The sequence below is a fragment of the Flectobacillus roseus genome (assembly GCF_030056595.1).
In the GTDB taxonomy this organism is placed as follows: Bacteria; Bacteroidota; Bacteroidia; order Cytophagales; family Spirosomataceae; genus Flectobacillus; species Flectobacillus roseus.
Genome location: NZ_JASHIF010000011.1, coordinates 115,343 through 173,013, shown reverse-complemented (window position 1 = coordinate 173,013; position 57,671 = coordinate 115,343). Strand labels below are relative to the sequence as shown.

At 38.1% G+C, this 57,671-nt stretch carries 44 protein-coding genes (2 of these 44 running past the window's edge); 22 read left to right on the top strand and 22 right to left on the bottom strand.

What is annotated here, in order from left to right:
• Window positions 1-433, top strand: partial view of an FAD-dependent oxidoreductase gene (locus QM524_RS14785; protein WP_283345175.1) — the final stretch only. The gene continues 1,388 nt to the left of window position 1, outside the view; only the last 433 of its 1,821 coding nucleotides appear in the window; its start codon lies beyond the left edge, outside the window; it ends in the stop codon at window positions 431-433.
• An 80-nt stretch (window positions 434-513) separates the two neighbouring features.
• Here the strand turns inward: QM524_RS14785 and QM524_RS14780 are convergent, their stop codons facing one another.
• Entirely contained in the window at window positions 514-1,509 is a 996-nt protein-coding gene (locus QM524_RS14780; RefSeq protein ID WP_283345174.1) for a YhdH/YhfP family quinone oxidoreductase, read from the bottom strand.
• A gap of 391 nt (window positions 1,510-1,900) precedes the next feature.
• Between QM524_RS14780 and QM524_RS14775 the strand changes: the two genes are divergently transcribed.
• The 3 genes from QM524_RS14775 (at window position 1,901) to QM524_RS14765 (ending at window position 3,276) form a co-directional block, all read left to right on the top strand.
• Entirely contained in the window at window positions 1,901-2,236 is a 336-nt protein-coding gene (locus QM524_RS14775; RefSeq protein WP_095166350.1) for a winged helix-turn-helix transcriptional regulator, read from the top strand.
• Between the two features lie 150 nt (window positions 2,237-2,386).
• Window positions 2,387-2,842, top strand: coding sequence for a hypothetical protein (locus QM524_RS14770; protein ID WP_283345173.1), 456 nt, complete (start codon window positions 2,387-2,389; stop codon window positions 2,840-2,842).
• Between the two features lie 41 nt (window positions 2,843-2,883).
• A complete protein-coding gene (locus tag QM524_RS14765) occupies window positions 2,884-3,276 on the top strand; it encodes a VOC family protein (protein ID WP_283345172.1) in 393 nt (130 codons plus the stop codon).
• Between the two features lie 151 nt (window positions 3,277-3,427).
• Here the strand turns inward: QM524_RS14765 and QM524_RS14760 are convergent, their stop codons facing one another.
• The 4 genes from QM524_RS14760 to QM524_RS14745 all read right to left on the bottom strand — a co-directional run bounded on the left by QM524_RS14760 (window position 3,428) and on the right by QM524_RS14745 (window position 7,061).
• Window positions 3,428-4,678 (bottom strand): sulfate adenylyltransferase subunit 1, encoded by a 1,251-nt coding sequence (locus QM524_RS14760; protein WP_283345171.1) that lies wholly within the window; start codon window positions 4,676-4,678, stop codon window positions 3,428-3,430.
• Between the two features lie 42 nt (window positions 4,679-4,720).
• Window positions 4,721-5,098, bottom strand: a complete 378-nt coding sequence (locus QM524_RS14755) for a four helix bundle protein (protein WP_283345170.1) — start codon at window positions 5,096-5,098, stop codon at window positions 4,721-4,723.
• A 63-nt stretch (window positions 5,099-5,161) separates the two neighbouring features.
• Window positions 5,162-6,112, bottom strand: a complete 951-nt coding sequence (cysD, locus tag QM524_RS14750; RefSeq protein ID WP_283329275.1) for a sulfate adenylyltransferase subunit CysD — start codon at window positions 6,110-6,112, stop codon at window positions 5,162-5,164.
• Between the two features lie 238 nt (window positions 6,113-6,350).
• Window positions 6,351-7,061 carry a phosphoadenylyl-sulfate reductase gene (locus QM524_RS14745; RefSeq protein ID WP_095166344.1) on the bottom strand — a complete coding sequence of 237 codons (711 nt, stop codon included), beginning with the start codon at window positions 7,059-7,061 and terminating at the stop codon, window positions 6,351-6,353.
• A 207-nt stretch (window positions 7,062-7,268) separates the two neighbouring features.
• Here QM524_RS14745 and QM524_RS14740 point away from each other — a divergent pair, with 207 nt between their 5' ends.
• The 5 genes from QM524_RS14740 to QM524_RS14720 all read left to right on the top strand — a co-directional run bounded on the left by QM524_RS14740 (window position 7,269) and on the right by QM524_RS14720 (window position 14,163).
• Complete coding sequence (locus QM524_RS14740) at window positions 7,269-7,964, top strand: AlbA family DNA-binding domain-containing protein (protein ID WP_229241900.1); 696 nt, start codon at window positions 7,269-7,271, stop codon at window positions 7,962-7,964.
• 229 nt (window positions 7,965-8,193) lie between these two features.
• Complete coding sequence (locus tag QM524_RS14735) at window positions 8,194-9,582, top strand: monooxygenase (RefSeq protein WP_283345169.1); 1,389 nt, start codon at window positions 8,194-8,196, stop codon at window positions 9,580-9,582.
• A gap of 279 nt (window positions 9,583-9,861) precedes the next feature.
• On the top strand, window positions 9,862-11,805 hold the full coding sequence (locus QM524_RS14730) for a KUP/HAK/KT family potassium transporter (protein ID WP_283345168.1): 1,944 nt from the start codon (window positions 9,862-9,864) through the stop codon (window positions 11,803-11,805).
• Between the two features lie 77 nt (window positions 11,806-11,882).
• Window positions 11,883-12,944: an NAD-dependent epimerase/dehydratase family protein gene (locus tag QM524_RS14725; protein WP_283345167.1), complete on the top strand. Its 1,062-nt coding sequence runs from the start codon at window positions 11,883-11,885 to the stop codon at window positions 12,942-12,944.
• Window positions 12,945-13,479: 535 nt separating this feature from the next.
• Window positions 13,480-14,163, top strand: a complete 684-nt coding sequence (locus tag QM524_RS14720) for a hypothetical protein (protein WP_283345166.1) — start codon at window positions 13,480-13,482, stop codon at window positions 14,161-14,163.
• Between the two features lie 199 nt (window positions 14,164-14,362).
• Here the strand turns inward: QM524_RS14720 and QM524_RS14715 are convergent, their stop codons facing one another.
• The 4 genes from QM524_RS14715 to QM524_RS14700 form a co-directional block, all read right to left on the bottom strand.
• Window positions 14,363-15,355, bottom strand: a complete 993-nt coding sequence (locus tag QM524_RS14715; protein WP_095166337.1) for an aspartate-semialdehyde dehydrogenase — start codon at window positions 15,353-15,355, stop codon at window positions 14,363-14,365.
• A 113-nt stretch (window positions 15,356-15,468) separates the two neighbouring features.
• A complete protein-coding gene (locus QM524_RS14710; RefSeq protein WP_141234857.1) occupies window positions 15,469-15,990 on the bottom strand; it encodes a hypothetical protein in 522 nt (173 codons plus the stop codon).
• A 212-nt stretch (window positions 15,991-16,202) separates the two neighbouring features.
• A complete protein-coding gene (locus QM524_RS14705; RefSeq protein ID WP_283345165.1) occupies window positions 16,203-16,790 on the bottom strand; it encodes a 5-formyltetrahydrofolate cyclo-ligase in 588 nt (195 codons plus the stop codon).
• A gap of 8 nt (window positions 16,791-16,798) precedes the next feature.
• On the bottom strand, window positions 16,799-16,930 hold the full coding sequence (locus QM524_RS14700) for a DUF2256 domain-containing protein (protein WP_449757797.1): 132 nt from the start codon (window positions 16,928-16,930) through the stop codon (window positions 16,799-16,801).
• Window positions 16,931-17,743: 813 nt separating this feature from the next.
• On the opposite strand from QM524_RS14700, the gene ileS reads away from it, so the two are divergent.
• On the top strand, window positions 17,744-21,133 hold the full coding sequence (ileS, locus tag QM524_RS14695; RefSeq protein WP_283345163.1) for an isoleucine--tRNA ligase: 3,390 nt from the start codon (window positions 17,744-17,746) through the stop codon (window positions 21,131-21,133).
• A 457-nt stretch (window positions 21,134-21,590) separates the two neighbouring features.
• Here the strand turns inward: ileS and QM524_RS14690 are convergent, their stop codons facing one another.
• Entirely contained in the window at window positions 21,591-21,962 is a 372-nt protein-coding gene (locus QM524_RS14690) for a hypothetical protein (protein WP_283345162.1), read from the bottom strand.
• Window positions 21,963-22,295: 333 nt separating this feature from the next.
• On the opposite strand from QM524_RS14690, the gene QM524_RS14685 reads away from it, so the two are divergent.
• Complete coding sequence (locus QM524_RS14685) at window positions 22,296-22,763, top strand: hypothetical protein (protein ID WP_283345161.1); 468 nt, start codon at window positions 22,296-22,298, stop codon at window positions 22,761-22,763.
• A gap of 176 nt (window positions 22,764-22,939) precedes the next feature.
• Window positions 22,940-24,352, top strand: a complete 1,413-nt coding sequence (locus tag QM524_RS14680; protein WP_176464492.1) for a TolC family protein — start codon at window positions 22,940-22,942, stop codon at window positions 24,350-24,352.
• Between the two features lie 155 nt (window positions 24,353-24,507).
• Here the strand turns inward: QM524_RS14680 and QM524_RS14675 are convergent, their stop codons facing one another.
• A complete protein-coding gene (locus tag QM524_RS14675; RefSeq protein ID WP_283345160.1) occupies window positions 24,508-27,015 on the bottom strand; it encodes a glycoside hydrolase family 95 protein in 2,508 nt (835 codons plus the stop codon).
• Between the two features lie 621 nt (window positions 27,016-27,636).
• Here QM524_RS14675 and QM524_RS14670 point away from each other — a divergent pair.
• The 5 genes from QM524_RS14670 to QM524_RS14650 all read left to right on the top strand — a co-directional run bounded on the left by QM524_RS14670 (window position 27,637) and on the right by QM524_RS14650 (window position 34,629).
• A complete protein-coding gene (locus QM524_RS14670; protein WP_283345159.1) occupies window positions 27,637-28,794 on the top strand; it encodes an iron-containing alcohol dehydrogenase in 1,158 nt (385 codons plus the stop codon).
• Between the two features lie 587 nt (window positions 28,795-29,381).
• On the top strand, window positions 29,382-31,028 hold the full coding sequence (locus tag QM524_RS14665) for a helix-turn-helix transcriptional regulator (RefSeq protein WP_283345158.1): 1,647 nt from the start codon (window positions 29,382-29,384) through the stop codon (window positions 31,026-31,028).
• Window positions 31,029-31,673: 645 nt separating this feature from the next.
• On the top strand, window positions 31,674-32,360 hold the full coding sequence (locus tag QM524_RS14660; protein WP_283345157.1) for a hypothetical protein: 687 nt from the start codon (window positions 31,674-31,676) through the stop codon (window positions 32,358-32,360).
• Between the two features lie 36 nt (window positions 32,361-32,396).
• Window positions 32,397-34,097, top strand: a complete 1,701-nt coding sequence (locus tag QM524_RS14655) for a hypothetical protein (RefSeq protein WP_283345156.1) — start codon at window positions 32,397-32,399, stop codon at window positions 34,095-34,097.
• Between the two features lie 94 nt (window positions 34,098-34,191).
• Window positions 34,192-34,629, top strand: coding sequence for a hypothetical protein (locus QM524_RS14650; RefSeq protein WP_283345155.1), 438 nt, complete (start codon window positions 34,192-34,194; stop codon window positions 34,627-34,629).
• 5 nt (window positions 34,630-34,634) lie between these two features.
• Here QM524_RS14650 and QM524_RS14645 read toward each other — a convergent pair whose 3' ends face one another.
• The gene (locus QM524_RS14645; RefSeq protein ID WP_283345154.1) at window positions 34,635-36,095 is read right to left on the bottom strand and encodes an amino acid permease; all 1,461 of its coding nucleotides are present in this window, start codon (window positions 36,093-36,095) and stop codon (window positions 34,635-34,637) included.
• A gap of 204 nt (window positions 36,096-36,299) precedes the next feature.
• On the opposite strand from QM524_RS14645, the gene QM524_RS14640 reads away from it, so the two are divergent.
• Complete coding sequence (locus QM524_RS14640) at window positions 36,300-39,536, top strand: glycoside hydrolase family 3 N-terminal domain-containing protein (RefSeq protein WP_283345153.1); 3,237 nt, start codon at window positions 36,300-36,302, stop codon at window positions 39,534-39,536.
• 410 nt (window positions 39,537-39,946) lie between these two features.
• On the opposite strand, the gene QM524_RS14635 is transcribed toward QM524_RS14640, so the two are convergent.
• On the bottom strand, window positions 39,947-40,417 hold the full coding sequence (locus QM524_RS14635) for an SMI1/KNR4 family protein (RefSeq protein ID WP_283345152.1): 471 nt from the start codon (window positions 40,415-40,417) through the stop codon (window positions 39,947-39,949).
• An 88-nt stretch (window positions 40,418-40,505) separates the two neighbouring features.
• Window positions 40,506-41,237, bottom strand: coding sequence for a hypothetical protein (locus QM524_RS14630; protein WP_283345151.1), 732 nt, complete (start codon window positions 41,235-41,237; stop codon window positions 40,506-40,508).
• 201 nt (window positions 41,238-41,438) lie between these two features.
• Between QM524_RS14630 and QM524_RS14625 the strand changes: the two genes are divergently transcribed.
• The 4 genes from QM524_RS14625 to QM524_RS14610 all read left to right on the top strand — a co-directional run bounded on the left by QM524_RS14625 (window position 41,439) and on the right by QM524_RS14610 (window position 48,878).
• Complete coding sequence (locus QM524_RS14625) at window positions 41,439-41,900, top strand: hypothetical protein (RefSeq protein WP_283345150.1); 462 nt, start codon at window positions 41,439-41,441, stop codon at window positions 41,898-41,900.
• A gap of 412 nt (window positions 41,901-42,312) precedes the next feature.
• A complete protein-coding gene (locus QM524_RS14620) occupies window positions 42,313-43,605 on the top strand; it encodes a serine hydroxymethyltransferase (RefSeq protein WP_095166293.1) in 1,293 nt (430 codons plus the stop codon).
• Between the two features lie 266 nt (window positions 43,606-43,871).
• On the top strand, window positions 43,872-44,720 hold the full coding sequence (tatC, locus tag QM524_RS14615) for a twin-arginine translocase subunit TatC (protein WP_283345149.1): 849 nt from the start codon (window positions 43,872-43,874) through the stop codon (window positions 44,718-44,720).
• A gap of 228 nt (window positions 44,721-44,948) precedes the next feature.
• On the top strand, window positions 44,949-48,878 hold the full coding sequence (locus QM524_RS14610) for a S8 family serine peptidase (protein WP_283345148.1): 3,930 nt from the start codon (window positions 44,949-44,951) through the stop codon (window positions 48,876-48,878).
• An 86-nt stretch (window positions 48,879-48,964) separates the two neighbouring features.
• Here the strand turns inward: QM524_RS14610 and QM524_RS14605 are convergent, their stop codons facing one another.
• From QM524_RS14605 to QM524_RS14570, 8 genes are all read right to left on the bottom strand, one after another.
• Complete coding sequence (locus QM524_RS14605) at window positions 48,965-50,719, bottom strand: family 43 glycosylhydrolase (RefSeq protein ID WP_283345147.1); 1,755 nt, start codon at window positions 50,717-50,719, stop codon at window positions 48,965-48,967.
• Between the two features lie 383 nt (window positions 50,720-51,102).
• Complete coding sequence (locus QM524_RS14600; protein ID WP_166553258.1) at window positions 51,103-51,429, bottom strand: RNA recognition motif domain-containing protein; 327 nt, start codon at window positions 51,427-51,429, stop codon at window positions 51,103-51,105.
• A 172-nt stretch (window positions 51,430-51,601) separates the two neighbouring features.
• Window positions 51,602-52,513, bottom strand: a complete 912-nt coding sequence (locus QM524_RS14595; protein ID WP_283345146.1) for an RluA family pseudouridine synthase — start codon at window positions 52,511-52,513, stop codon at window positions 51,602-51,604.
• On the bottom strand, window positions 52,500-52,751 hold the full coding sequence (locus tag QM524_RS14590; RefSeq protein WP_095166280.1) for a VF530 family protein: 252 nt from the start codon (window positions 52,749-52,751) through the stop codon (window positions 52,500-52,502). The genes QM524_RS14595 and QM524_RS14590 overlap by 14 nt, the downstream gene beginning before the upstream one ends.
• Window positions 52,752-52,785: 34 nt before the next feature.
• Window positions 52,786-54,027 (bottom strand): Nramp family divalent metal transporter, encoded by a 1,242-nt coding sequence (locus tag QM524_RS14585; RefSeq protein ID WP_283345145.1) that lies wholly within the window; start codon window positions 54,025-54,027, stop codon window positions 52,786-52,788.
• 160 nt (window positions 54,028-54,187) lie between these two features.
• Window positions 54,188-55,216, bottom strand: coding sequence for a hypothetical protein (locus QM524_RS14580; RefSeq protein ID WP_283345144.1), 1,029 nt, complete (start codon window positions 55,214-55,216; stop codon window positions 54,188-54,190).
• A 165-nt stretch (window positions 55,217-55,381) separates the two neighbouring features.
• The gene (glpK, locus tag QM524_RS14575) at window positions 55,382-56,875 is read right to left on the bottom strand and encodes a glycerol kinase GlpK (RefSeq protein ID WP_283345143.1); all 1,494 of its coding nucleotides are present in this window, start codon (window positions 56,873-56,875) and stop codon (window positions 55,382-55,384) included.
• A 267-nt stretch (window positions 56,876-57,142) separates the two neighbouring features.
• On the bottom strand, window positions 57,143-57,671 hold the 3' portion of the coding sequence (locus tag QM524_RS14570; protein WP_283345142.1) for a tetratricopeptide repeat protein. Its footprint extends 206 nt past the window's final position; only the last 529 of its 735 coding nucleotides appear in the window; the start codon falls outside the window, past its right edge; it ends in the stop codon at window positions 57,143-57,145.

Here is a 57,671-nt window from a genome sequence, read left to right as displayed (position 1 = left end):
CAACCAGAAAGCCTACCTTATGCCTTATATTGATGTAGCTCCAGAGCATCCTTATTTTAGGGCTATTCAAAAAATGGGAGCAACGGGTATCTTGAAAGGAGAAGGCAAAAACAACAAATGGTCGAATGAAACATGGTTCTACCCAGACTCCACTGTATTGTTGAAAGATTTCCTAGAAGGTTTAAAACCTTACTATCCAAAGCTCAAGTTACCCACATTTACAGAGTCGGAGTTGAGTTATCCACTGAGTTATCCACAATTGGCGAGTATATTTATCCACATATCCCCAAAACACCAAGTAAATCTTCCACCGACAGGAACTATCCAAAGAGGAGAATTGGCTTATCTTGTGGATAAAATTTTGAATCCTTTTTATCAAAAAATAGATCACCAAGGTTTTTTATCACAAGAAAAAAACAAAAATAATCCATAGATTCACCTTCTATTTTGTACTAATTTTAGAAGGATAAATCTATGGATTTTGGAAAAGTATTTTATCGGGATTATCCTATTTTAGTCAATAATTTTAACCAAACTTTTCCCAAAAGATTTCCCTTCTAACATTAAGTCTAATTTTGCTGGAACTTCCTCTAAACCAATCTCATGACTGATTAAATCGAGGTTGTCTAACTTCCAATCGCTGGCTAGATGTTGCCAAATTTCTAAGCGCTTGGACATTGGACATTCGGCTGAATCTATCCCTAACAAAGCATTGCCTCTTAAGATAAATGGAAATACCGAAGTCGGTAAATCAGGAGATGCTACCAAACCACAAGCAGCAACGGCTCCGCCATAATGAAGTGACTTCAAAATAGTGGCTAAGATATTCCCTCCTACGGTATCGACTGCCCCTGCATAAATCGACTTTAACATTGGACGACCAGAAACGTCGTTCAAACTTTCACGACTGATAATCTCGGTTGCGCCTAAACGTTGGAGTAACTCAGCGGCTTCGGGTTTGCCAGTGACAGCAACTACTTCAAAACCTAATTTGGCTAAGATAGCTACCGACAAAATACCTACTCCACCCGTCGAACCTGTTACAATAATCTTTCCTTTTTCTGGACTAACTCCATATTTCAACAAAGCATCGATACACAATCCAGCAGTTAGACCAGCTGTACCTAAAATCATGGCATCTGAAAGGCTCAATCCTGCTGGCAGAGCAATAACCCATTTGGCAGGCACACGAATATACTCGGCCAAAGCACCCGAAGTGTTCATTCCCAAATCATAACTGGTGACTAATACTTCTTGTCCAATCGAAAAATTTGCATCGGTACTTTCAACTACCACACCTGAGGCATCAATACCTGGCGTATGTGGATAATTGCGAGTTACTCCCTTATTTCCAATCGAAGATAAAGCATCTTTATAGTTCAAGGTAGAATAGTGGACTTTGATTAACACCTCTCCTGCGGGTAAGTCTTCGATATTGCGTTGAGTGATAGTTCTTACATATTGCTTTTCAGCATTTTCGGATACCACAAGGGCTTTAAATTGGCTCATTGTTTTGTTATGTTAATGGGCATTTTGCCCGCTTTAAGCTTTATACGTTACTAGTTCAAGACTTAGTATTGGACTCATTTTTTTAACAGTTTTAAACTGTAAGTTCAAACATCAGAATTACACTTTCATGTTTTGTTCAATATCAGATTATCACATGCAAAATCTATAAATTACTTCTAATCAAATATTTATTTCAAAAATTCTATTCTTAACCCAATATCTCAATTGAACTTTAGCTTGCTCTTTAGAGTGCTTTCAGATAAAATTCATTTATTTTGCTTTCTGTCATAAACTTCTATAAAATATCCCTGAAAGTCAAGGGATTACATTAGGTACAGATACTTACAAAAAATGCAGTTTTGCTGACTATCAGTGTTTTATTTTTTGAAAAATGGAAAAAAATCTTGTTGAATATAGCTGTCCTTCGGACGTATTTATGAAAGTCTTGAAGGGTAAATGCAAAACCACTTTATTGGTACTTATCAAAAAAGAGGTAAATCGATTTGGGGAAATGAAACGTGCGCTTCCAACTATTAGCGAACGAATGTTGGCCAAACAATTAGATGAACTCGAAGCTGATGGTATTTTGAGTAGAACCGTTTTTGCAGAAGTTCCGCCACGTGTGGAATATGCTTTAACCGAATATGGAGAAACGATTTATCCGATTGTGAAAGAAATTCGAAAGTGGGGACGTATTCATCAAGAAAAAACTTTACAAAATATGTAATTTTTTTTAACCCTACTGACATACCCTTGTCACTGAGCAGTAGTTATTTTGTGATGTCTTCAAGGTAAAGCAAAATGTTGAACCTTGAAGAAGGAGTGAATTTATATAACCCATTGCAAAACTTCTTATACTTTAAACTTCACAATCAAAATGACAACGAAACAAATCCCTGCTCAGAAGTATTTCATTTACAGTACCGAAACAACCTTGCCTCATGTCAACGCTATTGCTATGCGCGAGGTAGAGCCTTTGTATGTGACTGCAACACAATTAGGCTTAGAAGCACAAGGACCATTAGAGTTTATTTATTGGAACGCTTCTGGCGACCCTACCAAACCTTTTACTCTCGAAATCGCATTGCCTGTCAATGATGTAGCGGTTGAGTTACCCGAAAAATATACATTAACCACGCACGAAGGCTTCAAGGCTATGGCGCATGTGCATCATGGCGATTTTAGTAATATCGAGCCTGTGTATGAAGTTTTATTTAAGGAACTATATGGCAGTGGAGCAAAACCCACCAATCAAGTTCGTGAGGTGTATATTAATTGGGTAAATCTTACTTCAGCCGAAAACGTTACGGAGATTTTATTAGGAATAGAATAAAGGATTCATCTCATTTCGTCAAAACTCAAACCTTATTTGCTATGATTAAGTTTGCTTATACCATTTTGTATGTTTCAGATGTTGAAAAGTCTGTGGCATTTTACGAAAAGGCTTTTCAATTCACGACGAAGTTTATCAGCCCTGACGGTACATACGCTGAGTTAATTACAGGTGAAACAACTTTATCTTTTGCTCATAAATCATTAGCAGAAAGCAATTTACCAGAGGGTTTTCAGGAAAGTAGTCTATCAACAAAGCCCTTCGCTATCGAAATAGGCTTTACTACCGATGATGTTGAAGCTTTGGTAAAACAATCCATAGAAGCAGGCGCCACCTTAGTAGCTCAACCCAAACAAAAACCTTGGGGGCAAACAGTAGCTTATGTACGTGATATTGATGGCTTTTTGATAGAGCTTTGTACGCCGATGGGGTGAAGATATTGAGTGAGTTAGTGATTGGAGATTTAGTGATTCTCATTCTTAGGCATACATCATTCACATCCTTTAAATCTTAAATTTATTTACAAAAAAAGGTTGTCAAAGCTTTACAGCCTCGACAACCTTTTTTCATTCTTTTATATCAAACCTACAACACAAATCCAACTCCAACAGTTGAATGTGAAAACTCGTCTACTAAAATAAAGGCTCCATTAGATGGATTATCTTCGTATTTATCTGCAAAAATTGGTTTGGCCGTTTTAATCGTCACCTCTGCAATTTCGTTTAATTTCAATTCTGAAAAATCAGCAATAACATCGTGGTTTACGACATCGTACTTTTTATTCAAGCTTACAACTTTAGCTTTTGAATCGTTGATGCCATGTTGTAAAATATAGTTACGACCCGAAGTCAAAGCTTGTGAGTCTAACCAACATACTTTTGCATTAATTTCCTTCAACTGGGCTGGTTGGTCATCTGATTTTACCAACATATTACCACGCGAAACATCTACATCTGTTTCGAGGGTAATTACTACAGATTCTTTTGGACCAGCAATTTCAAGCTTTTGACCAAATTTCTCAATCGTAGCAATTTTTGTACTTTGTCCAGTTGGCAATACCGTTACAGTATCTCCTACCGCAAATTCACCACTCGCAATTTTACCAGCGTATCCTCTATAGTCGTGGAATTCTTCAGTTTTTGGACGAACCACAAATTGCACAGGGAAACGAGCTGAGTGCGAAGCACCAACTGCTGTTTCTGGGTGGAATTGCTCTAATTCTTCTAATAATGGTAAGCCTTTGTACCAAGACATTTCGTCTGATTTAGTAGAAAGGTTTTGTCCGTACAAAGAAGACATAGGAATGAAAGTAATCTCTTGTCCTTCGAAAGATACTTTTGAAGCTAACTCCTCAACACTAGCTTTGATTTCGTTGAAACGCTCTTCGCTATAACCTACCAAGTCCATTTTGTTGACACAAACAACAACTTTAGGAATACGCAACGTAGAAGCGATAAAGAAGTGGCGGTAAGTTTGTTCCAACACGCCATTACGAGCATCAATCAAAATCATTGATACTTTGGTGTTCGAAGCACCAGTCACCATATTACGCGTATATTCGAAGTGCCCAGGGGTATCGGCAATGATATACTTGCGTTTTGGTGTCGAGAAATAGATATGTGCCACGTCGATTGTGATACCTTGTTCACGCTCAGCGATTAGGCCATCTGTCAACAATGACAAGTCAAGAAAATCAAGACCTTTCCTTTTCGAAGCCGCTTCAAGCGCTTCAATTTTGTCTTTTGTGATAGATTTTGTTTCGTATAATAAACGTCCAATTAATGTACTTTTTCCGTCATCAACCGAACCTGCTGTTGCTATTCTTAAAATGTCCATCTTTCGATTTGGGATTTTAGATTTTCGATAGGGGATTTTACCTTATCTCTCTTTTACTCTAGTTTTTTGTTCTAAACTACGTTTTGCTGTTTTGATCGAAGATACGATAATAGAGGTCAATTCATTTGCCTCTGTCATGAGTAGCTCCAACTTGTCTCTTTTAACAATACCAGATTCTACTAAAAGCTCTAACCAAAAAAGGGATTCATCCGCTTCTTCTTCTACAATTCCTAACTTTGCAATAAACTCAGCTTGTGAACGTGCACGACAAGAAGCTCTATAATTGGCTGCGACAGCTGTACTAGATCGTACTATTTGTTTCGCGATAACTTGAGCTGAGACTGTCTGAGGCAAGGAATCCACAAGTCGAATGACTCTAATAGCAAATGTTTTTGTTCTTTGCTTTATTAGCTCTTTCATAAAATTAAGGTTTTGTAGAAAACTATCAGATAAAATCTGAAATCAAAAATCAGCAATCCGCACTTAAAAATATCCTTGTTGCTTGCGTTTTTCCATGGCTGCTTCAGAGCGTTTGTCGTCGATGCGGGCACCACGTTCTGAGATTTCTGCTGAAAGGATTTCGCCAATAATATCGTCTAGCTCTACTGCTTCTGAAGATACCGCTGCTGTACAAGTCATGTCGCCTACTGTACGGAAACGTACTGTAGCTTCGAATGGGATTTCCTCTGCATCTTTGTTTAAGTATTCAGAATCAGCCCAAAGCATTCCATCTCTTTCAATTACCTGACGTTTGTGCGAGTAATAAATTGAAGGAATCGCCATTTTCTCTTCCTTGATATAATTCCAAACATCTAATTCTGTCCAGTTTGAAATAGGGAAAACACGTACGTTTTCACCAATAGAGATACGTCCATTCAACATATCGAACAACTCAGGACGTTGACGCTTAGCATCCCATTGACCGAAGTCATCACGTACTGAGAAAATACGCTCTTTAGCACGAGCTTTTTCTTCGTCGCGACGAGCGCCACCGATACAAGCATCAAACTTAAATTCTTCGATTGTGTCTAGTAAGGTTACTGTTTGCAAAGCATTTCTTGAAGCATACTTACCTGTCTCTTCTTTTACTTTGCCTTGGTTGATAGAATCTTGCACATAGCGAACGATTAGGTCGGCACCTACTTCGTTGGCTAGCCAGTCTCTAAACTCAACGGTTTCAGGGAAGTTATGTCCAGTATCGATATGTACTAATGGGAAAGGGATTTTCCCTGGATAAAACGCCTTTTGTGCCAAGCGCACAAGGGTAATAGAGTCTTTACCCCCTGAAAACAACAAAGCAGGACGCTCAAACTGCGCCGCTACTTCGCGGATAATATAAATGGCTTCGTCTTCCAATTCACGAGGAAACACACCCCATTTTGGTTGCGCTTCGGAAGCTACTTCAACATCTTTTTCTATCGATACATTACTCATATTCTATTATTATTTAATCAATATTTTGCTGTATATTGAGAGTGATTTGTAAATGAGTGGCTTAAACTCATTCAAGATCAAATTGGCAAATGGTTAAGCTTAGTAAGTTAGAGGGCAAAATGATATTTATTTTACCCGCTTTATGCATTAGATTAAAAGTCAAAAAGTATTTCTCATGAAATAATAGAAGCTTTTTTGCCTAATGCCTATGGCCTACAGCCTACGTATTAATTCAATTTTATTTTGCTGCATGTAATCCGCATTCTTTTTGAGATGCTTCCCACCACCAACGACCTGCACGAGGATGCTCTCCTTCGGTAATAGCACGCGTACAAGGTGCACAACCAATCGAAATAAATCCTTTGCGATGCAATGGACTGTCAGGAACACGGTTAGCTTTGATATAGGCCAATACCTCTTCGTAAGTCCAGTGGATTAATGGATTGAATTTAATGATTTGATTCGCTTCGTCCCATTCTACAATTGGCATATCCGAACGGTTATCTGACTGTTCAGCTCGCAAACCTGTAATCCACACCTCTGCACCAGTTAGTGCACGTTTTAATGGTTCGATTTTACGAATAAAACAACATTCTTTGCGATTCTCAACAGAGAAATAAAAACTATTAAAGCCCTTTTCCTTTGCCAATGCTTCGACTTTGGCTGTATTTGGGAAATACGTTTCGAATGATTGATTGTACTTAGCTCTAGTAGCATCCATCAAATCGTACGTTTCCTGAAACAAGCGACCAGTATCAAGCGTAAAGACACGAATATTGAGAGCAGCATTGGTAGGATTGTTCTTGTAGATTGCGTCGGTAATTACCTGATCTTCCTGCCCAAATGAAGTAGAAAACACTACATTTTGATAATTTTCGGCTACATACTGAAGCGCTTCGCCGAGAGAGAGTGATTCTAATGTTTGTTTTAACGCGAATAAATCTGCCATTTTCACATAAAGCAAGTATCGTACCTTGCTGATTTAGCGAGGCTTAGCCCCATTTCAATTCTACCACAAATATATATAAAGTCTAGTGATAAAGTAGTCTTGTTAGGTGAAATATTTTTTATTTACATGAAATTTTCTCAATCTAAAACTGTTATCTTTAAAAGCAATAGTGACAACTACGTGTGTCGAGCATAAATATAAAAAGCTATGAATCAGAGACTTGTTTCGTATTTTGAAAAAACAAACAGTCGCAGCCGCATGTCGGACATGGACTTGAAGGATTTGAAAAATCTTGTGCGGAAAGGAGAAGGCAGTCAACTCGAATTCAAGCTAAAAGCCAAGCATCCTGAAAAAATTATTCGTGAAATAGTAGCCTTTGCCAATACCGATGGTGGAACCTTATTGTTGGGTGTTGGCGACGACAAAAGTATTCCAGGCTTAAAATTCGCTGACGATGAGGAGTTTATTTTAGTACAAGCCATTGAAAAGTTTTGCGACCCTCCTATTAATTTTCAACTCGAACGAATGGCTATTACCAATGAGCGTGATATATTGATTTTTACGATACCTCAAAGTAATGAAAAGCCGCACTTTGTAAAACTTTCGGCTACCGAGCCTCCAAAGGCTTATGTAAGAGTACAAGATCGTTCGGTACAAGCCAGCAAGGAGGTTAAGCAAATTTTACGTCGTGAAAATGAAGAAGGTATTCGATTTGTATTTGGTGAAAAGGAAAAAGTGTTGATGGAATATCTAGCTCAACATCAAAATATTACTTTAGAAAAATTTGCTGAGATAGCCAAAATTCCTCTATGGCTCGCCTCAAGAACGTTGGTGTTGTTGGTATTAGGTCATGTATTAAGAGTACAACCCAACGAGTTAGTAGATACGTATGTGATTTATTAGGTTAATACGCAAAATTAAATTTAAGTTTTGTGTTGAAGGCAAGAGGCAACAGGCACAAGGCAAAGAGTGTTAAAATGTTTTTTAGGAACGATAGATATATTTTGCCGAATGCCCAGAGCCGAAAACCGAAAGCTCAAAAATTAAATCTTATTTTGCCAACTAACTTAAATAGAGTGCTTAAAGCGTTTAAATAATACTTATTTCCCTTTACATTTCTCGAACCTCCAATATGAAAAACTCTTACTCCACTTTGTTGTTTGGGGCTTTTTTGGGTGTCTTTTTACTTACCCTAGGTTGCTCCAAAAAATCTATTGATAGCACTGACGCTACTACAGTATCCTCTTTTGACTTAATTCAGCAAAAAATACTCACGCCCTCATGTGCTACCTCTGGTTGTCATGCCTCTACTAGCGATAATACTTATGCTCAACATGGCTTAGTATTGGAAAAATCGGTAGCTTATCAAAATCTTATTGGCGTAAATCCCAAAAATGATTTAGCCAAAACAGATAATCTCCAAAGAGTTAAACCTTTTAAATCTTTAGAAAGTCTTCTATTTCATAAGCTCGAATGGGATGCCAGTCATCATAGCAATAAACAATACGGACTTCCGATGCCACTTGGGAGCAATCCTTTATATGTAGGACAAATTGAATTTATCAGAAGATGGATAGAAGCTGGTGCGCCACGCACAGGCGATGTGGTAGACAAAACTTTGTTGGATGACAAAACACCTAGTTACGCAGCGAATAGTGCTCCTTTCGAAGCACTCAAAAGTCCCCAAGAAGAAGGAGTTACTGGCATTCAACTACATGTAGATGCTTTTAATGTAGCGGCTAATTTTGAGAGGGAAATTTTTGTTCGAAAAAGTTTGGGTAACTCTAGCGATGTGTATGTAAATCGCATCAAGCTCAAATCTCGTCCTAATAGTCACCACTTAGTGCTATATGATTTTAGAAATAAAGACAATGCTTTGCTGATGCCTACCATTGACATCGTTCGTGATTTGCGTAATGCTGATAATTCTCTGAATGCTCTCACAGTTTTACAAATGTCAAATCATATCTTCTTGGGTGGTGGCACCGATCCGAATCAAGATTATTCTTTTCCTGATGGTATGGCATTGAAACTCCCCGCTGGTACCGCAATAGATGTCAATCCACATTATTTCAATAAAACAAATCAACCGTTTTTAGGCGAAAATTATGTCAATCTCTACACTGTTCCTGCTTCAAAAGTCCAGAAAATAGTGCAAATGATTGATTTTAATAATACAAGCTTTAGTCTTCCTGCCAATCAGCGCACCACTATTACCAAAGATTTTAAATTTGATAGCAATGTCACGATCGTTTCGCTCACCTCACATAATCATAAGTATGGTGAAAAATTTGTTATCAAAATCAAAGGAGGCACACGAGATGGCGAGACCGTTTATGAAAGCACCGACTGGGAACATCCTAAAGTCATTAATTTTAGCACTCCTATACAACTTAAAAAAGGCGAAGGATTAACTTCTGTGGTAACCTATAACAATACTACTAACAAAAACTTAGGCTTTGGTTTAACCTCTGAGGATGAAATGAATATCATCTTTGGATATTACTATGTTAACCCATAAAGCCAAATTCCAAATCATCAGCGACTTAATCCGTTCATAGATAAAATATATCTTTCATTAATTGGGGAACTTTTTCTTGATGAATAAATCAGAAGAGATATTATATTTGCTCACTTTTAGCACTTTGAAATATTATCAGACAAATATCTATTACAAAACCCCTAACTTTTTGTGTTTTTTATAGATTAGAGAGACATACTTACCAACAATAAGTCATAATTTACAGATACTCAGACAAGTAATTCTAATCATTATTATAAAACACAAGCGATTCCATCTATGGAACACAAACATACCGACAAAGCCACAGCAGCGGGTCTGCTGGTGGCAATGGGAATTATCTACGGTGATATTGGTACATCCCCACTCTACGTAATGCAGTCTATTATAGGCTCCGCTCCTATCAATGAAACAACCGTTTTGGGCGGTTTATCTTGTATTTTTTGGACATTGACCTTACAGACAACACTCAAATATGTTATCCTGATTTTGCGAGCAGATAACCGAGGTGAGGGTGGTATTTTTGCTCTATTTGCTTTAGTTCGTCGTCATGCCAAATGGCTTACTGTTCCTGCAATTATTGGTGGCGCAACCCTCCTGGCCGATGGTATTATCACACCTCCCGTGTCTGTCGCCTCCGCTGTTGAAGGTCTTCGAATGATCAAACCAGACATTGAAACCGTACCAATTGTACTCGCAATTATTACAGTTTTGTTCATGTTCCAAGTGCTGGGTACTAAAATGGTTGGTCGTGCATTTGGCCCTATTATGTTGATTTGGTTTAGTATGCTTGGTTTCCTAGGCATTGTATGGATCGCCAAAGACTGGAGTATTCTAAGAGCGTTTTCACCGCATTATGCGATTCAATTATTGAGCAATCCTTATAATGGAGAAAGTGGTTTCTGGACATTGGGTGCGGTATTCCTTTGTACTACTGGTGCTGAAGCCTTGTATTCAGACTTAGGTCACTGTGGTAGAGGCAACATTCGTGTGAGTTGGGTATTTGTAAAAATTTGTTTGATTCTTCAATATTTTGGTCAAGGAGCATGGTTGATTCATCAAAATGGTAGTCTTTTGAACGGACGTAAACCTATTTTTGAATTAATGCCAGAATGGTTCTTACTTTGGGGTATTGTGATTGCTACGGCTGCTGCTATTATTGCCAGCCAAGCCTTAATTTCGGGTTCATTTACCTTGGTATCGGAAGCAATTCGTCTGAATTTCTGGCCAAAAGTTCGTTTGAACTACCCTTCTGACCAAAAAGGACAACTATATGTACCAAGTGTAAACATCTTCCTTTGGTTGGGTTGTATGGGCGTAGTATTATGGTTCAAAGAATCTGCTAATATGGAAGCCGCTTATGGTTTGGCTATTACCCTTACCATGTTGATGACTACCGCTTTGATGGCCTATTATTTACATGTCAAAAAATTCGATATGTGGTGGATTGTAGCATTCATCGTAGTATATGTATCTATTGAAGGCTCTTTCCTTGTTGCCAACCTACGTAAGTTTGTCCATGGTGGTTATGTTTCATTGATTATTGCAACGGCAATTATTGCCCTAATGATTATTTGGTATCGTGCATTTATTATCAAAATGCGTTTGACCGAATATGTCAAATTGGTAGATTATATCGAGCCATTGAAAGACTTGAGTCAAGATATGAGTATTCCAAAATATGCTACTCACTTGGTATTTATGTCGAATGCGGCTCGCACGAGCGAAATCGAATCGAAAATCATTTATTCGATTTTCCAAAAACGCCCAAAACGTGCTGATATTTATTGGTTTGTTCACGTAGATACCCTCGATGATCCATACACAATGGAATACAAAGTGGACATCATTGAGCCAGACGACGTGATTAAGGTAACTTTCCGTCTTGGTTTTAGAGTAGAACAAAAAATCAATTTATACTTCAGAAAAGTAGTTGAAGAATTGGTAAAAAATGGAGAAGTGGATATTACTTCACGTTATGAGTCACTCAATCGTCAGAATGTAATTGGAGATTTCCGTTTTGTAGTTCTTGAGAAATTCTTGTCTTACGACAACCAACTATCTATGTTTGAGTCTTTAATTATGAAAGCGTATTTCTTTATCAAAGACTTTACGCCATCTGAAGACAAATGGTTTGGTTTGGACACCAGCGCTGTAAAAGTAGAAAAAGTACCATTAGTTATTCGCCCTGCAGAAAACATTCGTTTGAAGCGTATTGACTAATTTTTCAATCATATTCAAATCGTGTTCTATCAAGCTTCTGCATAGAACACGATTTTACTTTTAATAAACAATCATATATGAAAATTTTGATTACAGGAGGGGCTGGTTTTGTTGGCTCATCTCTGGCGATTGCTCTAAAAACAAACTATCCCTCATACGAAGTTATTTGCCTTGACAACCTCCGTCGCAAAGGTTCAGAATTAAACCTTCCTCGTTTGGCACAAGCTGGTGTTACATTTGTACACGGCGACATTCGTAATAAAGAAGATTTTGATGCACTTCCTATCGTAGATGCCCTTATCGAAGCTTCAGCAGAACCTTCTGTTTTGGCAGGACTGGACGGTACGCCTGATTATCTAATCAATACCAACTTAGTAGGTACGATCAACTGCTTGAATTTTGCGAAAAAAAGTAATGCTAACTTTATCTTCTTGTCAACTAGTAGAATTTATCCAATCAAAACGATTGAAAAATTAAACTTCGTTGAATCAGAGACGCGTTTTGCCTTAGCTGATGAACAACCAGTAAGAGGTGTATCGTCAAAAGGTATTGCTGAAGATTTTCCATTAGATGGCGCTCGTTCGTTATATGGCGCTACGAAGTTGGCTTCAGAATTGATGATTCATGAATACAATGAGTTTTATGGATTAAAAACTGTTATCAACCGTTGTGGTGTATTGACTGGTCCATGGCAAATGGGTAAAGTTGACCAAGGTGTAATGGTACTTTGGGTAGCAAAACACTATTTCGAGCAACAATTAGCCTATATCGGTTATGGCGGTTCAGGAAAGCAAACTCGCGATATGCTTCACGTGCTTGACCTATATCGTTTGATTGATTTCCAATTGCATAATATGGATAAAGTAAATGGCGAAATCTTAAACGTTGGCGGTGGTGTAGAAGTAAGTGCTTCTTTACAAGAACTAACACAGATTTGTCAGGAAGTAACGGGTAAAACAATTCCTATCAACAAAGTAACTGAAAACAGAGCTGCTGATATTCGTTTGTATGTAACTGACAACTCTAAGGTGACTGCCTTGACAGGATGGACGCCAAGCATTTCAATGAAACAAATCGTAACAGAAATTACAGCATGGTTGACTGAATACGAAAGTCAGTTAGCTTATGTATTAAAATAGCTTTCAGCTTGGGGCTTTCGGCAATCGGATGCACAACATTAGCATGCTTACCTCAATTGAGGGATTTAGTGTTTGAGCGAATGAGTGATTATTTTTAATAAAATTTTTACTTAATGCTTTGCATCTGAAGATGTATCGTTCTAAAATATAGTATCAAAACATGAGTCATTCCTAATTTTTAGGATTGGGATTATTCTCCAAGTTTTTATTAAAAAGCGGTCGAAAAAATATTTTTTCGACCGCTTTTTTGATGCTACTATGCTAGATATAACTTGGCTTAAGACGCACTCTTTGCGTCTCTACTACTTTTTAACATAATCACTCCATTCGACATGATTTATGTTTGATTTTCCGTTTGATAATTATTTGATTATCAAAGTTGTAAAAGACCATTTTTTTCTTATTTTTATATAAATTTCTCCTAATTGCTCCGCCCATATCGATCTTATATATTCAGTAATCACATCCTTATCTTGCCGTTCTTAACTTATGCCACTTTGTGATTTTACTCACTTATTTGAGACCTTGATATACTATGAAAAAAACTCTACTTACAACTATTCTTTTTTTGTGTATTTTACATTTTGGCAGTCTGGGGCAAATTCAAATTAGCTCAGGATTTAGCTATATTGGCGAAGGCGGATGGGGCAACAAAGCTCAATATGCAGGTTCGGGTATAGATATTAGTGCCAAAAAGTATTTGACCGAAAACCTCAGAATCGGCATGAACTGGGGCGTATATGATATGCGAACCAATTTGATGGTTCAAACACAAAGTGATGCCTTACCCATTATGTATGGTCGAATTCTCAAACGTATCGTACCTCTAAATGTCTCTGCTGATTATTTTTTATGGAAAAAGCATCTCATCAAGCCCTTTGTAGGATTAAGTACGGGTACCTACATGAGCCAATACGATACACAAATTGAGAAAGATTATGAGTATCTAACACCTCGTAAAACTTTTGAAAATAGTATCAACTGGGGCTTTTCGCCAAGCGTAGGATTTCAATTACAAGAATCAGCCGACCGTTTGGGACTTTATCTGAAATTTAGTTATACAGGTATTCAATACAGTTCTTCGCAAGGAGGATATACATCTTTTTATGGCGTATATGCAGGCTTTAGTTTTAAGTTTGGTAAAAAAGTTTACTGGCGTCCTCCTGTGCTGACAGTTCCCAAACCCGCTCCTTATTTCGAATCCAAAGACCAACGATAACAAAAAAGCCGAGACTCTCGTCTCGGCTTTTTAATTCATCATCGAAGATAAGCCAAAAGATGAACTGGACACCACTCCAAATACACCGCTCCTCTTCCTTTTTTTTGACTCTTGATGCTCAAACCTAATAAAAAATATTTTGTTGTAGGCTTTAAGCTGTAAGCAATAGGCATTTGCCTATGACTTTCATGCCTTCTAATTACAATAGATTGTTTTTAGACAAATACTCTGCAATTTGAACAGCGTTTGTAGCAGCACCTTTACGAAGGTTATCCGCAACAATCCACATGTTCAATGTTTTTGGTTGAGTTTCGTCACGACGGATACGACCAACAAATACTTCGTCTTTACCATGTGCATTGATTGGCATAGGATAAACAAAGTTTTTCGGATCATCTTGTACGATTACACCTTCTGTGTTTGACAAAAGATCAAATACTTCTTGCAAATCGAACTCGTTTTCAAACTCGATATTTACTGACTCTGAGTGACCACCAATCGTAGGGATACGAACCGTAGTTGCAGTCACAGCAATTGAGTCATCCATCATGATTTTCTTAGTTTCGTTCACCATTTTCATTTCTTCTTTGGTGTATCCGTTGTCCAAGAAAACATCGATGTGTGGCAATACGTTCAAGTCGATTTTGTGAGGATATACCGCAGGTACATCTGTACGACCTTCACGTTCAGCAAACAATTGGTCAACCGCTGCTTTACCAGTACCAGTTACTGATTGGTAAGTTGAAACAACCACACGCTTGATTTTGTATTTCAAGTGCAAAGGGTTCAACACAACTACCATTTGGATAGTCGAGCAGTTAGGGTTTGCAATAATTTTATCTTCAGTCGTCAATGTGTGAGCGTTGATTTCTGGAACTACCAACTTTTTAGTTGGATCCATACGCCATGCCGACGAGTTATCTACCACTGTAATACCTGCTTCAGCGAAAAGAGGAGCAATCTTTGTAGATGTACCACCACCTGCAGAGAAAATCGCTACATCAGGCTTCATCTTGATAGCATCTTCGAAGCCTACTACGGTGTACTGCTTACCTTTAAACTCAACCTGTTTACCTACTGAACGTTCTGAGGCTACTGGGATAAGTTCTGTTACAGGGAAGTTACGCTCCGTTAAAACTTTCATAATTTCGCCACCGACCAAACCTGTGGCTCCGACTACTGCTACTTTCATTGTTTTAAGTACTTTTTTGGTTATAGTGAAAAAACGCTGTATGCTTTAGTTAATCAAATTAAAACAAGCATTTAACAGCCGAAAATTTAAGTTAGCGACAGCTAACTCATTACTTAAAAAGTCTGTTTCCAACCTAAGCCAATGACTGGCGTTTGATCAGATGTTTGATTTATACTCAACCCAATTCGACTTTGCTGCAATTGCAACTGATTGTATCGGGCAATAGACTTCGACAAATGGACAGTCGAGCGAAAATTCAAATAAGTGGTAATCACCAAAGCACTGCCTAGCGAAGTCCAGTAAAAATTATTTGAAACCTTATCTCGATTAAAAATTGTATAAAGCGAAACCCCTGCTGATGCAATATTGACCCATTGCATGGCTTTGCGTTGACTCTTAAACTTCAAGAACCTGCTGCTTACTTCAGGGTCTTGCATTTGTAGTAATGGAATTTGTAATGCCAATGGGTTTTCGATAGTCTGCCTTTCGTAGATATATTTCATACCCCAGAAATTGCGCTCCACTGCGATATACTTTGGCTTGGGAAATTCTGTCTGTCCCAAAACTGCTTGAGAAATACCCCAGCATAGCACCACACACCAACCTATTTTTGCATACTTTGATAAACGCATCATTCCATACTTTTTAAGTGTCAAATAGGGCTTTTTCTACAAGTTTTTGACAAATCGTTAGTAATTTTCTGATTTTCACTACGTTGCGACCCGTCAAAAAGTCCGCAAAATTACTCCATAATCTCCGAAGAGAAAAGAAATTTCTTTAGTTTGAATAATATATTCCTAATATTTTAATAAAATACTATGCTATACTGTTCCCAAAGGGTTCTTTTTCAGTTTTTTACTCCAAATTCATAACATCTTTGTGGACTCACACAAAAATCGAGCGGAATGTCCCATTCGCCTACTTCCTCTATCAATGGCACTGCTTCTTCAAGACACAAGCCTATTTTTTGTACTTCTGGTCGACATTCTGTCAGAAATCTATCATAAAATCCTTTGCCATAACCTACTCTATTTCCTTTTTCATCAAAAACCAATAAGGGTAACAAAACCGTATCAATCTTTTGAGGCGATACCTTTTGTGAGAAATCAGGCATAGGCTCTGGAATACCCCACTCACTCAAGGTGATTATTGCGGCATCGTACAAGTAGTGCTCCATCTCAAAAGAGTTAGGCACAACCCTCGGTACTACCAATTGCAATTGTGGATATTTTGATTGAAGCTGCTCAATCAGCGGAAAGGTATCTATTTCTTTCTGAATGCGAATTGGCAAAAAGAGATGTACATAATGTTGTGTCGAAAAATCAAAGTTTTCGATAACTCTCTCCACAATTCGCTCACAGCGCTGTTGATATTCAGATTCAGAAAGGCTATTGCGTTTTTCTTTATATTGTTTTCGTAATTCCTTTTTGGTCATTGATTATGTCATTTTGTTTTACGGCATTTGTCGGAGCAATATTTTACCTCATCCCATACTTTCTCCCATTTCTTTCGCCATGCAAAAGGTCGCTTGCAAGTTTCGCAAATTTTTGAAGGCAAATCTGCTTTTTTACGCATTTTCATCACACTATTTATTTTAAAAGTCTAATTTATTATGACTTAAAAACCATTCAAAACAGCTAAATGTTAAAAAACAAGCTCTAAAAAATGACTTTTGCAAGTTTCTGAAAAAACTATTATTACCAAATTCCTTCCATTTTTTGCCAAAAACTTTCCATTTATGACAGTTCATCGAATACAAATCATAAGCCCGATTTTCAGGTATAAATTTGTATCAACAATAAGGCAATAAAGTTAGAGAGAAAACGATGCCTAGCCACTAAAAAAACATTACGTTGTGATTCTCAAATAGATTTTAAATTGGTGCAGCTTTTTAAAGTCAAAAAAAATAAGGTCATGACACACCAAAGTTAAGGATTCGACATTACGCATCCGCCAAGTTTACTTCAAATTAAGGGCTTGAAGTAAATTCAATAAGTAGAAAAAAATTTCATAAGTAGGAGAGTTAGAAGGGCAATAATCTTTTAATGTTGTGCAAAAAGGTGTATCTGTAATCAGGTACACCTTTTTTATTAGTTGTGAGTTTTGAGTGTAGAATGCTGAGTTCTCCTACGTCCGAAATCAGAAATCCCAAATCTGAAATTATTTGAAATCCTTCGTACAACCCTAATGGGGAATGGAGGTAGCTACATCCTTTATTTCTCCGTTACTTATTTTCAGGGTATCGACTCCCCTTTTAAAAAGGTTTTTGTACTTTTGCAGGAATTTTGGGGCAAGTTGTTATGTTTCAGTAATACAAGGGGTTTCACAACTTCATCAACGCTCCAGTTGGGTAAGTAACAAAACGTGCTTTTTAGCAAACAGTTTATAATGAACTTCAAAGAATATAAAAACCTAGACTACGCTCAGGTAGCAGATGAAATTTTGCAATTCTGGCAAGAACAAAAGGTTTTCGAAAAATCCGTCGAAATCCGTGAAGGGCAACCTACTTTTACTTTCTATGAAGGTCCTCCATCGGCCAATGGTACACCTGGTATTCACCACGTGATGGCACGTGCCATTAAGGATATTTTTTGTCGCTACCAAACCCTCAAAGGCAAGCAGGTAAAACGCAAAGGTGGTTGGGATACGCACGGTCTTCCTGTAGAGCTTCAGGTAGAAAAAGAATTAGGTATTACAAAAGATGATATTGGTAAAAAAATCTCGGTAGAAGAATACAACAAAAAATGCCGTGAGACAGTAATGAAATTTACTGACCTCTGGAATGACCTTACCGAGAAAATGGGCTACTGGGTAGACCTTGATGACCCATATATCACTTATAAAAACGATTATATTGAGTCTATTTGGCACCTGTTGAAGCAGTTGTATGACAAAGGTTTGTTGTACAAAGGCTACACTATTCAGCCTTATTCGCCAGCAGCAGGTACAGGTTTGTCTTCGCACGAATTGAACCAGCCGGGTTGTTACCGTGAAGTAAAAGATACTTCGTTGACAGCGCAGTTTAAGGTGAAACTTACAGGAAAATCAGGATACTTGTTCGACGCTGCCGATAGCGATAATATCTATATCTTGGCATGGACAACTACGCCTTGGACACTTCCTGCTAACTCAGCCTTGACTGTTGGAAAAAACATTGATTACGTTTTAGTAAAAACATATAACCCATATACTTACTTGCCAGTAAACGTAGTATTAGCTCGTGATTTGGTAGGTAAATATTTCAACGAAAAAGGAAAAGACGCTGACTTTGAAGCTTACAAAGATGGCGACAAAGTGATTCCTTGGACAGTGATTATGGAGTTGAAAGGTGCGCATTTGGAAGGTATCGAATATGAGCAATTGTTGCCATATATCCAACCAGACGCTCCTGCGTTCCGTGTCATCTTAGGTGACTTTGTTACAACTGAAGACGGTACAGGTGTGGTTCACACTGCTCCAACTTTTGGTGCAGACGACTTTAGAGTGGCTCAGCAAAATGGTGTACCTGCCATTATGGTGAAAGACGAGAATGGTAAAGAAGCTCCTATCGTAAACCGTCAAGGTCGTTTTGTCGCTGAAATTACGGACTTTGCAAACGAGCCAGTAAAAGAAGCTTACCTTTCGGACGAAGAGAAAGAAATCGAGCGTGAAAAACAAGGCCGTGACAAATACCTTTCTGTAGATGAGCGTATTGCGATTAAGTTGAAAACTGAAAACAAAGCATTCAACGTACAGAAATTTGATCACCCTTATCCACACTGCTGGCGTACCGACAAACCAGTCTTGTATTATCCACTTGACTCTTGGTTTATCCGTACTACTGCCGTAAAAGATAAGTTGATTGCCTTGAACAATACCATTAACTGGAAACCTGAATCTACAGGTACAGGTCGTTTTGGTAACTGGCTTGAAAACTTGGTTGACTGGAACTTGTCACGTTCTCGCTATTGGGGTACTCCGCTTCCTATCTGGCGTTCGGAAGATGCAGAAGAAGTGTGTATCGGTTCAACGCAAGAGTTAATCAATGCCGTAAAACACGCCTTGAAAGACGATGCTTTGAGTGCAGAACAAAAAGAGAAAAACCAAGCATTCTTAGATGCCGCTGATCAAGATACCCTTGATTTGCACCGTCCGTTCGTTGATGAGGTATATTTGGTATCTGCTTCGGGTAAAGTCATGACGCGCGAAACAGACCTTATCGACGTTTGGTTTGACTCAGGAGCTATGCCTTTTGCACAATGGCATTATCCATTTGAGAATAAAGATATTTTCGAAAAATCATACCCTGCTGATTTTATCTCTGAAGGTGTTGACCAAACTCGTGGTTGGTTCTTTACCCTTCATGCTATTTCAGCCATGATTTCGGATTCGGTTGCATTCAAAAACGTCGTTTCGACAGGTTTGGTATTGGATAAAAACGGTAACAAAATGTCAAAACGTTTGGGCAACGCTGTCGACCCATTCGAAACATTGAAGAAATACGGAGCTGACCCAACTCGTTGGTATATGATTACTAACGCGCAACCTTGGGACAACTTGAAGTTTGATTTGGCGGGTGTAACAGAAGTACGTAACAAGTTCTTCGGTACATTGACTAACACGTACAACTTCTTTGCTTTGTATGCTAATTTGGATGGCTATCATCCAACAGGCGAATTAGATAAGAGCATTGCCACAGAACTTGACCGCTGGATTTTGTCAAAACTTCAAACTTTAGTAAAAGAAGTTGACGAATCTTTCAACACGTATGAGCCAACCAAAGCTGGTCGTGCTATTCAAGAGTTTGTGAGTGATCACTTATCTAACTGGTATGTACGTTTGGGAAGAAGACGTTTCTGGAAGGGTGATATGACTGATGATAAAAAATCAGCGTATGAAACCTTGGCATATTGCTTAAAAACAGTTGCTCAATTGATGTCTCCAATCGCACCTTTCTATGGAGATTGGTTATTCAAAAACTTGACTAGCAACCAAGCTGGTGCATCAGAATCTGTACACTTAACAGATTTCCCTACAGTTCAGGCAGAATGGATTGATGAAAATCTTGAAACTTCGATGGACTTGGCACAGCGTATTTGTTCGTTGATTCACTCATTACGTAAAACTAATAAAATCAAAGTTCGTCAGCCATTGTCGAAAATCTTGATTCCAGTATTGAGTGAAAAAACGCGTGAGCAAATCCGTAGCGTAGATGATTTGATTAAGTCAGAGGTAAATATCAAGTCGGTCGAATACCTAGATGACGCATCGGGTGTATTGTCGAAAAAAGTAAAACCTAACTTCAAAGCACTAGGTCCTAAGTTTGGTCCACGCATGAAAGAGGTAGCAGCTTTGATTTCGGCTATGAGCAACGATGATATTGCTGTTTTGGAAAAAGAAAATCAATACACGCCAGCAGGTAGCGATATCGTAGTTACACCAGAACTTGTTGAAATTTTGACAGAAGACCTTCCTGGTTATCTTTCAGCCAAAGACAATGAGTTGACAGTTGCATTAGACATTACAATTACTGACGAACTTCGTCAAGAAGGTATTGCTCGTGAGTTTGTCAACCGTGTTCAAAACTACCGTAAGGATTCTGGTTTTGAAGTAACTGACAAGATTAAAATTGAATTGTTGGATACACAAGCTGAAGTTTCGGCAGGGGTATTGGCATTCAAAGAATATATCTCACAAGAAGTTCAAGCGGTTTCGTTAGAAGTAGTAAATACTTTGAGCGAATCAGTTGAAGTTGAAATGGAAGAATTGGTGCTACAATGGCGAATCGTCGTAGCCTAATTTATTGAGTGAGTTGGTGATTGAGTGGTTTAGTGATTTTTAACTCTTAATTACTTTTTCAAATAAATAAGCGCCGTAGGTAAAACAGCTTAAGTTGTTATATCTACGGCGCTTTCTTTTTGATGACTATTGCTAGTTCACGACTAAGCCTTGAACTAGCCAAATTTCTTAATAGCGTTCTCCTCTATTGCCAATTTTTATTATCGATTTCCTTCTCTTTTTCTCGTTAAAAAACTCACCGAATTCAATATAAAAACTAACGCTGTTACACAAAGTCCAACTATTTGCATTTGCGTAAAGTCCTTTGTAAAAAGTAACAGCACACCTATCGAAACGATTGAACCTAATAACGAAAAGAAAAGCAGGGCATTTTTCAGTGTAGTATTCATGATAGTTATGATTTGGTTTAAAATAATCCTTTAATTCGTAATGATAGAAAAATGATTGGCACTTCTATTTACCTTCTAATTGGTGTATATGGAATAGGCTCTTTGATATAAATGACTACTTCCATGTAACGAAAGTTTCCCACATATTTCGGACTAACAGAGGTAACAAGGGCATAAGTAAGATCTATTTCTTGTCCATTGATTAGCATATAATATTCATAATACACAGGTTTGGATATTCCCAATTTTAATATTTGGGAGTTTTTGTTGTTATAAATAATAATGGAATCGGAAACAGACAAGTCTTTGGTGAGTCTTTCTAACTGTTTTACAGTATTTAAACCATTCGTTCGATCTACAGGTAATGCAGTTTCTTCTGATTTACACGAGAAAAAAAAGGAAGTAATCAAAAGTAGTGAGCAGGGCAATAGGTTTTTCATTTTGAAGAGCTGTTGTTTATGTATGTAGAAAAATTATTGATAGCGCATATAATCAATGACTAAATTAAGTGTATTCTTCTAGAAATGCTTATTTTTTTGTTATAATCCACAGAATCAAGAATATAGACAAATATATTTTTAAAAAAAATATCAATCCTAGCAATCCAATCTTTCAACTGTCCCGTATATATTTTTGAATTCCAGCATTTATGAGACAATTAAAAAAACGATAGCATGCCTTCATTGGCATGGGTTCCTTTGTATTGTCTCTATTTTACGTTGAGCTGTCCTAAATCCATATATTCCACATTTACAAAAACTCATTTTTTTATTATGAAAAAGCTCTTTATTTTATCCGCACTAGTATTTGGTTCTGTTGTAGCATCTCATGCACAAGCACTTACAGGAACAGTTAATGGCGTATTAAATCCAGTTGTTGGCAATCTTAATGCCCCTGTAGTAACATCTAATGTTGCAAATCTTACAAGCCCATCAAACGGAGGTCTTACGGTTGTTTCAGGTACAAGTGGTTTAGTTAATACTGCAACGAGTAACGTAGCACGTTTGAATACATTTGCAGTAGTAAACACATTGTCAAACAACCCTACAGTAGCTAATCTTAATGTTAGCAATACACAAGTATTAGGAAACAATGTAAACAACAATACTACGGTTGCAACTAATTTATTGAACAATACCTCTGGAGCAAAATATATTTCGGCGACAGCCCCTACGACAGTAACAGGAGGTTTGGCAAATATTGGCATTACACCATCAGCTGCTGTGATTATTAATAAATAATTTTTAAATAAGGAGTTGTTTGTAAATATTTTACCCGCCATAACTCCTTAACCCGTAAAAATCAATTGGATAGCTGAAGCCACTGATAGGCATACGTGCTGAGTCGGTGGCTTTTTTATTAAACCATCAACAACCACCAGTATTTTGGTTGACCTATGAAAACTTTTTTCTTCATCATGACTTTTTTAGCAATAAGTCTGATGCCTGTCCGAGCGCAAAAGGTTTGGAATCTTCATCAATGTATCCAACATGCTCAAAACAATAACCTTCAAATCAAGCAAACTCGACTCAATCAAGAGTTAGCCTTGGAAAAAACTATTTACACCAAAACCGACCTCTACCCTACCGTTCAGTTTTCGGTTAGTCCGACGTTGGCTATGGGGCGTTCGCTTGACCCTACCACTTATCAATATGCCACCAATGGCTTTATCAATAATATTATGGGGGTCAATATGAACCAAGTATTGTGGGCGGGTGGTCGTAAAAAAAACTCCCATCAACAAAGTATCGTTGAACAAGAAATAGCGAGTTTACAAGAACAAAAAAATACTGTTGCCATCGCCATACAAATCACGCAGGCTTATTTTCAGATATTATTGCAGCAAGTTTATGTCAAAAGTGCTGAACGTCAGCTCGGTATTTCGAGTGAGCAACTAGCCGTTTTTCAAAAAGCCAATACCAGCAACCCCGACACAGCTTATAGCGTTTTGGAATGGCAAGCTCAAGTAGCCAACGATGAATTTACATTGACAAAGTATAAAAATGAGTTGAAAACAGCTCAAATTAATCTTGGTACACTTTTGGCATTGCCCGACCCTTTGGGCATCGAAATCGCAGAAATAAAAGACGAAACATTTACTGTAGATAGACCTATCGGTCAAAAAAAGGGGGAATATGATTTGTTTTATAAAATGGCGTACTGGCATCCGTCAACCAAAATAACTCAACTCAATCAGAAACTTGTAGCCCTGCAATATGATGCTGTCAAAGCCAGTGCCTATCCTACGATCTCATTGGCAGCAGGTGTTTCATTGCCTTTTTCAAGCCTTTTCCGTGAAGTTGACCAAGCTTATCTGGTTCGTACCGATACCATTCCTGTGTATTCGCAAGGGCAATTACGTTTGGCACTTTCACCAAACTACGCATACAGTTATAAAACAACCTCCTTTTTTTCTCAGTGGAAACAACTAGCAAGTGCGTATGTAGGTTTTCAAATCAATTTGCCTATTATAACAGGAGGTCTTCGAAAATACCAACAACAACAAGCAGCCATCAATATCGAAAATGCACATATCTCGATGCTTTCGGCACGAGCTGAGATTTATAAAGAAGCACTCTTGTCGACTAATAATTTGGAGGCTGCTATTTTACAATATCAAGCAGCACAAAAAACCTTACAAGTTTGGCAGGTATATTTTAACACTACCTTACAAAAGGTACAACGAGGAGAGGTAAAAATAAAGGATTTTGAATCCGTCAAAAATAGCTTTTTCACGATTCAACAAAATGCAGAAATCGCCAAATACGATTGGCTTTTGAAAAAGAAAATTTACCAATATTACAGCACTGGCAATATGGAGGATTTGTGAGTTATTGAGTGAATAATGGTTGAGCGATTATTTTAAAAATAGTAGTAGAGACGCAATGATTGCGTCTTAAGCCGAGTAAAATCTAGCAATTTTTCATCAAAAAAGCGGTCGGAAAATATTTTCCGACCGCTTTTTTGATACTATTTTTTAGTTTGCTACTGACAGATAATTTTTTCACCTTTTTTAGTCACTACATCATATTCGTAGTACTTTTTGGTGGTTTCTGTCGCTAAAGGTTGCCCAACTACCGAAACAGGTTTTGCACCATCAATACATTTCAAAAGCGGGTTTGACACCGTTCCTTTGGCTAGTTTTGCCCCTTTGATTTTCAACGGTACTTCAGAACGAATACGGCAAGTACCCCCTAATTTTGATAAGATAGTGGCATTTTTGAGTTTGCCATTTTCCCAAGTCATATCCACCTCAAAGCCTCCACGAGCTACCAATCCTTTCACTTGTCCTTTTTGCCAAGTGCTTGGCAACGCTGGTAATAGGTGTACTGCGCCAGAGTGTGATTGTAACAACATTTCGGCAATACCTGAAGTTGCACCAAAATTTCCATCAATCTGGAATGGCGGGTGAGCATCAAACAAGTTACGATATACCCCTCCTTTGTGATAGTCATATCCGTCAAATCCAATAGGACTCAAAAGGTTTTTGAGGATAATCATTGCGTGGTCGCCATCCAATAATCTCGCCCAGAAGTTTACTTTCCAGCCCATTGCCCAGCCTGTACCTGCATCACCTCTACGCAATAATGAATTTTTTACGGCTTTGAATAATTCAGGAGAAGTCCAAGGGTTTACTTGATTACTTGGGTGCAAGGCATACAAATGCGAAGAGTGACGATGATGTACATCTGTTTCTTCAAAATCCTCTGACCATTCCATTAAGTTCCCTTTAGCATTGATTCTGAAAGGTTGAAGTTTTGGTAATAATTCTTCCAATTGCTTCACAAAAGCAGGGTCTTGATTCAATGCTTTGGCTGCTTGATAACAATTGTTCAATAACTCACGAGTCAAGGCTAAGTCCATGGCTGTTCCTGCTGAGATAGCTAAGTTTTTTCCTTGATATTTATATTGATTTTCGGGAGATACACCAAAAGCTAACTCATAATAACCTGCATCGTTTTTATCCAAGAAACCAATTACAAATTCGGTAGCCCCTTTCATAACTGGATAAAACTCTTGTAAAAACTGTTTGTTGCCTGTGTACAAATAATGCTCATACACATGACTACACAACCAAGCTGCACCCATTTGCCAGTTGGCCCAAACAGGGTCGCCTGTACCAAAATCACCCACAGGAGAAGTCAAGCCCCAGATATCGGTATTGTGGTGCGCTACCCAACCTTTGAGGTTATAGTGTAGTTCAGCCGTTTTTTTCCCATTTACCGATAAATCTTTAATCAAATTCATCAATGGCTCAGTCAATGGCGAAAGATTACACATTTCGGCAGGCCAGTAATTCATTTGCACGTTGATATTGGTCGTATAATTTGAGCTCCACGGCGGGCGCACCATATTATTCCAAATACCTTGTAAGTTAGCAGCCTGACCGCCATGACGAGAGGACGAAATCAGTAAGTAACGACCATAATTAAACAAGAGCGCTACCATTTGTGGGTCGGCATCTTTGGCATAGTTGACAATACGCTTATCAGTCGGGATATTGGCTGTGCCTTTACTTTCCAATGCCAAGTCTACACGGCCATACAGTGCGTGATAATCTTGATAATGCATTTTACGAATACTTTCATACGAACGTCCTGATGCCAAACGCATCCATTCTCCAGCTTGCTTTGAAGGCTCTAAACCCTCCAAACCAGGCGACTTGAAACGTCCATTGTAACTTGTTGCAGCTACCACATACACTTCTGCCTCAGAGGCATTTTCCAAGACCAGCTGATTATCTTTAACACTTACCTTACCTGTGGCAGATTTGATTTGTACCCAAACCTCCGCTTCCATTCCTTCGCCATTCCAATCGTCGTATTGAACGGCTTCTTCTGGCTTAAAGCCTCCTCTGTAATTGGGTTCTACATGTTTAGGTGCTTTCAATCTGATTTTTAAGATATTACCATCAATCCAAACCTTATTCTTCATCAAAGACGAAGCTCCAATCGTAAAACCTAAACTACGCCCCCCGTTAGCAGTCAGGCGCATAGCCATTGCTTTATCAGGGAAGCTAACTAGTAGTTCACGCTCATAAGTAGCCTTAGGTGTGCTATAGCGAACATGAGTGGTAGAAGTATTCAAATCCAAGTCACGGTAATACTCTCCAATTTGGGTAGTATCCGAAAATGTCATCGTAAGATCGGCAAGAGGCTGATACGACTGTGTAAATGCGCCTTGGAGTTTTTTAGAAAGCTCCTCTGCTTCGGCGTATTTCTTTTGTTTCATCAATGCCTTTACTTCAGGGAAGTACTGAGCTGCATTGTGATTGTTCCAATCTTTGGGAGCACCCGACCAAAAATCGGTATGGTTAAGCTGAATGAGTTCTTTGCCAGTACGACCAAAAACCATAGCACCCAAATGACCATTACCAATAGGGAGCGCTTCTACCCATGTTTTGGCTGGTGAATCGTACCACAATTTATCGGTTTGTGCAAAAGACTGCACACCTATAAGCGAAGCACAAGCCCATAAAAAAAGTTGTTTCATGAATGAATTGAATTTAGATAGTTTGATTATCAGTAGGAAGTATTAGTGCTGAATTGTGAGTTGTAAATTAGTACTGTACGAAGGATTTCCAACTATTGCGGATTTGGGATTTCTGATTTCGGAAATAAAGAAAATCATCTTTTTTTTTACAAAATACAGAAGGTTACAGTTCCGAAATCCAACATCCAATATCCGAAATAAATGGTTTTATAATTCTTCGTACACTACTAGTTGTAAATTGTGAATGTAAAATTTACATTGAGTAGAAGCACCAAATTTGATTTAAGTTGTGTGCTTTAGGCTTTCAGATAACAGCTTTGGGCGGTGGACTTTGGATATTAAAAACATTTTAACACTCTTTACTCTTTGCCTTTTGCCTGTTGCCTTGTGCCTCAACAAATAACTTAAATCTTATCCTACATGATCACTTATTACTTAAATAATCGTCTTTAAAACACTGATAACAAAAGGGGAAGCCTCTCAAAACTACTCAAAGGCTGTCCTGCCACAGAAACTTTTGCGCAGGTCAAGGTGTTTTTCTTAAAAGCTTAGGTTCGTAAACATTTTCCAGCAATTGCAGACCTAAGGATTACATTTTCATTTTTTAAACAAAAACCAGATATGTTAAACTTTGAATTGCAGAATCCTACCAAAATTCTTTTTGGAAAAGGACAAATAGCCAACATTGCCATAGAAATTCCTGCTAACGCTCGTGTATTGATGACTTACGGTGGTGGTAGTATCAAAACCAACGGTGTTTACGAACAGGTTATCGAAGCCTTGAAAGGTCATGAAGTAGTGGAATTTAGTGGAATTGAGCCTAACCCTACCTATGAAACACTCATGAAAGCTGTAGAAATCATTCGTACTCAAAAGCTTGATTACGTATTAGCTGTTGGTGGAGGTTCGGTGATTGATGGTACTAAGTTTATCGTAGCGGCAGTAGACTTTGAAGGTGAACCTTGGGATATTTTGGCAAAGTCTATCCGTACAACTCAAGCTATGCCATTTGGTACAGTATTGACTTTACCTGCTACAGGGTCTGAAATGAACTCTGGTGCAGTAGTAACTCGCGTGGCAACGCAAGAAAAACTGAGTATGGGCGGACCAGGTTTATTCCCAAAATTCTCGGTATTAGACCCAGAAGTAATTAAAAGTATTCCTGTTCGTCAGTTACGCAATGGTATTGTAGATGCTTACACACACGTATTGGAGCAATATATGACTTATCCTGCTAATGCTTGGCTTCAAGACCGTTTTGCAGAAAGTATTTTACAGACTTTGATTGAAGTTGCACCAAAGATTTTGGCCGACCCAAGTAATTATGAAGCTGCCGCCAACTTTATGTGGAGTTGTACTATGGCACTTAATGGTCTGATTCAAAAGGGTGTACCTACCGACTGGGCTACACACATGATTGGTCACGAACTTACGGCTTTATACAATATCGACCATGCCATGACATTGGCTATTATTTTCCCGAACCTATACCGTAATCGTTTTGACAACAAAAAAGAAAAGTTGGCACAATACGGCGAACGAGTATGGAATATTACCGAAGGTTCTATCGAGGAAAAAGCGAATGCTGCTATTGAACGTACAGTAGCTTGGTTACATGAATTAGGAGTAAAAACACGCTTATCTGAATACACAAGCGACTATGCTCACACTGGCGAGTTTATCGAAAAGCGTTTCACCGAAAGAGGCTGGAAAGGACTTGGCGAACGCCGTGATATTACTCCAGAAGTTGTAAAAGAAATTGTAGAAATGAGCTACTAGGAACAAATTTGAGTGATGAATTGTGAATGATGAATTAGGTCTTTCAAACCATTGCGGATTTGGAATTTCTGATTTCGGAAAAAAGGGCTTAAGTATTAGTCCTGTACGAAGTTTCAAATTTTGTTTTAAAAATAAAATTGCAGTAGTGGCAACCCTTGCGGTTGCCCAACTCAACATGGCAACCGCAAGGGTTGCCACTACTGCAAAAATGCTAATGATAAGAACACTTTTGAACAAAATAAAATCTTTCGTACACTACTAATCCGATATTCAAAAAAGAGAATGTTTGAACTTCTTCGTCCATTCACAATTCATCACTCACAATTCATCACTCATACTTACTCCCCTCCGAAATAGAATTGATTCTTTCATTAATTCATAGCTCATCATTCTCAATTCAAAAAAGCTAGCTTATCTTTGTTCTTACACACTTGCTTTTGAGAACAATTTCTAGAATGAAAAGCTTCTTTCTTTTTCCCATACCACTAAATAAAAAATTATACTTTACTGCAACAATTCTTTTTGTATGCTGTTTAGGAAATCTAAGTCTTGCCCAACCTGTATTCAACAAAAACCAATTTATGGAAATGAGTGCAGCACAGCGTTATCGCTATGTGCATGATTATCCATTCTGGAAAGTTGCCAATGTAAATCAATTATCTTCACTACTGGCACAAATGGTTGAAGTAGCTGACTCCAAAAAAGACTATCACACCCAAATAGCACTCAGCTATTACCTTGCATTAATTGGAAACAATGTTGGTTTTAAGTTTCCCAAAGGAAAACCAGCGAGTATCTTCGGAGAATTGGAAGAAATGCAAAAAATTGCTATTCAGCAAGGTTATGAGGCTGAAGCATTGATTGCCGCTGCTTCATTAACCAATAGTTTGTATTTGGGTCAGAGGATTTCGAGCGAACAGTATTATGTAGATATACAAACCTCACTGGAACAACTACAAGAGCTTGGATTTGAAAAGTGTAGAGACTATAACATTGCCTCTATCCTATTTGACTTTAGTAAAAGTCTTTGGGATTTGGGTGATTTTGATAAAGCCTATTTATACCTACGAATTGCCGAACGATATATCGAGCCTACTATAGAGGGTGGATTTCATTATACGCAGGTATTAAGTTATTTACAAACCTATTGGAAAAACAAAAAAGAGTACAGCAAATCGATGATTTATGCAAAAAGGATTTTAGCTTTTCATCAAAACTTCCACTCAGATATACCCGAACACAAATATTGGAGTGAATTTTGGCTAAATTTTGCTTCCATCGACATAGCTTCACTATTACTAGATCAGGGAAAAATTAAAGAGGGAGAAATTTATGCCAGTAAAGGATTTCAGCTTATCAAATCGCGCCTTTCATTAGATACTGTTGTATCAAAACAAGCCGAATTTGATGCCTTGATGGTATTGATTCCTGTAAAATTAAAGTTAAAAAAAATCAATGAAGTGGCTCCACTTCTAAAGCTTGCCAATAATATCAAAACCTCACTAGAGCCAAATGGGAAACTTGACTATTTCAAGCCACTTCGACTCTATAAATATTCTTCAGAATACTACGAAAAAGTAGGTGGTTATGCGGAGGCTTTACGATATACCCATTTGGCACAAATGCTTCAAGATAGCCTCAATCGCCGAAATGATGCCCAAAAACTATCGCAAATGCAATTGCGCTATGAAGTAGAAAAGTATGCCAACCATGTAAAAGCCATTGAAAGTGAAAAGCAATTACAAAAGTATTTGCGCAACGCCATCATTTTGATTCTACTACTGGTGCTAGGATTGGTATATGTCAACCACCAACGTTTGAGACATAAACACCGCGAGCAAGAAAGTGAGCTGGAAACGGCCCAAAAAGAACTTGCTTGGCAAACTAATCATTTCCGTAATATGTCGGAGCTTATTGAAAATCTTCGACAAGAAAATGAAAAGCTCAATGCTTCTGACAACCAGCATGAGCATTTCGAAAAACTTATTTCGTCTACCATTCTTACTGATGAAGGTTGGACAAACTTCAAGCGTATGTTTGAAAAAGTACACCCAGGTTATATGCAATCCGTCAAAGAAAAATACCCTGATCTCACCAATGCCGAACTCCGCTTGCTGATGCTCGAAAAACTAGATTTGAGTACACAAGAAATGGCAAATATGATTGGCGTAAACAAAAACACGATACATCAGACTAGATTACGTTTAAGAAAAAAAACCTTGGATAGAAATTAAAAGATATTGATAAGCTTCTGTTTATGAAAAAGTTGGCGTTTTGTCAACTTTTTGTCATCCCAAATTTTCTTAGTATTCCATCCTTCCCTATCATATTTGTCGTGCTAATCTTGTCAAGCTTTGGTACGACAAATATGCTTTATGCTTGTAGATTCAAAGCAATTGTTTCCTAAATACAAACCACTTGACCTGAACCCAACTAATTTTTTTCACTAAACTAATTTCTTATCTCTAACACACATAAGTAGTAATGCAGAATTATGAGTTGTGAGTTACATTTTACGCTTTAGGCAATAAGCCGTAGGCATAAGGCAAGCACACAACCAAAATCTAATTTTACCCACTTAGTAATTTATTATATAGGATTATACGAACAAATTTATGGTAATACCTCTACCTTGAGGGCAACGGCACAAAGCGTTTTACAACGAAAGAGATGTTGGTCATTTGACTAAATATTCACTTTGTGCCTGACGCCTAATAGTAATGAGTTTTTCAAAATTGATTCAGACGGACTAGCAAAACCAACTTGACACCTCTCAACGTTTATAAAATCATCATTCCTTTTCTCGTAATACCTCCTATATACACCATCGTAAATACTTTAATGATCATGTATGTTTTCTAAAATTCAGTAAAAAACTTATGCAACAAAAAACTACTTTTAGTTTATTCCTTCTTTATGTATGTCTCATTAGTTACAGCAATGTAACAAAAGCCCAATCCCTAAGCGGCTCTTCTCATAAATTAGGTCTTAGTTTAAACCTTGGCACTACCCCAGGGTTAGATATTGGCTATGCCATCAGTCCAAAAATAATTGCACGTTTGGGCTATAGCTATTTCAAATACAACACAAACACCACTGCCAAAACTTCGGGTGAAGACGTAAAGTTGGGAGGAGATGCCAACGTATCTATTGCTAGTCTTTCCTTTGAATATCATCCATTCAAAAGAAGTAGTTTCAAATTGATAGGAGGAGCTTCTTACTTTGACAAAGGGCAAATTGCATTGGTAGTAACCCCAACAGGCACTTACAAATTTGGAAGCACGAGCTTTAGTCCATCAGACCTAGGAAACGTACAGTTTACAGTCGATTATGGCAAACAATATGCGCCTTTTGCTGGCATTGGCTTTGGACGAACTGTTCCTAAAAGAAGAGTTGGTTTTGGCTTTGAAGTAGGTTCCTATTATACGCAAACACCTAAAGTTACCTTAACTGGTGATAAAAGACTAAGCAGTATGAGCGAACAACAAGCCAAAGTTCAAGAAAACATGAAAGACTGGAAATACTGGCCAGTTGTCAATCTGAGATTAGCCATCAGACTAGACTAAACTTTTCTCTTTTAATCCATCTTCTTTTTATTTCTGATGAAAAAAATATTTACTTCTATATTCCGTCCTGCGGTACTTCTTTCGCTTGGACTAGCTCTTACTTTTGGTTGTCAACAAATTAATCCACTTGAAGGCGTAGAGCTTACTGTCAACAACAATATCTATAAATCTCCTATTTTGATTCAGTTTGTAGATGCCAATCCCAACAGTAAAACTTTACCCAAAGATTTAACTGTAACAATTTCAGGACCTGGCAAAGACCTTGTTTTTACAGATCTTGGAGGAAAAGACTTTAAGGTATCAGGTAATTTACTTTCGGTAGTATTAGGACAAAATGCCAACCCAACCGAAAGTGCCCCTGTAGAATTTACAGTTTCTGTCAAAGGTCCCAATTACGTGTCTACCAACTACAGTATCGTAGTAACCGATTTAGAAAGTGCTACTTACGAAGTACCATTGACAAACCTTAATGCATTACCAGATGGCGTTGGCGCTGTTTCCAAAACAACTTTATTAGCCACTGGCGAAACTATTACGGTTCCTGCTACATCTTCAAAACCAGAGGTAGCCAAAATCTCTATTGCACCTGGTACACAACTAAAAGATGAAAATGGTTTGGTGATTAACGCTACCAATGTTTCGAGTACCATTGTGCAATACGGAACAGGTACAGAAGAAGCAGCCAATAGCCTACCAAACGAAGGTGAAGGAAATACCATTAAGTATAAAGATGGAACTACTGATTTTGGGACATTCCTATCAGCAGGTTTTGTGGATATCGAAATGACTGCTGGTGGTAAAAATGTTAAAAGTTTCTCAACGCCATTGGATGTAACACTTTCTCTTAATCCAAGCTATGAAGATCCAGAAACAGAAGCTCCCATGAACGTAGGCGATCAAATTCCTGTATGGAGTTATGATAAAGCTAAAGATGAATGGACAGAAGAAGGAGTTGCCACTATTGCAAAAGATGCCAATGGAAATTTGGTTGCCAACTTTAAAGTATCCCATTTGTCAATATGGACAATTTCTAGAAACTATAAGGGCAAAACTTGTGGCACCAAAACTATCAGAATAAAAGTAAATTCTGACGTTAGATATGGTACTTCCAAATTTAGTGCAAAGATTACATACTCTAAAAATGGAAAAGCAAAGTTCAGTAAGAGCTTTAATAATTTTAAAATATCTAATGGTTCAAGTTATAACATTAAAGTAAAACGAGTACCTAGTGGTTATACAGGACGTATTGTTGTTACTCCTGTTGGTACCTCTCCAAATACTACTTCGAAAGGTGGCTCTAAATCTTTTAAGTCTTGTAATAACGCCGTAGTAATAGTAGATGTAAAAGTTAAAGAGACAGCTCCGGACATTCCTACACCAACAACCACCACTGATACCGAATCTGATGCAGTAAAAGTAAATCTTGACTTTACAGCGGCATGTATTAGCAAAAATATCAGTATCAAACCTACAGTTTGGCTAAAACTCGTAGATGATACCAACACAGAACAATTAGTCAGTGTGGTGGAAGGAAAAGCTATTATTGGTATGAAGAAAGGAGTAAAATATACTTTAACTGCTACTTATAATGGAATTGATTTCTCTGGAGAAGTTACCATCAACGGAGATAAGGCTACCATCGTTTCGTCAACAGGTCTGAATGGTTCTTTCCCAATTGATGCAACAACTGGGGAAGTTAATGCTACTGTTATTTATCCACTCAATAATTGTCAGTAAATAGATACAAAAATGCCATCAAGTAACAAATCTCACAAAGACTTTATTACTTGATGGCGTTTATTTCACTTTCCACTAAATAAAACCTGAACTCATGAAAACGTCTATCGCTTCTATAAGCCGTAGCGGTTTATTATTATTTATGATTCCTCTTTTGTTTTCGAGTTGTCAAAATATTAATCCGTTTAATGATATTCGATTTCCCAATAATACAAGCAACTATCATACTCCAATCCTCATTGAGTTTGTAGATGAAGAGCAACCCAACATTGTGTTTCCTAAAAATCTAACCATTTCAATTTCAGGCCCAGACAAAAACCTAGTACTCAGTGACCTTGAAAGTAAAAATCATAAAACCGCTGGCAACTTGCTATCGTTGGTACTTTCGCCAAATGCCAAGCCAAGTGTTGAGCATCCTATTAGTTTTACTATTACAGCCCAAGGAAAGCACTACGAGCCAGTTAGTAAAAATATCACTATTTCGACTTTATCAAATCAATCCTTCACAATTCCGCTGAGTAATAGGCTATGAAGATTTTATTCCATATCTGCTTTTGAGGCATTCTTCCGAATCACACTATTCTTGCGGCCATAAGTATAATAAATCACCATACCTATAGCCATCCACACAATCAGTCGAATCCACGTATCTAATGGTAAAAATGCCATCATTCCTACACAAGTCAATATTCCCATAATTGGAACGAATGGCACCCATGGCGTTTTGAATGAACGTGGAGTATCTGGGTTCGTTTTTCTTAAAACTAAAATACCCCCACAAACTACAACGAATGCTAATAGCGTCCCAATACTGGTCATTTCGCCAACGACATCAATAGGAACAAGAGCCGCAAATAGGCTCACGAACACACAGAATAAAATATTTGATTTCCAAGGAGTACGGAATTTGGGATGTACTTCAGAGAAGATTTTAGGGAGAAGTCCATCTTTGGACATACTAAAAAATACTCGTGACTGCCCCATCAAATCGACCAAAATTACGGAGGTATAACCCACCAAAATTGCTAAAATCACCAATTGAGATAACCACGCATACGGCGTTTGTTGAATAGCCACCGCCACAGGCGCTGCATTGTTTTTGAAAGTAGTATAATGCGAAAGACCTGTCATTACGTGTGCAAAAAGCACAAATAAAACGGTACAAACCAACAAAGAACCAATAATACCAATAGGCATATTACGCTGTGGGTTTTTAGTTTCTTGTGCCGCTGTCGAAATAATATCAAATCCTAAGAAAACAAAAAATACCACGCCTGCGCCACGCAAAATGCCTGACCAGCCATATTCACCAAATATACCCGTGTTAGCTGGAATATAAGGTTGGTAATTTTGTGGTTGCACATAATTCCATCCCAAAGCAATAAATACCAGTACCACCGCCACTTTGAGCGATACCACAATAGCATTCCAAATAGCAGAACCTTTGGTACCTCGCATCAAAATAAAGGACATAAACACCACTACTAAAGCGGCAGGTAAGTTGAACAAACCATGAATTTGTTGTCCATCAGCCAAAGTGACTTTTTCGAATGGAGAATGTACTAATTGAGGTGGAATATAAAGTTGATAATAAGCCAAAAACTTCACCAGATAGTTTGACCAACTAATAGCCACTGTAGCCGCTCCAACAGAGAACTCTAGCACCAAGTCCCAACCGATAATCCAAGCTACTAATTCGCCGAGTGTCGCATAAGAATACGTATAAGCACTTCCCGCAACAGGAATCATAGCTGCAAACTCGGCATAGCATAAGCCTGCAAAAGCACAGCCTATGGCCGCTACTACAAAAGAAAGCGTTACCGCTGGACCAGCATTATTAGCCGCTGCCAAACCTGTAAGTGAAAATAAGCCCGCTCCAATAATTACCCCTAAACCGAGCATAATTAATTGAAAGGCATTGAGAGAACGTTTGAGTGTTTTTTCGCCAGACTCCTCCGATTCTTGGATGAGCTGTTCGATGGGTTTGATGTATTTCACTGTGATTTAGTTTGTTGAATAATATTTTACAAAGGTAGGTCAGGATACGCTTATTTACTAGAGTAACATTATAGATTTTGTATGATTAACAGAAAATGGCAAATTTGGCTTTAGCCCATATGCCGCAAGTATTAGGCAAAATGTTTACTGGATATGCGATAAAATCCTCTGGAACTTTTAGCTGATGGTTTAAAGCTAAAAACTATGAACGCTTACACCTCATTCCCACACAACTCCGTAAGCGTATCCCTCAAAAAATTCTTATCTTGCATATTCAATCAACCTTTGAAACGCTTAATGAAAATAACGCATTACTTCATCAAAACCTTAGCTATCCTTGGTTTAGCAAGTTCGGGGGCTTTGGCTCAATCAGAGCTTTTTCCGAATGCCAATCAAAAATGGGTAGATTCTGTATTTAAAACGCTGACAGTTGACCAAAAGATTGGTCAATTGATGATGCCTCGTGCTAATTACAACGCTACTTATGATACGACTCGCCTCAACCAAATCGTAAGGGATTACCACGTGGGTGGATTAGTTTTCTTCGCTGGAAATCCTAGCAAACAAGCCGTATTAGTCAATAAGCTACAAGCGATGGCTAAAGTACCTATGCTCATTGGCATGGACTTGGAATGGGGCTTAAGTATGCGTCTCGACAGTACAACGCGTTTTCCCTATCAGATGGCTTTAGGGGCCATGCAAGGCAATACCCAGCTACTCGAAGAAATGGGTTATCAAATTGCACTTCAGTGTAAGCGCATAGGTGTACATGTAAATTATGCGCCAGTTGTTGATATAAATAATAATCCCAACAACCCTGTTATCAACTTCCGCTCATTCGGCGAAAACAAATATCAAGTAACGCAAAAAGCCATTGCTTACATGAAAGGCTTACAACGTGGTGGGGTTATTACTTCTGCGAAGCACTTTCCTGGGCATGGCGATACAGGAACCGATTCTCACTACGATTTGCCTTTGATTAGTCATAATCGTACTAGATTAGATTCTTTGGAATTGTATCCTTATCGTGAACTTATCAAAAATGGTTTACAGGGAGTTATGGTAGCGCACCTAAATATTCCTGCTTTGGATACTACCAAAAACTTAGCTTCGACGCTGTCAAGGAAAGTCATTACGGATTTGTTGCGTAAAGAGTTAAATTTCAAAGGTTTGGTATTTACCGATGCCATGGATATGCAAGGGGCAGTAAAGTTTTTCCCTGAAGGAACTGCCAACGTAAAAGCCATTCTTGCAGGAAATGATATTCTTGAAACATTTGTGGATGTTCCTGCGGCATTTAATGCCATCAAAAAAGCACTTTTAAGTGGCGAAATCTCTCAAGCTGATATCGACGAACGTGTAAAAAGAATCCTATTGGCAAAATCATGGGCTGGACTAGATAAATACAAAGCGATAGATACCAAAAACTTGATTGATGACCTAAATCCTCGTTTTTCAGACTTGCTCAATCGTCAGTTAGCTGTTAATACAGTTACTTTACTTCGTAACAAAAAAGACCTTATTCCTTTACAGAATCTTGATACCTTAAAAATTGCCTCATTGGTTATTGGAACACCAGCTTTTGGGTCGAAACCTGTAACGGATTTCCAGAAAATGTTGGGCAATTACACGGCTGTAGAACATTTTAACTTAGACGAAAACTCGGCTGATAGTACAATTGCTAAAGTTGAGGAGGCACTCAAATCGTACAATTTGGTAATTATGGGTGTGAATGGGCAAAATATTCGCCCTGCTAAAAATTATAATATCCTCCCTAAAACACAGGAGTTGGTTAAGAGATTTAGCAATGCCAAAACCATCATCACGCTTTTCTCGAATCCTTACACATTAGGGAAATTTGAAAACTTGGAAAATGCGGCAGCTTTGGTTCAAACTTTCCAAGAAACACCTTTTACACAAGAAGCTGCAGCACAAGCCATATTCGGAGCTACTCCTATTACAGGTAAACTTCCTGTGACAGTAAATACTGCGTTCAAATACAATGATGGTATTACGACCAAAGCTCTTCAGCGTTTTGAATATACCGTTCCAGAGGCTGTAGGGATAGATTCAAAATATTTAGGCGCTCGCATTGATTCAATTGTTACGACAGCTATCGACCGTAAGGCAATGCCAGGTGCGGTTGTTTTAGTCGCTAAAAATGGTAAAGTAATTTTCCATAAAGCTTATGGAAAACATACCTATGAAGGAAATCAAAAGGTAGCTTTAACTGATTTGTATGACTTGGCTTCGGTTACCAAAATTAGTACCTCAGTAGCCGCGATGATGCGTATGAGCGATGAAGGAAAATTCTCTTTGAGCAGTACCATGGGCGATATGATTCCAGACTGGAAAAACTCCAATAAAGCTGGATTGGTGTACAAGGATATTTTGACGCACCAAGCACGCCTAAGAGCATGGATTCCATTCTGGCAAGATTGTATCGACTCTACCAAAATGTTATTGGCAAGCAAAGTATATCAAGATAAAATTGCTGCGCACGGGTATCCAGAAGGATATAAAATTACGTTTTGGGAAAAACTTTTCAGTCGTAAAAAAGCTTATGCTCGTATCGAAAAAGCAATACAGTCTGACAAAAAACTTTGGGCTGAATGTGTGAATATCTCCACACAACCAACCATTTGGAAGCACCATACTTTTGCGGCTGAAAAATCTAATGATTATTCTATCCAAGTAGCAGAAAACCTTTGGATTCATAAAGATTATCACAATGTGCTTTACAAGGCGATTGAAGATTCGCCTTTGCGTGAGAAAAAAGAATATGTCTACTCAGATTTGTCGTACTATATGTATCCACAAATCATTCCTCGTCTGACTGGTAAAGATTGGGAATCTTTCTTAAAAGATACTTTCTACAAACCATTGGGTGCTACTACGTTGACTTACAATGCTCGCTTGCATTATGACTCAAACAAAATTGTACCAACAGAATATGACTCTCTTTTCCGTAAAACACTCATCCACGGACGAGTACATGATGAAGGTGCTGCTATGCTCAACGGTATTTCGGGACACGCAGGTTTGTTTGGAAATGCCAACGATTTAGCAAAATTGATGCAGATGTATTTGCAAAAAGGATATTATGGAGGCAAGCGTTTTATCAAAGAAAGTACTTTGAACGAATGGACGAGCTATCCATTCAGTGTAGCAGAAAATAGTCGTCGTGGTATTGGCTTCGATAAGCCCGACCGCAAAAAGCCAGGCATTAGTGCTGCTCCAAGTGCCCCAGCTTCGAGCTTTGGACACTCAGGTTTTACAGGAACTTATACTTGGGTTGACCCCGACAATCAATTGGTGTATGTATTCTTAGCCAACCGAGTATATCCCACACGCAACAATTCCAAATTGTCAGACCTCAATGTTAGAACCAATATCAATGAGGTAATCTACGATGCTATCAAAAGAGGTATTAAGAAATAAGGTTTGAAATGGAGAGGATGTGACGATTTGAAAATTTGATGATGTGACGATTTGAAAATGCAATAAACCTCCATTTTGATATAATTGTAAAAGCGCCCTATATACGACAGATAAAATTTGTCGTATATAGGGCGCTTTTTTTATCACTGGTTCAAGTCTGTGACTTGGATCTATTCTTTCAAAAGTTTATAACTTTACGATTCCGTTCGTTACTGGCACAATTATGAAGATAAGAACAAGAAAATAGGACTATGTTTAATTTTTATAATTTATTTCAAAATAAACATATATCTGTTTGATATACTTGGCTTTCTTGTGCCAGATATGCACCTCTGGAGAGGATACTCAGGAAAAAGGAAATCAAATAGAAATTCTATTCTTTTAACATTTTCAAACATGCTCTGAACAGATTACAGCATTTCTATAAATTCTAACAAGGAATCCGCAATTTTAAAATATTTAAAATCATCTACTTCTCTAAAATCCATCCAGAAAATTTGCCCTACAATCTCGTATCTTAGACCTATAGCAATTGAGGCATTTGTCCCCGTTGACCCTATAACTAGATAATCGTGCATATCTATATCTATGAATTCATTAAGTTCTTCTATGTACCATAGATACCAATTTTCCCAACTTACAGGAGCCCAAAAACTACTAAATCTGTCTTCATCTTCATCATAAAGAATAGCCTCAGTTTCTAGATACATATTTTCTCCTACATCATAATATAATGGAAGTATTTCTGTTAAGGCTTGGGGAACTTTTGTTCCAATCGTTTGCTCCAATGATTCAATATCAAAAGAATTTATAAGACTATCTTCATGAAATTTTCTTGATATTTTTACAATCAATATTTCTTGTATTTTTGTTAGCTTCATTAGTTATTATTGAAGAGGAACCTGAAGAGTTACCAATCTATACGACACTAGATCAAGAGTTTATAACTTTACAGTGAACTGAATTCCTTTATTCCAACGTGATTAATTCAATCTCAAAATCTGAATCATTTAGTGCTTGCAAAATCGCATCTACCCCATCAAGTGCTGAACCCATATCTAGTGTGAAGAGATAGACGTTTTTCTTTTTCTTTTCATAGCTACAATTATGGATTAAGCCTAGATTTGTCATGTCGTTTTCGTCAAAATCATCTTTTAGCAGACTTTTTTGGTTATACGATTCAATAGCATTTCCGATAAATTCAGCTAAAATTTCGATGTTGACAGGGGTCTTTATCCTAATGCCAATATCTGGAAATGAAGAACCAAACCAGCCCATTTCCCGAATCTTAAACCGATAGAGCTTTTTGTCTACTGTCGCTTCTTTAGTAGAACGTTTCCACATATATTCGTTACGTTCAACAACCTGCTGTAATCGTTCTTGTGATGGCATATTTTCAATCCAAAAGCTGATTTCTTTGTCTGCGACATCATCAGAAGCTAATACAATACTGCCATCTGATGAACGCCAGTGAAGCTCTACATCCCAGATTCTCAATGCGGCTTTTGCAACTAACACGTCAATCATGCAAAAGTGGTATATTGAATTATTAACATCGCTTTTACGAATATATAACCCTATCCACAAAAGTGATTCTTTCACATGGGGAACAACTTCCGATTTAATAATAGGAACGACAAATGATTCGACTTTTTCTAAGAAGGATTCTGAACACCTACCTTCTGAAATATTTATTTTCATGACTTTAACTTTGGGGGCTTTGGTTTAATTCTCTGTAGTCTATCCTACAACTGGTTCAAGTCTGTGACTTGGACCTATTCTTTCAAAAGTTTATAACTTTATCATTCCATTTGTCACTGGCATAATTATGAAGATAGGGACAAGTAAACAAACTTTAGTTCTTAATAAACTAGCTAACATAAATTTAATTTCTACAACAACATGAAAAAAGTACTTTTAGGCATTGGGCTTCTTATCTCATTTTTTGTCATCAGGCATTTTACCTTACAAAGAGTCTGGGATTTTGATATTTATGAAATGGATGGAGGCATCGCATACTCTAGTGTAAATACGCCATTTCGTGCGAGTTCACATAAAATAACAATTGAAGGATATTTGGAAAATGATGCCTTATTGTCAGTCATTTATTATAATGAACATTCATCGTGGTACGAAATAAAAGAGAATTGGGGTAAATCATACATCCAACATCCATTTATAGTCCTAAAAAAAGGCAAAATCAGAAAGGAAATTATCACTGATATTCTTTCTGCACCAGTTGACCTTTACAATATTATACTAATCCCGCAAGAAGCTCTTAAAGCTCCTTATAAGAATTCTCAAATAGGGAAATTACATATCCGAGTGGAACTCTATCAATATCGAAGTCCATTATTCTTGTAACTCTTGTTTATTGGAATTCAAAGGTTGAACCATTGTGATTTTTTACTCAGCTTAAGACGCAATCATTACGTCTCTACTGCCAGAATACAGTTTTTAAATTAATCACTCATTCGCTCAATCACTAAATCGCTAAATTCAGTCTAGTAAAAACACTTAAACTCTTCTTTGCCAGTACTTAATCTTTTCACTTTTTCTAGAAATTAAAACTTTCTACTAATAACCTGAAAAATAAAGGGTTGCGAGACTAAGGCTAATTGAAAAATTGCCTGATAAGCGTAAAAAAATGTTTTCACAATCCATTTTTTAAGAGTATTTTTACTGTGTTAATACAAGAAACGCTTGGTTTTTATCATTATTTAATGATTTGTTAATACAAAACCAACCTCACAATTATTCAATCACAATTTGCGAAATGGCAACAGCAACTTTCACGCTCGAAAGAGATACTGAAATTTTTAACTTGATTAACCAAGAAGCACACCGCCAAGAATTTGGTATCGAATTGATTGCTTCTGAAAACTTCACATCTAAGCAAGTAATGGAAGCACAAGGCTCTGTGCTTACCAACAAATATGCAGAAGGTCTTCCAGGCAAACGTTACTATGGTGGTTGCGAAGTAGTTGACCAAATCGAAAATATCGCTATCGAACGTGCCAAAGCTCTTTTTGGTGCTACTTGGGCTAACGTGCAACCTCACTCTGGTGCACAAGCTAATGCAGCAGTATTTTTGTCTTTCTTGAACCCTGGCGATAAAATCCTAGGTTTCAACCTTGCACACGGAGGTCACCTTTCTCATGGTTCTCCAGTAAACTTTTCAGGTAAATACTTCCAACCATTCTTTTATGGTGTAGAAGAAGAAACAGGTTTGATCGACTGGGACAAAGTAGAAGCTACAGCCTTGAAAGAGCGTCCAAGATTGATTATCTGTGGTGCATCTGCGTATTCTCGTGACTGGGATTATGCTCGTTTGCGTAACATCGCTGACCAAGTAGGTGCTTTGTTGTTGGCAGATATTTCTCACCCTTCTGCTTTGATTGCAAAAGGTTTGTTGAATAACCCAATGCAACATTGCCATATCGTTTCTACGACAACACACAAAACGTTGCGTGGTCCTCGTGGTGGTTTGATTATGATGGGTCAGGATTTTGAAAACCCATTCGGTTTCAAAACATTGAAAGGTGATTTGAAAACAATGTCTGCTTGTTTAGACGGCGCTGTATTCCCAGGAACTCAAGGTGGTCCTTTGGAGCACGTAATCGCTGCTAAAGCTGTTGCTTTTGGTGAAGCGTTGACTGACGATTTCCAAGTATATGCTGAACAAGTTCAGAAAAATGCTAAAGTAATGGCTCAGGCATTCTTAGACAAAGGTTACAAAATCATTTCGGGTGGTACAGACAACCACTTGATGTTGATTGACCTTCGTCCAAAAGGATTGACTGGTAAATTGGCTGAAAACACTTTGGTAAAAGCTGATATTACGATCAACAAAAACATGGTGCCATTCGATGACAAATCTCCATTTGTAACATCGGGTATGCGTGTAGGTACTGCTGCTATGACAACAAGAGGTATGAAAGAAGCTGAAATGTTGCACATTGTTGACCTTATCGATAGCGTATTGATGAACCATGACAACGAAACTTACATTGCTTCAGTAAAATCAGAAGTAAACAAATGGGTTGAAAACTTCCCACTTTACAAATAATTCTCTGATTTTGTCGATATGAAAAAACCCTGACACCTACAAAGGTTGTCAGGGTTTTTTGCTTTTTTCGTGTAACTTTGCGAATAAGCACTTGATATATTTCGTTGTCAAAAACGAACTTATCTAGCACGGAGCTTTCAAGATTTAGTTTTGTATAAAAAATACTTTACTCGATTTTTGGCTCCATCTGGTTTGTTTTCCTGTAAGTAAAAGACTTTCAGGTATTTGCTCGATACAACATCTCATTTTAATTTTTAAACTGACTAATGGCACTAGACCAAGAATTTGACGAAGAACTAGAAGAAGGTATCGAAGGAAAGGAAATGACCTTCGTAGAGCACTTAGAAGAACTTCGCTGGCATTTATTACGCTCGATTGCGTCTATTTTGATATTTACAATTGTTGCTTGGATTTACAGAGAAGAAATTTTTGGAGGAATCATCATGGGACCTGCCAAATCTGACTTCTGGACCAACCGAATGTTGTGTAAAGTAGCCGACGCTACAGGGATGGAAGGGCTTTGTTTTAAGCAAGCAAGCTTTATTTTGCAAAGTCGTGAGGTATCAGGTCAATTTATGATGGCACTTACCCAGTCGATTATCGTAGGCTTGATGTTTGCATTCCCATATTTCTTCTGGGAAATATGGAAATTTATTCGTCCAGGATTAAAAGACACCGAAAAATCTGCCGCTCGTGGTGCGGTATTTTGGGTATCTCTTTTGTTTTTCATGGGTGTAAGTTTTGGCTACTTTGTGGTTTCGCCAATGGCGATTAACTTCTTGGCTAACTTCAAACTTGATGATAGTATTCAAAACCAGTTTGACATCAACGATTATATTTCGTTGTTGTCGATGATGACATTGGCTTGTGGTCTTACGTTCCAACTCCCAATGATTGCTTATGTGCTTTCGCGTGTGGGTATTTTGACGCCAGCCTTTATGAGAGAATACCGTCGTCATGCCTTGATTGTAATTTTGATTGTGGCAGCCATTATCACACCATCGCCAGATGTTATTTCACAGTTATTGGTAGCAACCCCATTGTTTGGTTTGTATGAAATCAGTATTTGGGTTTCGGCAAGTGTGAATAAGAAAAGAGAAGCTGAAATACTCTAAGTGTAAGTGCTGAGTTGTGAATTGTGAATGTAAAATTAAAATTACTTAAAACTCAGTATTCACCCTTAATACCATTAACAAATAAGCCTTAGTACGAGTTGTACTAAGGCTTATTTGTTTTAGTTGGAATGTGAACGCAACGCTTCTTTCAAAAAAACTGTCATGTTTGTATCGTAAGTATTCAGTAAAATACGTAGTTTTCCCTTTCATTTGTAACCAACCGATTGTATGAAAAAAATACTTTTATTGTATTTACTCTTTCTCACGCATCTCACCTTTAGTCAAGAGAAGAGTCTTTACTCTACTTCACAACAAAGTAAACAACAAACTGTATCTCTAGAAATTAGTAAGCAGGAGGAAAACGAATACCAAAAAGCATTAGAAACAGCAAAGTCTAAAAGCTGGCCTATTAATGGTGTTTATAAAGATGGAAGGGTGTATTCGTTGAAAGGCCTCGATGCAACAGGCCAGCCACTTTACCTAATTACCCATAGTAATGCTAGAGCCGCTGCTGCGACAAGAACTACCTCTATGTACACAGGAGGAAGTCTTGGACTAAACCTAAGTGGTAGCAGCAGTTACATGAGTGGCAAGCTAGGTATCTGGGATGGAGGACGTGTGTATTCGAGTCACGTTGAACTTGCAGGTCGTGTTACCCAACAAGATAATGCTACGACTTTAGACCAACATGCTACCCATACTTCGGGAACGATGATTGCGACAGGGATTTCGGCACAAGCGAAGGGGATGTCGTTTGGCGCGAACCTTCGTGCATGGGATTACAACAGCGATAATACAGAAATAAGTGCAGCTGCTAGTGGCTTACTTATCTCAAATCACTCTTATGGTTATTTAGCAGGTTGGAATTACGATTCAGACGTAAGCAAATGGCGCTGGATGGGTAATGTGAATATCAATGCTTTTGAAGACTATAAATTTGGTTTCTACGATAGCAATACACAAACTTTAGATAAAATTGCCTACAATGCTCCTTATTACCTTATTGTAAAATCAGCAGGAAATAACCGTGGTGAAACTGGACCAGACCCTGGTACGGTTTACTATTTGGGTAGCGGAACAGATACTAGTTCGGTAGCAAGAAGTAAAAATGACAGTTATGATATTTTGCCTACAACAAGTACTGCCAAAAATATCTTGACGGTTGGGGCTGTAAATGCCCTTGATGCAGCACCAACAAAATCATCTGACATCAAAATTTCTGATTTTAGTAGCTGGGGACCTACAGATGATGGTCGTATCAAACCAGATATTGTTGGGGTAGGTGTAAACGTATTCTCTACATCTACAGGCTCAACTACTAGTTATGCTACATTAAGTGGAACATCGATGTCTAGTCCTCAGGTGGCGGGTAGTTTATTTTTGCTCCAAGAATTATATGCTAAGCAGAATGACGGGCAATTTATGCGATCCGCAACGTTGAGAGGACTTGCCATTCATACCGCTGAGGACGCAGGCAACGTGGGTCCTGATTATATTTATGGTTGGGGTTTGCTCAACATGGAAAAAGCAGGAAAAGTAATTTTGAATACTTCAAAATCAAATTTACTTCAAGAAAAAAGTCTAGCGCAAGGAGCTACTTCAACACAAACTGTTGTGGCATCTGGTCAAGAACCTTTACGAGTAACCATTGTTTGGACTGATCCTGAAGGTACGATTACTTCGACATCAGCATCTAACTTAAATAATCGCACTCCGAAATTGATAAACGATTTAGATGTAAGGGTTTCCGATGGTACCTCTAATTATTTGCCTTTTACCCTAAATCCAGAAAAGCCTTCTGACTTGGCAACAACTGGTGATAATATCAGAGATAACATTGAGCAAATATTAATCAGTAATCCACTTCCTGGAGCTACTTATACCATTACAGTAAGCCACAAAGGAACCTTGACCAATAGCAAACAAGATTTTTCTTTAATTGTTAGTGGTACAGGAACCGTAACCTACTGTAGCAATGCTGTAAGTGCGGGTAGCGATGTGATTGAATCCGCTAGCTTACAAGGTGGAAATAATGTTTCAAGTAATCAAGCATTAACTTTAAATGTATCAGTAAAAAATACAAGTAACCATATCTTAAAAGCATTTATTGACTGGAATAGCAATGGAAGTTTTGATGATGATGGTGATCTAGTAGGTACAAGTACCGTAAATGGCACAGGAGTATACGCACTAAACTTTACCGCACCTCAAGCAATCAATTTTGGCACAACACTACGTATGCGTGTGATTTGCTCACAAGCAGCTAGCGCAAATGCTGTGACAGCTTGTGGCGCGGTATCCAATGCAGAGGTAATGGATATTCCTTTGGCTGTTACAAGAGCCCTTAGCGATGTAGCTGTAAGCAATTTGGTGACACCAGAAACGGGTTTATTCTGTAGTAATACTGCTTTAACTCAAATAAAGGTTAGTATTACCAACAATGGATTAAACAGTATTTCTAATATTCCAATAAGTGTGACGGTAAGCAATACCTCTGGTGCTAGTGGAACATTTGCAGGTACTTATACAGGAACGTTGGCTTCTTTAGCCACAGCAGAAGTAACTTTAACAGGAACTTTGAATGTTGTTGCGGGACAAAGTTATAGTTTTGCCACACAAGCGACCTTAGCAAGTGACCAAGATTTAAGAAATAACCAAGTTACCTTCACTCGTACCGTAAGCACTACGGCTGCTCCAACAGCAGAGGCTATTGTTTGTGATGGAGCAAGTACAGCCATCATCAAATCAGCTAGTTCAGCATCAGTACAATGGTTTGACCAATCTGTGGGAGGAACGCTTATCTATACTGGAGGAACAGGCTCATTTACCTTGCCAACAGGAACAAGCAAGTTGTATGTTTCGACAGGTGAAATTTCGGGAAGTATTGGAGCAAAAACGAAATATGAATATGGTGATGGTTCTTATTTTGAAAACTTTGGTCCAGCGATTGTAATGACAACTCAAGCACCAATCGTAATTAAGTCTGCCAGAATTTACGTAGGTACATCAGGTAGTATCACATTTGGAGTAGTCAATGCAGCGGATGGCGCACCAGTTTCTTCTGTGACAATTCCTGTACAAGCAACCAGAACCACTGCCAATTCGACAAGAAGTAACTCTCAGTTGATTGATGACAAAACAGACCAAGGTGTTGTAGTGAATCTAAACCTCAAACTACCTGCTGCTGGAACATACTATATTACCCAAACATGTGCTGACGGAGCATCCATTTACAGAAGTAATAAAAACCTTACTTCAACGGCTACAGACTTGGTGGGCTATCCTTTCTCATTAAATAATACTGTAAGTATTACAGGAGCATACTTCAATGGGAATATTATAAAAACAGGATATTACTATTTATATGATATTAGTTTAGGTGCATTAGAATGTCCAAGTACACGTGCTGCCGTAACTATTCAAAGTGTAACAGCTCCTACTGTCAGTATAACACCTTCAAATACGATTAGCTTCTGTCCAGATGGTGCTGGTACGTTAACAGCTACCTTGGGCAATGGCTATACCTATCAGTGGTTTCGTAATGGTGCAACATTGAATGGTGCCACAAGTAATACTTTAAATGTAAGTATTGCGGGTACGTACACGGTGAAAGTATCGAATGGAGGAGCTTGTTCTACCACTACTTCGGGTGTGACAGCCACAGCTTATACTCCGATTGCTCCTAATGTAAACTGGACAAATGGAGTACTTGCAGTTCTTTCAGGAACAAATCCATCTTGGACTCTCAATGGAATTGAGTACCCTGCGGCTAAAGGTTTAGCTAGTTTTACCCCAATTCAATCAGGTTTTTATAACGCTAAAGTTACCGATGCGAATGGCTGTAGTGCTTATTCGGCAGGAGTATCTGTGACTATTACTGCTATTGAAGAAGATTTGTTATCCGATGGGCAATCCAAAGTGTATCCTAACCCAACTTCTGATATAGTAACGGTCAAAGTTCCTGATAATAATTACAAGGCAGTTACCGCTGAAGTTATTTCTTTGGTAGGAAATACACTAACTCAAAAATCAATGGAGCGTATTGGAAACGATTTCTGGACAAGTTTAGATTTAAGTCAATACACTGCTGGACAATATTTCATCAGAATATATACTGATGCAGGCACAAGAGTCTTGAAAGTTGCTTTACAAAAGTAATTTCAATGATTTGAGTTTTTGAATCATCAAAAAGCCCGATAAGAGTTACTTTCTTATCGGGCTTTTGATTTTATGAAAATAAAGAATTATTCTCCAACTACACCACTAAGAGCAGATACACCATTTTCATTAAATGCTTCTATGGCATAGTAGTATTTCTGTCCCAAATTCAACGCTCTGATTTGTAAAGATGTTGGTTGGTCGGCATATACCTGATAGGTTTGATACAACTTATCTTTTTCTATGCCCCATCGAATATTATAACCTACGGCATTAGGTACTTTTTCCCAAGAAATATCCACATTCCGTTCATCTTTTTGACGTTTGGCCATCAATTTTTGAGGTGTCGTTGGTGCTTGTCCTAGCCCATTTCCGAATACTCGGATTTCGCCAATGGCAAGGTTTTGAGCTTTTACATATACATGCTCATATTTGATAAAACGACCTTTATAGGGTTTTTCTAGCTCGATATAGGCACAGGGTCTATCTCGTTTTGGTTCCTTAGTAAGATCACGCAGAAGCTCCCATTTTTTCCCATCTTTTGAACCCCAAATTTTAAATAAAGTATACACACTTGTATCAGAATCAAATACATTGTTTTTGTAATCAATATAATTTACCTGCAATGCTCTTACTTCTGATTCTCTTCCCAAGTCGATACTTGCCCATTCGCCTGCTTTGTTTTGTTTGGCTACCCAAAAGCTTTGTCGTCCTTCATCAGTCAGGTTTTTAGCTATATGAATGGTATCTTGCTGAGAAGAAACTGTTACTGGTTTTTTGTAAGAAAGGAGCATCCAACCAGTAAACAAAGCATCGCGATTATCCCATTTTCCTGTTGGCAAATAATGAGGCCAATCTCCAAAACGGGTATTTGAGTACATTTGTCCTTCTTTGTCAAAACCCGCAGGGAACATTGAAATACGTCGTTCCATTGGCCAGTTCACCGCCAACCACGGCGTACCTGTATTCCAATAATTTCCATAGACATCCTGAAAGGTATTGCCATGTCCCGCACCAGTCATATACCCACCAGGACGATAAGAAATGGGATTATAAGGTGCATAGGTAAATGGTCCAAGTGGGTTGTCACCAACATAAGTACCATTACCATAAACATTGTATTCTGTTCCTGGTCCTGCATACTGAAGATAATACTTACCATTATGCTTGGTCATCCAAGCGCCTTCAATAAATGGCTTAATCATATCGGAATGGTCTGGACCAAAGCGTTCCCAACCATGTTGATATTGGTCTAAAAATATCAAGGGTTTATAATCGGTTTTGTCTTTATATGTCAAGTTTCTACTTTTATCTAGCTCTGCTCCGAAGATAGGATACACATTGGAAGAGCCCCAATACATATACCATTTATCGGTATCGGGGTCATGAAAAAGCGCTGGATCCCAAGGACCAATATCTTTGGGTAGTTGAGGCAACCAACGATTAAGGAATTTGAGTTTTCCTTTTTCGGGCTCGGTCGAATAAAAAATAGGGCGTTGTTGAAAAGTCGACTGGAACAAATACAAGGTATCTCGCACCGAAACTGCTGCTGGTGCGCACATATCTTCCATAGGCCATTTGTCGGGTACAACATAGTTCCAGTTGACTAAATCTTTGGAATGCCACCATCCTCCCGAAATAGTTACGAACAAATAATATTCGTTTTTGTGCGTAACAATCACAGGGTCAGCACCCGAACGGTACGAAATACCTTCGTTCATTTGCTCGAAGTTGTAGCGATAGCCAATGTCGATAGGATTACAGTACGTAGCCTGCTTATTTTGAGCCAATAAGGCTATTGATAAACAAGACAGTAAGAAGCTTAGAAGGATTTTTTTCATACATTCAAATTGAGTTTATAAAAATTCAAATCAAATGTAGGATTTTTTCAGTAAAAATATTTCAATTCAAGAATCGGAGCAGGATAAATGCTTCCAGTGGAATGAACTTAACTACAAAACGTAAGAGCACTCGTCCAAGGTATTTCCCTTACACGAGTGCTCTTACTATATTGGCACATTTCATTAATACGCTTTATGCTATAAGCAGTGGGCAAAATAAAATTTAAGATTGTACTTGGGGCTTTCAGGTATCGGCTTTCGGCGGTGGGCTTTGGGAAAAATGCATGTCCATGGTCGTTAAAAACATTTTAACACTCTTTGCCTTGTGCCTGTTGCCTTGTCTCTAAACACATCACTTAAATCTTGTTTTGCACTAATACTTATTATTTCTTTCTGTAGCTTTTACCAATACCTTTAAAGTAGGCACTTGAAGTTTTCTTTGATTTAGAATCCTTCACGCTCGATTGAAACTTTTGTTGAGATTCACTGACAATCAAAATTCTTCCATCAAGTTCACTTCCATGAAGCGCAGCGATAGCCGCTTTGGCTTCCTCCTCGTTGGGCATTGTTACAAACCCAAAGCCTTTACTTTGACGAGTGATTTTATCAATAATAATTTTTACAGATTCCACCTCTCCATGAGTTTCAAAAAGGGCTTTTAAACCCGCTTCCTTCAACTTAAAAGGAAGACTGCTTACATATATATCCATTTGTTTTGAATGATTTTACGTTAAAAAAAAATTAAGTTAGTGGGCAAAATAAGACTTAGGTTGGCTGCATTAGGCAGAAAACCTTCTACTATTTCATGAGAAATACTTTTGCCATGTGCCCATAGCTGACTGCCAAAAACCCAATCATTTAATTTTGCCCGCCTAAAGCATATTAAAACAGCGCCTTAAACTTTCCTGGTAGTGGTGTTTGAAAATTAAAAACTTCTTTTGTTACAGGATGAATAAAGTTCAATTCCCATGCGTGTAAGCCCAATCTTTTGATAGGATTTACTTTTGATCCGTATTTGGCATCGCCAATCACTGGGTGACCGAGATCTTGCATGTGAACTCTTACTTGGTTTTTACGACCTGTTTCCAACTTCACTTTTACAAGTGAATAATTGCTATTGGACTTAATGGTTTCGTAATGTGTAACGGCTTTTTGTCCGTTATTAGGATTTTGTGACGAATACACAATATAGGCTTTACTTTCTACCAAATACGATTCTACCGTTCCATAGGGGTATTTCAACTGCCCTTCTACTACCGCTGCATAAACACGCTCCTTAGTTTCGTGCCAAGATTCTTGCAAAAGCTTTTGAATCTTTTCGCTTTTGGCATAAATCATTACGCCAGAAGTTTCGCGGTCGAGGCGATGTACGATAAAGATACGATTCGTGGGGTTCTCTTTTTTGACGTGATCACTCAAAATTGAGTAGGCCGTTTGGTCCTTTTCACGATCAGTTGCAATCGACAACAAACCTGCTTCTTTGTTGATAACAATCAAATATTGGTCTTCAAAAATAACATTAAGTCCTTTGTAAGGTTTTTCTTGATGCGATTTCAAAGCCTTAATTTGTACTTCCTGCCCTGCCACCAAAGGGTGGTTAAATTGAGAAATGGCTTTGCCATCGACTAATACTTGTTTGTCACGAAGAAGACTCTTGATATTGATTCTACTTTTATGTGGCATCTTGGCAATCAGGAACACCATCAATTCGGTATTTTCGGTTACCTGAAATTTTGCCTCCGAAGATTTTGAAGGAGCACCCTCAGGTTTGGGACTCCATTTATTTGGTTTCATGGACATTACTTTTACGCTCAATCTCTCTGACTGTTTTTATATACAACTCCTCGACTTTTTGTCTAGCCCAAGGCGTTTTACGCAAAAACTTCAAACTCGATTTTACACTTGGTTCAAAATTAAAACAGCGTATTTCAATGAGTTGCCCCAATTGACTCCAGCCATAATAAGCCACCAAATGATTAATGATCATTTCGAGCGTGATGCCATGTAAGGGATTATTTACTTGCTGATTCATAAGTACAAAGGTATGAATATTTTAGCGAATCGCCTTACAACATTACTAATGCTACAGCTGCTAATGTCATAACCAACATGGTAAGTGCTCCCATTAGGTTATCCAATCGAGTATTGACAAATCGTCCCATAATCGTTTTGTTATTACTGATATGCAAAATAATAGCAATCAAAATGGGGGCAATCATCCCGTATAAAACCGCGGTATAAATCAAGGCTTTGATAGGACTAATTCCTATAATATTGACAAAAAGTCCAACAAGCATCGAAACGATTAGCGTAATATAAAAACCCTTTGCTTCATGAAATTTTTTATCTAAACCTTCTTGCCAATCAAAAGCCTCCGCAATCATATAGCTCAAGGCCCCCGAAAGCACAGGCACCGCCAACAAACCTGTTCCAATTACACCAACTGCAAACAACAAATAGGCATTGTCTCCAGCCAAAGGTTGTAATGCACGGGCGGCTTCTTCCACAGTATCTACATGAAAAATGCCTGCTTGAAACAATACTACACCTGTTGTAAGGATGATGAAAAAGAAAACTACATTGGTCAATAGCATTCCCCAACGAACATCGCTTTGCATAGAATGAATTACCCGTTTGTCTACAACCAAATGACGTTGTTGGATTTCTTCGACTTCCATGGAGGCTTGCCAAAAGAATAAATACGGGGAAATAGTAGTCCCCAAAATACCTACCAAGGCAACAAAATAGTCGGATGAATATTCAATTTTAGGAATTAAGGTGTCATGCAAAACAGATAACCAATTGATTTTTAACATAAAAGGAATTGCAATATAGCTAAACAACACAATACAGAGCCATTTGAGAATCATCGCAATACGACGATAAGATAAAAAGACAATGCCAAGTATAAGTAAAGTCGTAAAGCTAATCGAGCAAATAAAAACAGGTATTTCAGGAAAAATCAAATGTCCAACCGCTCCCATTCCCGCAATATCTGCCCCAATATTAAGAATGATAGAAGGAATACTGACCAGTAAAATCAGATATAAAATGTAAGGAGGATAGTATTTTTTGATAGTCCCCATAAGTCCCTTCCCTGCTACCAGACCAATTCTGGCACACATTTCCTGAATAGATACCATCAGAGGATAGGTTACAATGGCTGTCCACAGCAACTTGGTACCAAATTGTGCCCCTGCTTGTGAGTATGTTGCAATACCAGAAGGATCATCATCGCTAGCACCTGTGATTAAACCTGGGCCTAGAACTTTCCAAAATGAGATTATTTTTTTCTTAAAGGTCGTCATTGGGTTTTGTATTAAATGTCTCAGACAGTACGGTAATTTATAAAATATCTATGGGAGAAAGCTTCTTTTGTCATGAATTTAAATAAAACAAAAAGGTCGACTGATTTAGTCGACCTTAATATTAGAAGTAAAAATTGTCAAAGGCTTAAAGAATGTTGAATTATGGCAAATTCAACAAGAAACCTATGGTAAAGTTGGCATCCCAGTCAAACACAAACTTTTTACAGCCCGTTGTTTCGGCAACAGCTTTGTAGATATTCAACCCAGCTTTTGACTTAGCATTATCTAGTTTATAAGCCGAAGGAGCATCCAATACGGTATAACGTTCGGTTCCTTTGCGAACAGCTTTAGCCAATTCGAATGGTACACCACCAATGATAAAACACGTTTCACGGTTTTCAGAAGGAATTTGCTTTGACTTAGCCGAGATTTCTTTGGCTACAGTTTCATCATCGATACTATTTTGAAAATACTTCGCGCCATACGATTCTAAAGAACGAATAGCAGAGCCTTCATGCCAAGAAATCTTGGTATTTGCCGAGCCAATATCAACCACGAAAGAGTTGTCTGCAAATTCTTTTGGCTGAACCACTTTCAAGCCTAAGACACCTTCTTGTTCTGGAGTTACAGTATTAACATAGTAATTGAGCGATTTGAGTGCTTTAATAATACGTTGAGTAATCTCTGCTTTCAAAGCTCCCGAGCTAACGACAAAATGAATTTCTTTGCCTCCAACACCGTAATCTAGCATATTTCCGATGTACTTTTTCAAACCAGTTCGTACATCTTCATCGGTAGCCATATTCTCAGTTACAAGGCTATTACCAAATTCGGCTTTTTCAAGCTTCCAGTTTTTATCTTTATCGATACGAACAATGAATGAGTTAAAACCACTTGCTCCCAACTCTACCACGCCTTTGAGCTTACCAGCAATCGGTACAGGTGCTGTATACTCAAAAGAGGCTTTGGTCGTTGAGGTAACCTCATCGTTACTATTACTACTTGCTTCGCTCGAACTATTTTCTTCGGCAGGCAAAGTACTAGAAGTTGTCGATGCTGTTTGAGTCGAATCTGTTGTCTTGAATTTTTTGAGTAACTCCTGTCCTCCCAACTTAGAGAATCCAAAATAAAAAGCCGCTACTACAAGGGCTGTGATAATCAATCTACCAGCTACTGTAAGACGTTGCATAGGAATAAGGTTTTGATTTTGAAAAATATGAGCTTGTTGCCCAGTATGGTTTTGCAATACTACAAGATACAAAATCGTTTGGCAAAGCTTTTAGTTTTTTCGGTTAAAAATAAAGATAGTTGGCCAAATGATAGGCTGAATCCTTTTTAAAACCCTTTCCTTATTTTACTCTTCCCATTCAAAACTACGCGTAACCGCTTTTTTCCAGTAATGATATAGTTTTTCACGTTGTTCTGACGGCATATCAGGATTCCAAGTATGAGCTATACCCCAGTTTTGCTTCAAATCATTCAAATCTTGCCAGTATCCTACGGCCAAACCAGCCGCATAAGCAGCACCCAAAGCAGTGGTTTCGATCATGGCAGGACATACAACGGGTACATCCAACATATCTGACTGAAACTGCATTAGCATTTCGTTTACGACCATTCCCCCATCAACACGTAATGATGATATTTCGATTTTGGCATCTTTTTCCATGGATTCCAACACTTCCAAAGTTTGAAAAGCTGTAGCTTCCAAGGCTGCACGGGCGATATGCCCTTTGTTGACATAGCGCGTCAAACCTGCGATAATACCACGAGCATCGGCTTTCCAATAAGGAGCATATAGCCCCGAAAATGCTGGAACAAAGTAACATCCGCCATTATCTTCTACTGATTTAGCGAGGTCTTCTATATCTGAGCTTTTTTCAATAATTCCTAGATTATCTCTTAACCATTGTACCAAAGCTCCCGTAATCGCCACCGAACCTTCCAAGGCGTAATGTACAGGTTCTTTGCCAAATTGATAAGCTACTGTCGTCAATAATCCATGAGTTGAAGGCGTAGGCGTAGTTCCTGTATTGAGCAACATAAAGCAACCTGTACCATAAGTATTTTTGGCTTCGCCAGCCGCAAAGCAGGTTTGTCCAACCAAGGCAGCTTGCTGGTCGCCCAAATCTCCTGCAACTGGAACCCCTACTAATAGTCCCTTAGCCTCGGCATATACTTCGCTACTTGAGCGAATTTCTGGTAATATTTGCCTAGGAATATCTAAAATCTCTAATATTTCATCGTCCCATTGCATGGTGTGGAGGTTCATCAATTGGGTACGGCTGGCATTGGTTACATCTGTGACATGGATACCGCCATCGGTTCCACCTGTCAAATTCCAGATTACATAAGTATCCATATTGCCAAAAATGGCTTCTCCATTTTGTGCTGCTTCACGAAGTCCCTCTACATTATCCAACAACCATTTGATTTTCAGCCCACTAAAATAGGTAGCTAGAGGTAATCCTGTTTTTTCTCTAAAACAGTTTGAGCCTCTCGATGCTTCCAATTCTGCTACGGTATTTCCAACGCGCGTATCCTGCCAAACTAGGGCATTATAATAAGGTTCGCCAGTATGTTTATTCCAAATAACAGTAGTTTCACGTTGGTTTGTAATACCTACAGCAGCTAAATCATGAGGCGATAAATTAACCTTGCCCAATGCCAAACCAATGACTTCTTGTGTGTTTTGCCAAATTTCGGTTGCATCGTGCTCGACCCATCCTGCTTGTGGATAAATCTGTGCATGTTCTTTTTGACCAACCGAAATCATATTACCTTGTTTGTCAAAAATAATAAATCGTGTACTTGTTGTACCTTGGTCAATTGATCCTATGTATTGCATAGTTATTGTTAGGATTTAGGGCAACATTGTAACGTAGTCTATTGATACAATTCTCAAAAGCTATTTTTACGAATATCTTTTCGCTTTATACCAAATTCCTCAAAACAATCTTGCATTATTGATTATAATATATGGGAGATAGTTTGCTTATTTTTTCACAAAATAGTCATATTAAATCTTGCACACAATCAATTTCAAGGAATTAAAGCACACAAAAAAGCCTAGCTACTCATTGTAACTAGGCTTTTTTGTGGTGTTTTGTTGATATTATTTAAAAAAGCCCACAGGGTCTTCTTTTTTAGCCATTAATTCTTGCACATAATTCAAATCGACAAAGCTCAAATCCAGTACTCGGCATTTGTGGAGATAATCCCACGCTTTGTCATAATGTTCTAACTGAAACTCTGCAATAGAATATTTGAGCCAAGCATTGGCATTAGTCGAATCTAGTTTTACAGATTTTTCTAACAAAGCCAAAGCATCGTCAATATCATTACAATCTTTCTTTTCTTTAAAACAAGCAATTTGAACCGTTGCTACGTCTACCATCAATACGGTATTATCTGGCGAAAGCGATAAGCCTTTCCTCAAAAATGCAGCTGATTGCTCGAAGTTGTTTCGTTGGTAACTAATCGAACCTAAGCCCCAGTACACATCCATATTATTCGGATTGAGCAAATAAGCAAGATTAAAGCGATAAGTAGCAGTATCCAATAGACCTTCACTCAAGTACTCCCAACCACGTTCGGCAAAAAACTTACTAGCTTCTTCTTTAGTCGAAAAGTTCGTAATACAT

Excerpts from the sequence above, each read along its gene's own strand:
- QM524_RS14710 (WP_141234857.1), bottom strand. The coding sequence starts at position 15,990 with ATGATGCGTTTATCAAAGTATGCAAAAATAGGTTGGTGTGTGGTGCTA.
- QM524_RS14675 (WP_283345160.1), bottom strand. The coding sequence starts at position 27,015 with ATGAAACAACTTTTTTTATGGGCTTGTGCTTCGCTTATAGGTGTGCAG.
- QM524_RS14610 (WP_283345148.1), top strand. The coding sequence starts at position 44,949 with ATGAAAAAAATACTTTTATTGTATTTACTCTTTCTCACGCATCTCACC.
- QM524_RS14735 (WP_283345169.1), top strand. The coding sequence starts at position 8,194 with ATGAAAAACTCTTACTCCACTTTGTTGTTTGGGGCTTTTTTGGGTGTC.
- QM524_RS14740 (WP_229241900.1), top strand. The coding sequence starts at position 7,269 with ATGAATCAGAGACTTGTTTCGTATTTTGAAAAAACAAACAGTCGCAGC.
- QM524_RS14690 (WP_283345162.1), bottom strand. The coding sequence starts at position 21,962 with ATGAAAAACCTATTGCCCTGCTCACTACTTTTGATTACTTCCTTTTTT.
- ileS (WP_283345163.1), top strand. The coding sequence starts at position 17,744 with ATGAACTTCAAAGAATATAAAAACCTAGACTACGCTCAGGTAGCAGAT.
- QM524_RS14715 (WP_095166337.1), bottom strand. The coding sequence starts at position 15,355 with ATGAAAGTAGCAGTAGTCGGAGCCACAGGTTTGGTCGGTGGCGAAATT.
- QM524_RS14590 (WP_095166280.1), bottom strand. The coding sequence starts at position 52,751 with ATGAATCAGCAAGTAAATAATCCCTTACATGGCATCACGCTCGAAATG.
- QM524_RS14755 (WP_283345170.1), bottom strand. The coding sequence starts at position 5,098 with ATGAAAGAGCTAATAAAGCAAAGAACAAAAACATTTGCTATTAGAGTC.
- QM524_RS14705 (WP_283345165.1), bottom strand. The coding sequence starts at position 16,790 with ATGACCAAAAAGGAATTACGAAAACAATATAAAGAAAAACGCAATAGC.
- QM524_RS14585 (WP_283345145.1), bottom strand. The coding sequence starts at position 54,027 with ATGACGACCTTTAAGAAAAAAATAATCTCATTTTGGAAAGTTCTAGGC.
- QM524_RS14780 (WP_283345174.1), bottom strand. The coding sequence starts at position 1,509 with ATGAGCCAATTTAAAGCCCTTGTGGTATCCGAAAATGCTGAAAAGCAA.
- QM524_RS14725 (WP_283345167.1), top strand. The coding sequence starts at position 11,883 with ATGAAAATTTTGATTACAGGAGGGGCTGGTTTTGTTGGCTCATCTCTG.
- QM524_RS14665 (WP_283345158.1), top strand. The coding sequence starts at position 29,382 with ATGAGTGCAGCACAGCGTTATCGCTATGTGCATGATTATCCATTCTGG.
- QM524_RS14720 (WP_283345166.1), top strand. The coding sequence starts at position 13,480 with ATGAAAAAAACTCTACTTACAACTATTCTTTTTTTGTGTATTTTACAT.
- QM524_RS14670 (WP_283345159.1), top strand. The coding sequence starts at position 27,637 with ATGTTAAACTTTGAATTGCAGAATCCTACCAAAATTCTTTTTGGAAAA.
- QM524_RS14760 (WP_283345171.1), bottom strand. The coding sequence starts at position 4,678 with ATGGACATTTTAAGAATAGCAACAGCAGGTTCGGTTGATGACGGAAAA.
- QM524_RS14620 (WP_095166293.1), top strand. The coding sequence starts at position 42,313 with ATGGCAACAGCAACTTTCACGCTCGAAAGAGATACTGAAATTTTTAAC.
- QM524_RS14730 (WP_283345168.1), top strand. The coding sequence starts at position 9,862 with ATGGAACACAAACATACCGACAAAGCCACAGCAGCGGGTCTGCTGGTG.
- QM524_RS14580 (WP_283345144.1), bottom strand. The coding sequence starts at position 55,216 with ATGCAACGTCTTACAGTAGCTGGTAGATTGATTATCACAGCCCTTGTA.
- QM524_RS14630 (WP_283345151.1), bottom strand. The coding sequence starts at position 41,237 with ATGAAAATAAATATTTCAGAAGGTAGGTGTTCAGAATCCTTCTTAGAA.
- QM524_RS14685 (WP_283345161.1), top strand. The coding sequence starts at position 22,296 with ATGAAAAAGCTCTTTATTTTATCCGCACTAGTATTTGGTTCTGTTGTA.
- QM524_RS14650 (WP_283345155.1), top strand. The coding sequence starts at position 34,192 with ATGAAAACGTCTATCGCTTCTATAAGCCGTAGCGGTTTATTATTATTT.
- glpK (WP_283345143.1), bottom strand. The coding sequence starts at position 56,875 with ATGCAATACATAGGATCAATTGACCAAGGTACAACAAGTACACGATTT.
- QM524_RS14605 (WP_283345147.1), bottom strand. The coding sequence starts at position 50,719 with ATGAAAAAAATCCTTCTAAGCTTCTTACTGTCTTGTTTATCAATAGCC.
- QM524_RS14765 (WP_283345172.1), top strand. The coding sequence starts at position 2,884 with ATGATTAAGTTTGCTTATACCATTTTGTATGTTTCAGATGTTGAAAAG.
- tatC (WP_283345149.1), top strand. The coding sequence starts at position 43,872 with ATGGCACTAGACCAAGAATTTGACGAAGAACTAGAAGAAGGTATCGAA.
- QM524_RS14600 (WP_166553258.1), bottom strand. The coding sequence starts at position 51,429 with ATGGATATATATGTAAGCAGTCTTCCTTTTAAGTTGAAGGAAGCGGGT.
- QM524_RS14775 (WP_095166350.1), top strand. The coding sequence starts at position 1,901 with ATGGAAAAAAATCTTGTTGAATATAGCTGTCCTTCGGACGTATTTATG.
- QM524_RS14640 (WP_283345153.1), top strand. The coding sequence starts at position 36,300 with ATGAACGCTTACACCTCATTCCCACACAACTCCGTAAGCGTATCCCTC.
- QM524_RS14770 (WP_283345173.1), top strand. The coding sequence starts at position 2,387 with ATGACAACGAAACAAATCCCTGCTCAGAAGTATTTCATTTACAGTACC.
- QM524_RS14660 (WP_283345157.1), top strand. The coding sequence starts at position 31,674 with ATGCAACAAAAAACTACTTTTAGTTTATTCCTTCTTTATGTATGTCTC.
- QM524_RS14635 (WP_283345152.1), bottom strand. The coding sequence starts at position 40,417 with ATGAAGCTAACAAAAATACAAGAAATATTGATTGTAAAAATATCAAGA.
- QM524_RS14625 (WP_283345150.1), top strand. The coding sequence starts at position 41,439 with ATGAAAAAAGTACTTTTAGGCATTGGGCTTCTTATCTCATTTTTTGTC.
- QM524_RS14595 (WP_283345146.1), bottom strand. The coding sequence starts at position 52,513 with ATGAAACCAAATAAATGGAGTCCCAAACCTGAGGGTGCTCCTTCAAAA.
- QM524_RS14680 (WP_176464492.1), top strand. The coding sequence starts at position 22,940 with ATGACTTTTTTAGCAATAAGTCTGATGCCTGTCCGAGCGCAAAAGGTT.
- QM524_RS14700 (WP_449757797.1), bottom strand. The coding sequence starts at position 16,930 with ATGCGTAAAAAAGCAGATTTGCCTTCAAAAATTTGCGAAACTTGCAAG.
- cysD (WP_283329275.1), bottom strand. The coding sequence starts at position 6,112 with ATGAGTAATGTATCGATAGAAAAAGATGTTGAAGTAGCTTCCGAAGCG.
- QM524_RS14655 (WP_283345156.1), top strand. The coding sequence starts at position 32,397 with ATGAAAAAAATATTTACTTCTATATTCCGTCCTGCGGTACTTCTTTCG.
- QM524_RS14745 (WP_095166344.1), bottom strand. The coding sequence starts at position 7,061 with ATGGCAGATTTATTCGCGTTAAAACAAACATTAGAATCACTCTCTCTC.